Raw genomic sequence first — 57,671 nt, 5'->3', positions numbered from 1 at the left:
TCGCTTCTATTATATAATGTATATTTTTCGTTTTATGATGTGTATCAAAAATCATAACAAATTCAAATTCTAATTTCGGATCCCACCAAGCTAGCACTGCATCTCCTCTTTCATATGCATCACTCTCTTGATTTCCTCCATATACGCCGACTGAAAGAGGACCACATTTTTCAACATGTATTTGATCTACATACATCTTTTCATGACTAATCCATTTAAATGTATTCACAGCTATCATCCTCTCTCTTGCTAAATGTATACCTTTACACATAGATTACCTTATATTTCAATAAAAATAAACTTTTTCAACATTTTTAATGAAAATAAAAGGATTTTACTTCTGAATCAACGAATATATCTTACTATACGATATAAAAATAGGAGGATTTATCATTATGAAAGACATTAATCAACATTGGGAAAGTATTTATTATCACTTACGATATGAATATGAAGACAACCTTTCTCACCAAGCTATTCGTATTTTACAAATCGTTTCTCGTGAGAAAGATATAACAATTGGAAAAGTTGCTACTGAGCTTAGTCTCTCTCATAACACAGCATCTGAACACGTAAAGCGCCTTATTCAAAAAGGATTTATTATAAAAGAAAGAAACAAACACGATGAAAGGGTTGTAAACCTTACTTTAACGAAAGAAGGCATTGAAGTATTAGAAAAGCATACTTTACTAGATAAAGAAAAGATAAAAATATTAGAATCACAGTTATCAAAAGAAGAACAACAACTAATAGAAAAAGCCTTTTCGTTATTAGCGAAGGAGGCAAAATATGCATTTCCTCGTTAAAGTAATCGTTTCGGCACTTATTATCGGCGTTATTACTGAAGTCGCTAAACATTATAGTACGATAGGCGGCTTTATTGCTGCCCTTCCACTCGTTAGTTTACTAAGCCTATTTTGGATTTCTTTCGAAGGTGGGAGTAAACAAGAATTAAGTCAATTCGCTTTAGGCGTATTATATGGATTTCCTGCATCCGCACTACTATTATTTATTGTTTATATCGGTTTAAAGAACTCCTTTTCACTTAGTACATCTATACTCTTAGGCATATGTGCCTGGTGTATCGTCTTTACTTGCCAAAAAATATTTCAAGCTTAGGGGGAATTACTATTAATAGATCAGTAGAGATATTTGGACAAACTGTAGAAGTATATATAAGAGGTAACAGTAAACAAACTGTAGTCATTCAAACAGGAATGAGTTGCTCATTTTATGATTGGCTCCCTATTATAGAAGAGCTTTCACAACACTTTACAGTTGTTTCATACCATCGCCCAGGTTACGGAAAAAGTGAGCTAGGAAATACCCCACGTACAGCAAGGCAAGTTACAAAGGAACTACATATGTTACTAAACAAACTCCATATTCACGAGCCAATCATTCTAATCGGCCATTCCTATGGAGGGTTATGTGCACAACATTTTGCAATGTTACATGAAGATAGGCTGCAAGCACTTCTTTTAGTTGATTCTACTTCCATGAACTTACACCGATTAGATGAGCTTCATTTACCAGTTTCTGATCAAACTGATTCTGATGATATGTGGCTACAAAAATATCATACCTACTCCAACATGGATGCAGACGCGCTTTATACTGAACTAAAACCTATGCTCGTCAATACAACAAAACAGCATATCAAATTTTCTACATCTCCTTCCTTATATAAAGCGACAGCTTCTGAACTGTCCGAGTGGAAAAATTGTGCTCGCTCAATAAAAAAACAACATAAAACATTAGAAATACCATTAATCGTTATCGGTAGAGATCCTCAATATTCTATTGCTCAATTGATTGAGGGCGGCATGCCAAAAGAAGAAGCTACACAACTTGAAGATATGTGGCAAGAACTTATTCGTGAACAATTAAATCTCTCAATAAACAGCCAATACATTTTGGCTGAACATGCTAGTCACGGGATAGAAAACGATCGTCCAGATGCTATCATTGAAGCCATTCACTTATTGTAAATAAAAAAAGGAAGCAACTAAAGCTGCTTCCTTACTTATCTATTCATAGTCTTCTTCATCATCGACTTCTTCATAATACGAACTCCCATTGCTTACATATATAGGACCGTTCGCAACATCAATACGTAGTACCCATGCCCATGGCACAGCTAAACGTTTATGTATTGCTCTCCAAAAGTTCATTGATTTTCTTTCGTACTCCTGGAACTCCTGAAGTAACTCTTTATAGGAGGAACCGTCTAACTGAATATTTGCTTCTAATAAACGAGAATGGGCATAGTACTGTAACTCTAGTTCAGCAGCAATCTCCATTTCTTCTTCCGTTGCCATACCTATAATTGCTCCATCTGCTGGTGCGATTTCATATACGTTGTGAACTTCAATAAGCCCTTCTTTCTCTTTCTCAAACATGTAAACAGCCTCCTTTAACCAATATTTTTTATGTTACAAAGTCATACTTCTACAATACCTTCTCCCTTTCCTCTTTTTTTGATAAACTTTTACAAATTATTTATCTGATAATCTGTAGACTGTATTCTTTCAGCAGAACTGAAACAATTATTATCAAAAGTTAATTTATACACATCAGGCATATGAAGGGTTTTCCAAAACTGAAAACCATATTTCGAATCAAAATAATTCATTAGTAATACCATAATATTCCCATGAGTACCTATTACAATATTCTTACCTTTATATTTTTTTAATATACTTTGCATACATATTACAGCGCGTCTTTGCGCTACATCATTTGATTCTCCGCCTTCGTATGCAAAAGTCCAGTCTTCCCATACCTTCTGAAGAGCATAATTAAAATCCTGTACTGGTTCTTTACTTAATAGCCTTTCCCGTAAATCTTCTTCTATTTGTATTGATAAATTATATGTATTCGCAATTCCTTGCACGGTTTGAATCGCCCTTTTATACGGACTAGAAATCACAACATCAATATGTTCCTCTTTTAATAAATGTATTACATTATCTGCATCAAAGTGTCCCTTGTCAGATAAGGGGCGTTCCCTTTCTTCCTTTGTATATGTAGAGTGAGCGTGGCGAACAAAATATATTGTAGTCATTTGTTCCTCTTCCTTCCTTTCTTTCTTAGTTTCAATCTTTATTCAATGGAGTAAATAGGAAATCCTGTATCAGTAAAAGAAAAGGACGCTTTCAAATAAGCGTCCTTTGTTTACATAATAAAATTATTTCATTATAACCTTCTTCTGAATTCTTCATCTGTTATAGCATCTTGAATAAAATAATCTATATTATTTCTCAGCTTTTGATATGCAACTTGATCTTCTATATCGTTAAACATAATTACAACTTCTACCTTATTCCCTTTCTTATCTGTAGTATACAAACTTTTTGTCAACACGAATGCGGTAGAACCACCTTTTTGACCAGCATATTCGAACTTACTATTTTGAACTGTTCCTTTAAAAATATTCTCCATTTCATCTTGCATTGATTTTGAAAAATAATTTCTACTATTTATCTTTTCCATTAAACTCATATAATCTTTAGCATTTGCACTCACTAATCGATCTGACCAAATACGCTGGAATTCCATATCTATTTTTAATGGTATATCACGTTTCTTCCATTCGCTTTCATCTTTCATCCATTCATGAATTTGTAACACATGTTTATTATACTCATCCATTGACATGTTACGTATCGTTTCTAACGATTGATTTTCTGGCTCATGAAGCCCTTTTTCTACATATCCTCTCATATACAGTGAAGCAGTATACGAAGTGAACTTGTCATGACTAGTAAGCTCTAACTCTTTTATACTTTCATTTACTCTTTCTATTCCAAGCTTATCTAACAAATATGTTGTATTCGCATTAGAACTATAATGAATCATCCCTTTAGCGACTTCTTCTAAAGTGATTTGTTCATTTTTCACTAACTCTCTCACTTTTGAATCTTCTAACCAGTCAGGATGCGCTCCACCATCAGTGTTTTTAACATAATATTTTTCTAAATCCTGCAATGAAATTTGTTCATCTCGACTTATTTTTCCTTCTGACACTTGTTTAGCAAACTCAACTGCTATTACGATTTTTGCCATACTTGCTAATGGTAATTTTTTATTTTCATTTACAGATGTTACTACTTCACCGTTTTTTCTAATAAGTAATGAACATGTTTCATCACCTTTATGTTCTTTTATGTAGTTTAATACGTAATCAGGATCTTCTTTTGACAAATAGTACTTCATAATAACAAAGAAAGCTATAACAGCTACTACAATCACTCCTGCAACAATTCCTATAATCTTTAATATGTTCACAATATGCCCCCTTCTATATAATAATTATAACGAATTTAATTACAAAATTATACAAAATAGAGTAACTCTTCCTAAAACAGAAAGAGTTATTTCACATGATGTTATTTGTCCATTTAACGTAACAACTATATTTGAGTCGTCACTTTCTTTAACTCTATTTAGTCGATTTGAGTTAGGAGGACCAATTACAACTGACTCCTTAATTGGCGAAAGGTCCATTCCTAATTTTTCTGCACTTACACCGTATGCAGCTTGAAATACTTCTGGCGGTGTTAATCTAAGTATGTCTGATCCCTCTGCTGTTTCAAACTGATCGTTATTAAAGAACAAATGTAATTGTACTTCTTCTGTTACCGCTGTAATCCAATGCCACCATCCCATTGGAATAAAGACAGTTTGCCCCGCTTTCACATGATAATTTTGCAATTGATTCGTTTCGGGATTTAAAATGGATGTAACTGCTTCTCCTGATACAACAACATCTAATTCCCACGCATTCGGATGCCAATGTGGTTCCCGCATATGCCCTTTCGTCATAAATAAATCAACAAACGCCCCTCCTATCATCGCAGGTAACTGCGTTGAGGTAACTTCATATGCAACGTTTTTCTCATCTCTTTTAAAAAAGACATTTTTTCTCGAATCAAAGAAAAGATTTGGCGTTCCTGAGCTTTTCTTTAAATTTTTATTATCTGTAACATAACCTGAACTACTCATTTTATCCCTCTTTTCCACTCCGAACATTTCCATCTGCACACTGTATCGTATGGAAAAAATGTATGTATGTGCCTAATCATTCACATAACAAAAAAACATGCCTTCATGATGAGAGCATGTTTTGTGATTTTTTTCACATTGTTTAGTTAAAAAATAAACTTTTTACTTACCATGATGTAACATTAAATCACTAAGTTCTTCTTCAATGTGATTTAATTTCGCAACTCCTTCTTTCCATTTGTGAATATAACGCGATACCCCGACAATAAATAAAACAATAATTGTAGAAAGAATAATACCATATACGATTGTTACAGTACTCATAGTTACACTTCCTTATAATTAGTAATGTTGTTATTAGTTATATTTTTATTATAAACCTTTTTCTTTTAAAATACTTCGATTTCAACTTTTTGTAACAAAATTGATTTTTCTAACATTTCGTCCATAAACATGGCATATTTTTCACAAATTATACAAAACTTCACCATATGTACTATTACCATATGAGTTATATTGTTAAATAGGATAAAGTGAAATTTTAGTCAGTACGGGGTATCTATCCCACACTGATTATTAGCCCGCACCAACCAGGATTTTACGGACCGTTACTGTGGGATAAAGGGGATGAAATACTATGACGACTTGGTTTATTGTAATGTTAGTTGTATTTGGAGCATTTAAAATTATTGTTTCTAGCCTTCCTAACTCTGCTATTGAATCCATTATTAGCAAGTACGAAACACATCCACAACTTGAAGAAGAGAATGTGACTGTTACAATCAATGGAAATAACTTAGAAGGCGAAAAGAAATCCAAAATTATTCATGATTTTAACGAAGGATTATTTTTAGATCGCTATTATGCACCACCACACAATGAAGGCACTCCTTTAATTATCAATGCAAAACGTGGCAAAAAAGATTTTACATTTTATATTTATAGTCATGAAGAGCATGTTGATGTAGTAAAACAACATAAAAAGAAGGTAGTTGCTTATAGTTTACGCTCTAAAAACCTTCAAAATAATGATATGTTCGTGTCAGCTGATTTAGCTTAATACTCATATATTAGAAGAAGGAATCCATGGCACATGAATTCCTTCTTTCCTATTTACTGAAAAATAAGCTCTGTCTTCAAACTATCTTTCGGTAACAACCATCCTTTTTTCTCTATACTCGCCATTAATAATTCTCTTTGTTTTGTCGCGATACTTTCCTCATTTGTTTTAAACGACACTTCTATTACGAAGTCATCTTCTATCTTCCCGGTATTACTTAATGGCCAAATTTCAATATTCGTTTTTATATTTTCAAATTCACCTGTATACCGTTTCATTAATACAGGACCGTAAATGTGAGAATCCTTGAGCATCTCTTCTACCCAATTCGTATACAACCATTTGTTCATTTTCCCTGGTAACTTTTCTATTAACATATTTTGAGCAGCTTGTTCATTTGGTAAATCAAGTACCCCATATCCTTTAGCACTGTAACTTTTCTTATTTGAAATACTTAACGTTTTTTTCCCAAATCCCCAATCTATTTCCGCCTCATAACTATCAGTTTTACTATCAAATCCATCTTTTTTAGCTACTTCTAGTGCATCTTGAATTACACCATTTGGAATAGGATATCTTTTTTTATATGTTAGCTCAAAATCTTTACTAAATTCTTTCTTTCGGATTCTCGCAAACCAACCTTCATTACTTAAACTTTTATTCGCCGTATCTAAAAATTGCACTTGTATTCTTTCATAATTTGTACCAGCCTGGAAATGTTCTAGTACCTCTTGCTTCATCTCTTTGTTATAACCTAATACTTGTTCTGGCTTTAATAATAACTTCACTTCAAAGCTAGGTTTCATTGGACTAGCAGCAAAACCTTCCTTAACGTTATAAAGGAAACAACAAAAGAAAATACTTACGAATACAAATACTTTTTTCATATACCGATCTCCTTTACATTTTAAATTACTTCTATACGTTCCATTGCAAGTGAATATATATTTTCATATCCTGCTGTACTAAGCTTTTGCTGTAATCGATCCGTATCCTCTTTCAGTGCGTGTACTAACACCGTATGTTCTGGTAATAATGTATTTAACATCGCCTTAACGTCATTTATACTTTGATGAACCTTATATGGAACTCGCTCTACCCTACATTCTCTACTTACACATTCTTTCATCACCTTTTCTGCAAAACTCCCTTTAGCAATATGTCCAGTAAAGATAATGGAATTTCGTTCTTCATGCCGAAGCTGTTCATAATATAACTGTGCTCGTTTCGTTTGCATATTCGCATCACTCATTACAACTATTCCGTAACTATTTTGCATACAAATGTCATTATCCATAACTATTATGTTTCTTTTTAAACTCTCCACAACCCGTTCAAGTTTTTCATTATTTTTTAGCCAATCTTTATATATGAACATTTCTTCAAAACCAACCAAAATTTCTTTATCTACTATAAGCGGAAACTCTTTATATCGTTCATATAAATACAATACTATATCTTGCGCCCTACCAAGTGGAGGCAGTGGTAGTAATGCTATTCCTTTATTGTGCGCAACTCGTTCAATTTCTGCACATAATTCGTCCACTCGTTCATTTTGCGAAACATCATCAGTGTGATAAGCGGCATCTACAATTGCAATTTTTATATCGCTTCGCAAATTTTCAGGTAAATTAGCTCGTAGTATATTAGATTCTGCTGAATAATCACCAGAATAAAATACGTATGTATTACACATATCCACTAAAAACCAAACAGCTCCTAATACATGCCCACTATACCCCCATTGAAACCTCAACGTTGGTGTAATCTGTATCCATTCATTTGGATTACTAATCTCATCAATACATACATAATTTAAATCTTTAATATTTTGATCGTTATAAGGTAAATTCCACCCTTTTGAAAGATTGTAGTTTCCCCATTTTTCAAAATAAGCTGGAAGTTGCTCCTTCGTATAACGAGTTGTCCAAATTTTTTTCTTATATCCATACTTCGTCAATAAAGGTAAACCCATCGTATGATCTTCATGAATATGTGATAAAAATACTGCATCCAAAAATGGAACAACTTCTCTTTCTATTTTGGGATAACTATCCTCATATGATCGATTAATACCACAATCAAATACTATTTTTGTCTCTTTATTTTTTACAAAATAGCAGGAACGACCGTATTCTCCCGCTCCTCCCCATACTTCCATCCTCATCATGCTACCCCTTTTCGTTTTTGCTCCATATGTTGCAGAAGTAATAAGCACATTGTTGTAAGCCCAACAGAAACAACAGCCATTGCCATTCCTATAGATACTTCTCCTTGTTCAAATTGAGCAAAAATAAACGTTGCTGACGTTTCTACTGATGGAGGTAGTACGAGAAGCGATGCTACTAACTCTCGTATCGAAATCGTAAATGTCATCGCCCATCCAGCAAGAATTCCTGGAATAATAAGCGGCAATATTATTTTTCTAAAAATATAAATGTAATTCCCGGAAAAAATACTTCCTGCCTGTACAAGAGAATCATCAATTTGTCCGAGCGATGCTTTTACATACTGCACCGTATAAGGTAAAAAGAGAACAACATACGTTACGATAACCATGACTGGTGTATTGTAAATTGACATAGGCATATAGGGTGAATTCCAAAATAAAATAAGCCCTACAACCATCACTATTCCTGGTACCATATTCGGTAACATGCCGCACATATCAAGCCATTTTTCAGAGGACTTTTTCCCCTTTCGAATCATAAGCGCCAAAAATACGCCAATAATTACAGCAACAATCGCCGTTACGAGTGAAAAAAGAAAACTGTTCCATAAAGCTTCTAATCCCGGAGAACCAATTGTAAATAATGCTTCATAATGGCTTGTTGTAAAGTTATTAAAATGTAAGCCACCGCCTCTTAACTTCGACAAAGAAGCAATAAGTATAGAAAAGTATGGGATTCCAATTGCTACTATTAGTAAACCAATTACATAAACCCATGCTATAACGCGCGCAAATATAGACAAAGTATACCTTTTAGATTTCACACCTTTTCCACTAACCATTGCATATGTATACTTTCGATTCAATACATTTTGCATATACCAAATGAGCATACACGCACTAAGTAATAAAGAAGATAATGCTGTGGCACTGCCAAAATCAATCGGCCAACTAGAGATAAATTTATGAATCTCAGATGTTAACACATGGAATCCTATTCTACGTCCGAATGTAGCTGGTGTTCCAAATTCAGCAATCGTCTTTACGAAAATGAGTAAAGCACCCATTACATAACTTGATAACAATAACGGTAGTATTATTTTTCTTAAACGATAAAAAAAACTTCCACCATGAACTGCTGCAGCTTCTTCTTTACTACTCCCAATCTGAAGTAACGTGTTTTTCAACATGAAGTAAAGGAATGGGAATAAATGCAGACTCATAATTAAAACCATACCGCCTAAACTAAAAAACGATGATGAAATCGGCTTTAAAGCCGGAAAAAATTGTTCAAAATAACCGTTAGGTTGCATGAACAAAATCCAGCCCATCGATCCGATATAGGGCGGGGTCATAAATGGGATCATAAAAACAATATCTAACTTACTATACTTTCCTACATCTGTTTTGCTCATAATGAACGCCAATGGAAACGCAAATATTGTAGCTCCTATTACAACGAGTACACCTAGAAGCATCGAATTTAGAAAAATTCCAGCTAATCCACCACTCTGCATGACTTCAAAAGGCTTTAAAAAATTCCAACTGCTATTTTCATATACACTAGAAAATAAAATGAGAAAAAGTGGAATGACGATTAACATCGCCACAAGTAACAACGCTACTGTCATTCCAACTTGTCTTACTGATACGAATCGATTTACCATGTAATCACCATCTTATTGAAATACTTTCTTAAATTGTTTTGCTATTTCATCTTGTTCTTTCTCAACTGTTTTCCAATCAATATTTAATACTGGAATCTCTTCTACATTCGGTCTATTTTCAGCTTTTATATCTTTTCTACCTGGCAACAAATACGCTTTAGAAACTTGTTTTTGCACATCATCTGATAATAAATAATCAATAAACTCTTTTGCACCTTCTACATTTTTACTATCCTTCATAATGCCTGCTGCACGTGGACTAATGACTGTTCCGCTTTTTGGATATACGATATCGACCGGTTCACCCTTTGCTTTTGCACTGTACGTCATATAGTCAACACCTGCGATTACCATATCTTTCGCACCTGTTACAACTGGGTCTAACGCTTCTTGGTTTGCCCCAGCTACTGTAACTTCATTTTTCTTAAGCTGTTCAAATAAATTCCATCCATCTTGTCCATTCTTTTTCACATATCCTGTTACAAAGTCTAAAGCTGAACCTGAAAGTGCTGGATCTGGAAGATTCACTTTCCCTTTCCATTCTCCTTTCGTTATATCGCTCCAATCTTCAGGTGCTGTCTTCACATTTTTTGTGTTATACACAATTCCTAATGCTGAAGCACTATATCCAAAATAATGTCCTTTATCATCCGACCATTCAGAACGAAGCTTATCAGCTTGTTTTGCTTCTTTATAAGCTAACGTTTGCCCATCTTTTTTTAATCCTTCCATCGCTGGTAAAGAAGCAAGTACGACAACGTCAACGACTGGATTTTTCTTTTCAGCCTCCATTCTCGCTAAAATCTTACCTGTTGTTCCTTGAAACATTTCTACTTTTATCCCTGTTTTCTTTTCAAAGTCCTTTTGAATTTTTTCTGCTAATCCTTTTGGTCCTGCACTATATACAACGATTTTCTTTTCATTAGCGTTTTTATTTTTTGCATCTACACTGCCTGTCTTTGAGCTACAACCTGTTACTACAGCAGAAAATAGTAAAGTACATACAAATAAAGACTTAAGCGAACTGAATTTCTTCATACGATTCTCCCCCTATATGATGAATACATTTTTTTGGTACATATAACGATACCGGTTTGCCAACGCTTAGCTTACTATTGTGATAAGCTGTCCATACACCGAGTGTCCCCATATTTACTTTCACTTCATAACGTTCTCCTACATATGTAACGTGCTGAACTTCACCTGTATACATTTCGCACAAGTCATTTTTTGTCCAGCTCACATGCTCTGGACGAATCATTTTTTTCCCCTCTACAAGCCAATTTGCCTTACCAACAAATTTTGCAACAAATTCATGAGACGGTTTCACATAAATGTCTTCTGGTGTTCCTTTTTGTAATACTTCACCCTGCTTCATGACAATAATTTGGTCTGACATTGACATAGCTTCTGTTTGATCATGTGTTACATACAATGCCGTTAAACCAATTGAATGAACGATGTCCATAAGTTCTAATCGCATTTCTTCTCGCAAAATTGCATCGAGTGCACTTAACGGTTCATCGAACAAAATAAAATGAGGTTTCTTTACAATTGCTCTAGCAAATGCGACACGTTGCTGCTGTCCACCTGAGAGTTCATGCGGATATCTTTTCTCCATACCTTGCAAACGAACTCGCTTTATCGCATCTTCTACCTTTTCTCTTAATTGATTCGTTTGCTTTGTAGCCCTTAAACCAAATGCAACATTTTCAAATACAGTCATATGTGGCCATAAAGCAAAATCTTGAAATACCATACCGATATTCCGTTCATGAGGAGATGTTTTTATCTTTTTAGCAGAAGAATACATGCACTTATCTCCAAAATATATTTCACCTTTATCCGGTTCTTCAAGCCCTGCAATCATTCTAAGTAAAGTCGTTTTCCCGCATCCTGAAGGTCCTAAAAGTGTGGTGAATTCCCCTTTTTTCATTACAATCTGTAACGGCTTTAACGCCTGTGTTTTTCCAAATGCCTTTTCTAATCCATGAATTTTAATATCCATCGTTTCACCTCTCTCCCCTCATTCTTAACCTGCTTTCATTCTATCTGGAAGATTTATACTGAATGTTAATGTACTGTAAAGATTAAATTAAAAAATCTCTAATAAACTATTTATTTCTATAGATTTTTTCTATAGTTAGAAGAAAAAGGGGCCAACTTATAATGAATCTCTTAAAATTAGAAATTGTAGTGCTTATTAAGAAATATAAAAAGCTTACTATCGTTGCAGAAAAACTTGGCGTTAAACAACCTACTATTACGTTTCATATAAAAAGCTTAGAAGAAGAACTCGGTGTGTCTTTATTTGAATTACGTTCCGGAAGATATTTTTTAACAGAGGCTGGCGAGGCATTGCATCATTATGCTTGCAAAATAGATGCACTTATGAAAGAAGCTAGACGGGTCACACAAGAGTTTAAAGATTTTAATAAAGGCGCTATAACAATTGGTGCTAGTTATGTACCAGCGACTTATCTTTTACCAGAAGTTGTTCACCAATTTCAATGCGAATTTCCAAATATAAAAATAACACTCATAGTAAAAACAGCTCCTGAAATTCGAACGATGCTACAAAATCATGAAATTGATCTCGGGATAATTTCTGCGGCACCGTTTGACGAACCACTTCTAAAACAAATGAATGTAATGCCTGATACACTTGTTCTTGCCTTTTCCAAAGAACATCATCTTTCTAAAAGAACAAATGTATCATTACAAGATATCGAAAAAGAACGTATATTATTGCATCGTAACCCATCTACAACGAGAGATTTACTTACACAATGGACGTTAGCACATAACATTACATTCCAATCAGAAATTGAACTAGATTCATTAGAAACGATGAAACAAATTTTAAAATATGGTAATGGGGTTGCCTTTATTTCAAAACTTGCTATTGAGCAAGAAGTACAACGAAATGAGCTATGCTATATACCGATCCCTGATTTTGAATTTCAGCGTAATATTTATACCATTCATCATGAGGACAGATGGAATTCTAAAATAATTTCTTTTTTACTACATAGCATTACTTCTTTTGCAGAAAAAAATTAAAAGGCTGTCGTTATACACGACAGCCTTTTAAACTATAACTCTATTTGTTTTTCTTATCCTCAATTTTTGCTTGTGCCTCTTCAGCCTTATCTAATGCTTCTGAAACTTTTTTCTCTTTTTCTTTTACATCATCTATACTATCAACAGCTTTAATTAATTTATCGATTCCTTCTTCATTTACTTTTTTTCGTTTCGCTACTCTTTCATTTACTTTCTCTTCCACATCTTTTGCTTTTTGAAGCATATTCTCTGCATTTGATGTCACAGCTTTTTCAAGTGCATCATCTTTTTTCTTTTGTAACACTTCATTTGCAATATCTTTCGTTTCTGAATACTTACCATCTTTTAATGCTGTCGCACCGCGCTCCAATAACTGAGCGACTTCTTTATATGCCTTCGCTTCATTTCCTGATTTCTCTTTTTCCGCTTTTTCAAACCACATAATCGCATCACTATATTTTTCATTTTTCAATGATTGCATACCTGTTTCAATATACGTGTCATAATTACTACATCCAGCCATTACGACTAACAGAAAAAGCATAACAAAACTTAATTTTTTCATGATGTTTTCTCCTTTTCTTTGCCTGCTCACTATACTGTAACATACATGAAAAGGAGTTTCAAAAACTAAAATACTAATTTGGTCATTTTTATATTGTTAAAATTTATTTTTAAGCCGACACATCTACTTGTTTTTTCGCCATATGTTGCTTTACTCCAACTAATACAACTAACAATAAACCTCCGCCTATCGTCATCATAACAATGCTAGTTGGCAACATATCTAATAATAATCCATATACAATCATACCGAGTGGTGCGATTGCAGTAGCAATTGTTTCAAGTAGGCCAAACACACGCCCTAAATAGCTCGGATCTGTCGTTTTTTGCATATGTACTTGCATCGGAATATTTACAATCATAATTGAAATACCCGTTAACATCATAAAAGCAATATAGTAAATAAAACTTGCCACTTTGGGAATGGTAACTAACAACGGGAAGACTGTACATAAACTTAAACCCGCAAATAAAAACAATCCAGTATAAATAGAACGAAACGGATTATTCACTTCTTTACGCACTGATAAAGCAATCGCACCCATTAGCATCCCGACTGCTAACATTCCCTCTACAGTACCGAGTTGCTTTGAAGATAGATGCAATGTATGGACGATAATATATGGAAGTGCTACTGTTAGCCCACACGCAAAAAAGTTTACCCACAATGCTATTTTCATTAAACCATATATTTCATGCTGTCGTTTTACATATGAAAATCCTTCTTTTATACTCGTCAAGAAACGCTCTTTACTCTCAGCCACTTCTTTTTTGTACAAATCAAATACGATAAATAATTGCAAAATAACCGCTAAAAAGAACGTAACACTATTTAACAAAAAAAACGACTTAATTGAAAAGAAACCAAATACAACGCCACCAATAATCGGCCCTAAAATATTTGATAAAGAAGCTGCCGTTTGATTTAAAGCACTCGCTTTTTGAATACGCCCCGCATCTACTAAATTAGGAATAGACGAAGTTAATGCAACAGAATAAAAACTTGCACAAATTGATAATAATGCCGCTGAAATATAGATAACAAGAAGTGACGGTCCAAATATAGTAGCAAGAATAAACATAATAAGCATCGTTAAACTACTTAATAAATCCGTGCCAATGACAAGCCATTTTCGATTCACACGATCAGCTACAGCACCTGCAATCGGACCACAGATCATCCTTGGTAGTGATCCGCAAACGAGCGTAATAGCAAACCCCATCCCTGAACCAGTTGTCTTTAATACGTATAACCCCATTGCGAATGTATAAATACCTGCCCCTAATAAAGACGTCATCTTTCCAATCATCATCAAAATAATATTTCTCGTTGCAACTTTCATCCTTGTATCATGTTGTCCTATACTTATATCTCCCATAATGACTCTCTCCCCTTAAAAGTTAAATTGTGTTAAACTTATTATATAATCAACTTTCCAATTTTCACAACAAAAAGTTTAATTGTATTTAACTTTTTGATTATAAAGGAGCATATGATGGCTACTCTCGGCGAGAAAATTAAAACGTTACGAAAAGAAAAAAAGCTTACTCAAACTGAATTAGCAGGTTCAGAACTGACAAAAAGTATGCTAAGTCAAATTGAAAATGGAAAAGCTACACCTTCCATGAAAGCATTACAATATATCGCTAATAAACTTGGATGTGAAATGAGTTTTTTACTAGAAGAAGATGATGGAGAAATTGTAGAACTCATTCAAAAAATGGAGGAACTAATAAAGACAAATAAATGCGATGAAGTATATGATACTTTACTACCTATCGTTCAAAAAGAGCTACCTTCTACTTTAAATACGGCTCGTATATATAAACAGTTCATAACTGGAGCAGCTATTATGAACGATTATAATATTGAATATTACGTCGAAACCGCTATTTCTATATTTGAAAAATATACTTTATATCGAGAAAGCACTGAAACGAAACTACTGTTTTACTATATGCTCTTCAAACGTAAAAAATATAAAGAATGTTTACAGATGATTACCATTATTCGTGATGAATATAAAACGAAGAATTTAGAAATGGATCTTATTACGCATATACAGTTATACTTAAAAGAAGCAATTATTTTACTCGCATATGGCAATTATGAAAAATGTGAAAGAGTCATCTTAGATGCACTTGCCTTTTCCAAAAAACATCAAGTGTATTATAAAACAGATGATTTTTATCGTATTTTATCTTATCAAAAAATCATTACGGCGGATAAAGAAAGATATTTATATTACATAAAAAAATCTGAGCAATTTGCCATTTTTACAGAAGATACTTTATCCGCTGCAAATATAGATATATTAAAAGCTTATTACTACAATACAATTACGAATGAATATACAATCGCATTAGAACATTTAGAACAATTTCGAGAAAAACTAAAAGATGAACCAATTTTTCAAGACGATGGATTGTATTATCTTGAAAAAGGAAAATATTTGTATGGTTTAAAACGTTACGAGGAAGCTTTAGAAGTATTAGAGCGTGCTATCATACCGGATTATATGAGTCATCCACTTGATCAATCGTGGTTATTAACAGCTGGATCTTATCGTGCTCTTTGCTATATAGAACTTCAAGATAAAAAATCTGCTCTGAAAGAAGCAAAAGAAGCAGTTCAAGCGATAGATGACTATCCTGATTCCATCTTCTCTTCATTTATTAAAGAAACATTACAAATAATACAAAAACTTTAAAAATGTCTCGAAATGGTATATTATTCCTCCTTTTTTGCAAAGATAATAATGATGGGAGGAATATAAATGAATATACAACGCGCAAAAGAGCTTTCCGAGTCATCTGAAGAAGCCAATGTCAGTTTTCAAGGCATGCCTGTTATGATTCAACACGTTGACGAAAGCAACGAAACCGCCCGCATATATGAAGTAACAAATCCAAAACGCGAATTAACTGTTCCAGTTAATAGCTTAGAGGAAATATAAAAAATGCCACTTCTTTTTTTGAAGTGGCATTTTTCTTTTATTATATATTTCATCACTAGTTTTTCCTTTTTAGTAAACCATACAGCCCAATACAAATTACAATTAGACCTACTATGCCAAAAGCCAGTTTCTCAAATGAATCTCTTGTTTCATGACTCCTAACTTCTACTATACTTTTGTTTTGTCGTTCAATTTCATTTTGGTCTGTTTCTACTCGCTCTCCATATACTAACAATCGATATTTACTAGATGTATATGGTTCACATGTAAGTAATGTAACTCTATCTTGTCCTTTTATTACACTCAATTTATCAACTTGATTTGGATTAATTATCTCACGCCCAATTACTTTATAAACAAGTTGTTTCCCTAGTACACTGACATAAAATGTGTCGCCATCAGCTAATCGATCCAGGTGGCGAAACATCATTGCGCCGTGATATCCACGATGTCCTGCTAATACAGCGTGCGTATCTTGTCCACCGATTGGTAAAGAAGTCCCTTCAATTTGTCCGACTCCTTTACTCAAGTTATCTTGACTTGCTCCTAAGTATAATGGTAACTCTTCATCTATTTTCGGAATTGTAATTGTACCAAATACTTCATCTTTATTTATAAAATCTAACTGTTTGTTATTTACTTTTATATCATGAACAAATGGATCATTCATTTTAAAAGTAGTTCTACCTAATAAGCTATTATATGCTTCCATCCTACGAAATTTCTCATTAACATCTTCTACTTTTAAATTAGCAACCATTTTCTCATAACTTATTACTCTTGTTTTATATACATAATTGTTTATATAATTAGCAACCGTTGGGTATATAAATAATGAAAGCCCTACGAGGAACAATAATAAACTTATAAATCCCCTTCTCACACACTCACCACTCAATACATACTATTTTCGTTTTTTTAAATAAATCATTAGAAGGACGACACAAATAATAACAATAGGAAAAACGATCATCCAATCTTCTAAAATGAAAGGTTTTGTAATCATTTCTTTTGCTCCAGCATCATATGGAACCCGGTGTCCTCTCACTAGTAACCTGTGCGTGTTCACTCCATAAGGGGTACACGTAATTAATGTTGCATAATCTTCTCTTTGTACAACTAATAAATCTCCTGTTTCATTTGGTAATACAACTTTTATTTGATCTACCTGATAGGCAAGTACTTTATCTAATGAATGAATATAAAATATATCGTCCTTTTCAACTTTATCTAAATGAGTAAACATTAGTGCTGAAGGTAAACCACGATGCCCCGTTAAAACTGTATGCGTATTTTCTCCCCCTACTGGTAATGAAGATTCGTTCAGTTGTCCAACTCCGCGGGTTAGTACGTCTTCAGTCGTCCCTTGATAAATCGGAAGATTCACATCAATTTTTGGAATTTCTACATATCCCATAACATCACCGATATTTAACATATCTATATGCGAACTTTTGTTCTCATCACTATTTTCATGAAATGGGTCCGAAAATGTTTGCATCGTACTTTGAACTTTTTCATTATATTCCCGTGCTTCTTTCTCCTTACGTTCAATTTCTTCTTTTTGTAAATTACTTACTGCTTCATCGTACGTACTTACTTCCGAATAGTGCGTTCTCGTTGCAAACCAATTACTTGCAATCGGATATAAAAATATACTTAAACCTAGCAAAAATATACTTCCAAAAATAATATTTTTTTTCATAACAGCCTCTTTCGCTACGGATAAAATGTGGAAAAGAGGAAAGCAATATGCCTTTCCTCTTTTCCAAACTCAATTATTATAAAAATATTAATTAAGAATTCTTCACAGGTTTCTTTCTAAAGAAAATAAACGCCGCTGTCACCATTAATAACAAACCAACTACTGTGAATAAAACTGTTCCTATACCACCTGTTTGTGGGATAATCCAGCCGCTTTTATTGTTCTCTACTTGTAGCTCTATTTTTTGATGTTTTTCATCAATCTTAATCTCAATCGGATCTCTTAATTTTTGATATTGCTCTACTGCGCCATCTTCATCTATATACTTTGGTGCTTCTGTTTCAACAATTTGGTATTCACCGTACGGGATTTCATTCCATGTAATAATACCATCTGCATCAGTGATATCATCCATTTTCTTTTTGTTTACTACTACAATATTTCCCTTTTTATCTCGTAATTCGAATCTTGCACCTTCTAATTTCAGAGACTTATTCTTACCATCAATTTTTTCGATTTTTATATTTCCCATTGTTGGTGTAACCACTACTTCGTTTGATGGTTTTCCATCTTTTTCTGATGAAACATCATCTTTGTTTACAAAATCAAGTACTGCTTTGTTCGGAATTTCCACTCCAGATTGAACATCCCCTTTAATTTTTGCAGTAATTTGCAAGTGTAATTCTTTCCCTGTTACTTTCGAAAAATCTTCCACTGAAGCAATAACCTTTTGTCCAGCAACAATTACATTTACAATACTCTCATCAACTTTTTTACCATCAATCATTACAATTGGTGTTCCAACAACCTCTAAACGATCATCTAAAACATCGGTTACAACATAATTTTGATACGTTTGAATATCCTCAGGAAGCAATGTTTTAATATCATACGTATACTCTGTTTCACGATTTATTCCCGCGTTTTTCGAATTGTCGTTAATCGTTTTTTCAATTGTAGGCTCTTTATAGTTTTTTACATCTTTTTCTAACTTAACTAGTTTACCAGTTTCTTTAATAGAAAAAGGATATTCTTCTTTACTTGTTAAATAACCTTCTGGAGCCTTCTCCTCTATAAAATAATAGTTTCCATACTCTAATGACTCCACATGAATCTTACCATCTGATCCTGATACTAGTGGATGTGGTGTTTTTACTTGCGTTTTTGTGCCATCTTCATTTTTTTTGAATAAATGGAATTCCGCACCTGGTAACACCCTGCCCTCTTCACCTTTTTTTATTAATTCTACTGAACCACGTTTCGTTTCATTCTTTGGATAAATATGAACATCGTAGTTTAAATCTTTACCATCTGCACTTGTCATTGGAATATCAACAATAAAAGTACTCTTATCTAATTCAATATGGTCTGGACCTTTAACAGCTTTTACTTCATAACGTCCTAATGGAAGATTATTAAAGACTGCCATTCCATTTGTATCTGTTATTTTTGTAATAACGCTATCCGTTACTTTATTAATATTTTCTGTTACTACTTTTCCATCAGAAGTTTGTTCAAATGATGCAATACGTTTAATTTCAAATGTTACATCCTTTAAAGGCTTTGCCCCCTCTGGAACGCTTTGTCCTTCTTTGCCATTGCCCTCTACACCAGGCTTCGCATCCTTACCTTGCTCATACTTATGAATCGTTAAAGTACCTGTATTTTTTGATTCAGCACTAACCGTCATATTCATTAATGTCGAAAAAGCTAAAATACATATTAGAAATGTGCTAAAAATCTTTTTCATCAAATTCCACTCCCCTATTGTGTATACCATTTTTGCAAACTACTAATCTATTTCATAATCTTTCTTTTTCTAAAGAAGAAGAAAGATGTAATGAACATCAATATTCCACCAATTACATAAAAAATAATTGTTCCTATACCACCCGTTTCCGGGATAATCCATTCATTTTTATGATTTTCTATCTTTATTTTCTGTGCAGTTGTTTCTTGCGTCACATTAATTTCAATTGGCTCTTTCAAAAGCATGTATCCGTTTGGTGCTTGTACTTCTTTCAGCGTATATTTCCCTACTAATAATGCATTAGAAATCGCTATACCATCTTTATTCGTTGTTAATTCAGACTCTACAGTTCCAGCTTGATTTATCACTTGAAATACTGCACCTTCTAATTTGAGATTTTCATCCTTCGCATCTACTTTCTCAATCTCAATTTTCCCAAAAGATGGTGGTATGATAAATGCTTCATTCGATACAATTTTCTTTTGATCAAATAGTAACTCCGCTTTATTTCGTATACCACCCTTTGCAGTATAAGCTTCTAAAGCTTCCACACCTTTACTTACATCCAACTTTGATTTAATGTGCATCGTATATGCTTGATCAACTAGATACTCGTAACTACCTTCTCGCTTCGGCAATTCGATTTTCACCTTTTTCGACTGCTCATCGATTTCTGGTATAACTTGTACCTCTTCACCATCTGCATTTACAAGTCTTACTTGTACTACTTTTAAAATATCTTCTAAATCATCTTGTAATATTATTTCTTCAACATTTGCTACGTCATTTCCAAAATTATAGTTTACATGCCATGTAAACTCTTCATTCTCACTTTGCAATGTTGCCTTTTCTACCTCTGTTTCATCTGCATCAGAAACTGTCTTTATAACCTTTGGTTCCTCCGCTTCCACTTTCGTTTTTACAGTTGGCTTTTCTGGTGGTAAATCTTCACCATCTGGTGTTTTCCCTTCCACAATCGCTATATTTTCTATTTCTTTTGTTTTTAGCGATTCCTTTGTAACTTTCACCTTGAAAGTTACAATTCGTTCTTCTGTATCAAGTACATCACCAAAGTTTACTTTAACTGTATTGTCCTCATATGATCCTGCATCTTCATCCACATCATCAGTCAATGAATTACCGTTCATTTTCAAACTACCTGCTATATACTCCACTCCGCTAGGAAGCTTATCAACAATGCGAACATCTTTTATGAGTCCATTTTCAACTTTATTTTGAAGTTTAATTTTATATTCAAGTTCATCATCTACGTGTACTTTTCCATCTACCCCACCAGTTACTTCTTTCTTTGATTCTAGTTGTCCATACAACCGATCAACCAATGTTTCGACTTCTGGCTTCTCTTGATCTGGTACACTAATAGATTCAACAACTGCTATATTTTTTATTTTCTTATTTGCCATTTCTTGTTTTATAACTACTTCAAACGTAATAACCTTCTCTTCTTCACCTTTAAGGTCACCGAGATGAGCAAATATCGTTCCATCTTTTATATGTGCCTGATCATCATCTTCTACATCCGTTTGTTCCTTTTCGTCTATCTTGATCGTATTCGGAACATATTCTACACCTTCAGGAAGTTTATCTGTAATTTTCACAGATTGTAAGGTAGAATTTTGCACAGTATTTTTAGCTTTAACAGTATACTCTAGTTTCTCTCCTACTTTAAGAGTTCCACCATTTATATCTCTAGCTAATTTTTCTACTGCCAATTTGCCTTTCTGCTCTATATCACGGTTTCGTTCTGGTTTGACTTTCACGATTACTTTATTAGAATCATTCGCTTCAATACGACTCCCTGTTAACTCATCAATCCCTTGAACAACAGCCGTATTAGGAATTTCACTTTCTATTTTTTCTCCCTTTAATTTCGCTTTAAATTCAACAATTGTTTCAGGCGTTTTATCAGTATAAATTCCGCCTTTTGTGGCATTAGCACCTTCACCAATTCTTATTGTTAATTTTCTTGTCTTTACATCATAATCAACTTGATCATCCATCACTAACTCTGTTTGATCCCCCACGTTCGGGCCAGAAATAATCTTCACTGATCCAGGTATAAACTGTAAACGACGGTCTAAAACATCTTCAATTTTTGTATCAATTGAAGTTGAATTCGGCTCAACATTTTTTACATGTAAACGATATATAACCTCATCATCGGATTCATACTTTTCTTTCGGATTTAATACTTCCTTATTAATGACAAGCTCTGGCGCTGTTGCATTTACTGCAAAAGCTAGTGTATTTAATACATAATCATCACCAGATGTAGCAGCTTTTAATCGTATTTCTTTTTGTTCTGGTTTAATATATCCTGCTGGTAGCCTAATTAAATCTGCATCAATTCCTAAATTATTTTTATAATCTGGAGCAAAAGTACCTGGATACTTATCTCGCATATGCTCCTCATATTCAGAAATAGTCGAATTGAATATATTACCAGTTGGATTTAATTTATCCGTAACTTCTTTCCATGCATTATCTGTATGCACAAACAGTTTATCACCTTGCCAATATCTATCTCCTTGAACAGCGAAAACAGAAACTTTCGGATCTAGATCCCCAGCTTTTGAAGCGACAAAATTTTTCACTGTGAATTCTTTTTCACCAGAACCAGTTGCTCTTTTTAATCCACCATCATACACAGTAAACGCTTTTCTTGTTTTTGACTTATCCTTTGTGATAACTAACATGTACCATCCAGCAAAAGAATAGTATCCAGAATTATATGCAAGCTTTGTATTCGGATAAGGTATATTTGCTACAGTATAGCTTCCTCCTTTTGAATTAGAAGAATTTAAAAGCTCTGTAACATCTGCATAGTTAGAAAAATAAGTACCATCAATACCGAAACCATAAAGTAAGCCACCTCCGTAATACGTATTACTTGGTGATACTTGAAAGCTCTTCCCTACAGGAGTGGTCAACTTAACTGGTGCTACATACTGCTGTTGTGTTAATTCGTAACGTGTTGAACTCCAATATAATCCAGCCCACTCAATTTCAGCATCCTCCGGAACAGGAATATATGCCTTAGATGAATTTGTAGTCGTTGGGTCATCATCCACATCAATTAGTTCCCGTGTATAACCATTCGGTGTTGTCCCATAAATATATGTTATATCCGAATACAATGCCGTTTTCTTCTGAGCTTCAGTGGCTTTAATACCTAAATTCACATTACCGGTAGAATACATATCACCTTTATGAATAGATTGATAAGTTGGCGTATCAAAACCTTCTTCCTCTGTTATTTCTGCCTTTACCTCATCAATTGGACTCAAAAACTGTAACTGCGATAATAGTAAAAATAAACTCATAACAACTGCAAATGTATTTAATATTTTTCTATTTCCTTTCATCCTATTGTGCAAAGAGTTTACCTCCTTAATTACAGTTTTTTAGTATATTATTCGAATATACCTTATATGTATTATTCTAATATAAATCCTGCTATTTGTTAACAAAATATGTGATAAATTACTAATTTATATATTTTTATATAAAGATTTTTATATTTACAGTATTTATTAATCATTAAATTCTGAATATAAAATAGAAACTTCATACCTTTTCTCTCATTTATAATGTTCTATATTACGGAAAGAAGTGCCATTGTCCGATTTCAAAAAACTACTTACAATTGACCAAATTATACAAGTAATAATAAGGGAACGTAATATTCAAAAGAAGAAAGCGCAAGTATGCTGGATTAAAATTTACAGCCTAAAAAGAAAAGAAGCCCCATGCTTCTTTTTATTACGTGCTAAAATAATTATTAAAGGGGGAAATTACATGAGAAATGCTCCACAAAAAACGAATCATTATTATGCAGTTATATTCACTTCAAATCTATCAAATGATACAACAGATTATAGTACCGTTGCTGAAAAAATGGAAGACCTTGCGAAACAGCAACCTGGATTTTTAGGTGTCGAAAGTGCACGTGATAATTCGGGACTCGGAATTACAATTTCTTATTGGGAGTCACTTGAAGCAATTGAAAATTGGAAAAGGAACGCCTTACATAAAGAAGCGAAAAAAAGAGGCCGTGAGCAATGGTATGAAAATTTCCACCTGCGCATCTGCCTTGTTGAGAAAGAATATAAGTTTCATAGAGGTACATTGTAACTATGAAGAAAAAACTAGCTCTCGTTGTTGTTCATGAAATATACGGTGTGAATGATCATATGCATCATGTTATAGACCACTTCACTACATCTCATATAGATGTATTTTGTCCTAACCTTCTACAATTACAAAATGTATTTCATTATAGTGATGAGGAAAAAGCATATCAACATTTTATGAACCACATTGGATTTGATAATGGAAAAGAGCAAATTGAAGAATTCATTACTTGCCTTTCCAATAGTTACACACATATTGGACTTATTGGCTTTAGCGTTGGAGCTACCATCTCATGGCTATGTAATAACAATCCTAGAATAGATTTTATCATTGGATGTTACGGTTCCCGTATACGTGACTATGTTCACATTAAACCTACATGTGCTACACTACTTATTTTTCCTGAACAAGAAGCTAGTTTTTCAGTATCCTCTTTAATCCAAACATTGCAGCAACAAAATAATCCTTTATTAGAAATAAATCAACTACACGGTGAACATGGATTTTTAAATCCGTACACTGAAAAATATAACGAGCACTCTACAAAGCAAGCATACAACCTAATAGATTCGTTTCTTACGCAAACAATATGATAAAGGAGTTCCATATGCCACTAACATTACTATTGCTCATATTCCTAATAATTCCCTTCATTTCAGCATTAGCTCTCATTTTTATGACGGTTAAAAAAGGAAATTTTCTAAACCGACCATACTTACAATCATTCATCGTATGTGCTCTATTTTTTACGAATTGGATATTATATTTAACAAATTTTTATTCATTACTACCTGAGAAAGTTAGTCGATTTATTTTTCTACCTATTTGGTTTTTCCTTTGCGTTTTAGGCTTTATTGTTTTCACACGCGAATGGAAGAACAATCGTATTTTTTCCATATCTATCGGTTTCCTTTCTTCTATTAGTTTTCTATTTGGATTATTGTTGTTAGTTCTTTCAGGAATGTAAAAATAAAAGGAAGAAAAGCCCAACATCAACTTTTCTTCCTTCTATTTTTACCTTTAGATTTTATTGTCATAGTTTCACAAGGTGTGTAATAAATTTGAGGTGTCGCCTTATCAACAAACATCATAAACGTAATAAAGCCGATAATAAAAAAAATAAACAACGTTAACAATATTGCGCCTATCGTTAAAAGTATCATAACACCACCCCTATATATTTCATGTTATTACACCTTTCGCTATTATATGAGCTGAATCCTTTTTAGAAAAATAAACGTAACAAAATAATTACAATGACTCCTGTTAATACTGTGCCTAATAAACTACGAGTATATATCGCTACGAAAAATGTTGGAATTGCCGCAATGATATAATCCCACTGCACTGTCTCATGCATAAATAATACTTGTGCTAAAAGTGCTGCTAATATCGCAATTGGTATGTAATTTAACCATTTTAAACCCCAGTCTGGAATTTGTAGTTTACTAAATACGAGAAGAGGTAAAATACGTGGTACGAGTGTGACAGCTCCTGCTGCTAGTAAAAGGAATAATACGTCCAATCTTACTTCCATTTTTCAATCACCACCCCGATTGTCGCAGCTAAAAGTGTTGCGATAATAACTGCTATACTATCTGGCATAAATAAGTGTGAAACGTATGCGATAATAATCGCTACAATTGCAACACTTAGATGAATGGCTAGTTTCGGTTTACTACTTATTAGCTGAAGTACAAATAATCCGATAAACATCGCTGGTAACGCATAATCCATTCCGTACGTATGAGGATCTGGTATCCACTCTCCAAAAAGCCCTCCAAGAACTGTAGCTAAAATCCAATTTAAATATGCTGTTACATTAAGTCCCATCATCCATTTCTCGCCTAAATGGCCTTTTTGTGCTGCTTGTTGCACTGCAACGCCGAAAGTTTCATCTGTAATTTGCGAACCAATTATTAAATTTTTAAAAAGAGGTATCTTGGTGAAGTAAGGTGCGAGTGCAGCACTCATTAATAAGTGACGTAAATTAACAAAGAACACAGTAAAAATAATTGCCGAGGCTGGGGCACCCGCTGCATACATACCCGCTAATATAAACTGAGCAGAACCTGCGTAAATTAATGTGGACATAAAAGCAATTTCTATGATCGAGAAACCTGCTGTTTTCGCAATAACACCAGCCGCTATACCGATGCTCAAATATCCAAATACAGTTGGTAAACAATCCTTTACACCTTGCTGAAATGAATCATCGCTCTGCAGTGTCATATGTGCTTGAGCTTTATTCACCATTATCTCCCTCCATTTCTTCTATAGTACGTTTTCCTGTTACGACATGAACTAAATCTATGTTTTCACGCCATAATGTATCTAATTTATCAGCTCCAAACTCCTTCGTAATCTCTTCCACCATAATGTCGTGCCGAACATATTCTGTAGCGACGAGAACTAAAGCTGGATCGTACGTTGTAACGGCCCATGAAGTGCTATCATTTGAAAAGTTAGCAATTAATACTTCTTCCCCATCACGCGCGATAACAGTTAAATGACCACCCATTCTCTTTTCAACGACGTGAGGTGTCATATAATTATGGTGAAATGTCGCTCCTATTTTTGTTTCTGGAGCATCAAATAAAATTGAAAAAATATGTACGCCTTCCGCTTCCTTTTGATGAATGAATGGCTCAATCTCTTGCACTTGATCTTCCCATACAGAAATCCATAACTCTTCTTTTGCTCTATTAATTATATTGCATATTTCTTTCAAAACACGATCATTTGAGCGAATATGCGAAATTACATCAATTTGTCGCTCTTGTTCTAAACAATTTAATTTTCGGTTTAGAAATTCAAAGGACTTTTCAAAATCTTTTCGCATTCGATCCATTAATTCCGTAGCTGGCACTGGTACATATTTCACTGGTTCAGAAGGAACGATATGCACCGCTCCTTTATCCATCAACTTGCCAAGTACTTCATAAATCATCGAACGAGGTACGCCTGTTTGTTTACTAACTTCATAACCTGTTACTGGATAATGTTTTAATAGTCCAATATACGCTTTACATTCGTACTGGGAAAAACCTAACTTTTGTAACTCCTTTATTATTTCATCCATCGGTAACCCCTCACAATTTATATAGCTCTAATTTCAAAACTACGATTTCACTTTCCATTAGTAGTTATTGCTATACCTACTAATATAAAAAAGAAACCTCTACAAGTCAACTGATAATTCCGAATTTTTATTCGAAATAAAAAGCCTTCTTTTGAAAGGCTTTTTGTGCATAATGAATTATTTCAACTGTAGAGCATTTGATATATTACCCTCCAAATGCTCACGTAAGGTTGAACCTGTATACTCTTCTCTAAATACACCTGCTCTCACGAATAAAGGAATGACTTCACTAAAGAATAAATCCAATGATTTTGGAGGACCGCCTGGAATTGCAATAAATCCATCTAGTGCTCCTGCTTCAAACCTTTCCATAATTTGTTTGAAAACGTCTTGTGGTGTGCCAATAGCGACCCAATGAGCAGAACCAACAACTTCTGGTCGTTCTAGTATTTGCTCAACAGTTGGTTCATTTTTTATGATGAAATTCCGTAATAATTCGGCATGTGTTTTACTACGTACAGCTTGATTTCTACTTGGTAGCATATGTTCAGTAACCTTACTTTCTAATGGAAGCCCTCTAACGTCTAATCCGAGAACCATTTCGAGTAAAGCGTACCTCTTCTCTTTTGTAAGGTGTTGATGAGCTTGCCTGTGCATTTCTAGTGCTTCTTCATATGAATCACCAATAAAGAAATATAAACCTGGCAATACACGTATATCATCTTGCTTTCGGCCATGCTTTTCTGCTCTTCTTCTTAAATCTTGACGAAGTTCGATTCCTGATTCTACATCTGGCATTGCGGCAAAAATCGCATCCGCAACAGAAGCAGCGAAATTCCGGCCAGACTCTGAAGCACCAGCTTGAAATAAAGGCATTTCCCCAGAAATATGTTGCGGGATATTAAGTGGACCTTTCACCTCAAAATGCTCACTACGATGCTCAATTGGCTGTACCATTTCTCTAATTACATCTGCGTTGTCTTCTTTCAAAACTTCATAAGGATGACTCCTCCAAAGTTTTCTTACTAACTCTGTACATTCTGCCGCTTTCGCGTATCGTTCCTCAGATGGTGGCATCCCTACCTCACCGAAGTTTTCAGCACCATCAATTGATGTGACAATGTTCCATCCTACTCGGCCGTTACTAATCCAATTTAAAGATTGTAGTTGCCTCGCTAGTATATATGGTGGATAAAATGATGTTGAAGCGGTCGTAACGACTCCAATCTTTTCTGTTGCATACGCAATAGCAGTAAACAATAATGTCGGATCTAAAATTACATTCCCCTTATTACGAGCAATTAAATCGGGATGCGCTACTAAATAGTCAGCTTTAAAAACAAAATCTAACTTAGCCTTTTCTGCCTGTAGTGCCAACTCTACTTGTTCCTCTATCCCTGAATTAAACATACTCTCTTGTTCTTTCTTTCTAGAAATCAAACATAGTCCAATGCAAAGCTGTTTTTTTATAGACATATGTACACACCTTCCCCTTATTTTTAATTTACCTAGTTAAACAAATGATACGACCCTCACAGCTTCTATTCTTATTAAAGATAAAATGATATTGATAATCATTATCATTTTATGGTGTAACTATAATAAAAGCAACAATAAAGTGAAACTTTAATCAGAGGAGGAGCTCCCATCCTCTGATTATTAGCCTTCACCAATCGGGCTTTTGCGGGATAAAAAAAAGACCACCACTAATTGGAAGTCCTTTATCTCAATATTTCATTCGCTTCTTTTTCATAAATTTTATCAAACGAAGTCATGATGCGCTGCGATGCTTGAATCATTTTTTGATTCGTCATAAGGTCAGCCATTTCTTTCGTCATATCCACATTTGAATTTTCTAGCATATGATTACGTACTGCCCCTGTTCCATTCGGTAAATCAGCAACGTTTCCTTCTGCTAGTGTAAAACTTTTATTTTCACGTTGTATGAGGCGAGCGTTCGTTTCTACGTCTACTGTTTTCGTTTGCAGACGGGCAATATTATTTTGTGTTACTTCATCGTATAATGTACCGTCTGCTTGTACAGCTACCTTTGCTCCTTCTGGAATACGAATACGTTCATTATTCTCACCCATTACGAAAGCACCAGATGCTGTTTGTAAATAACGATCACTATTTAATGTAAAGCTACCATCTCTCGTTAAAAATGTTTCATCATTTTTAGATGTAACGAAAAATGATGATGTGCCAGCCGCACCGTCGTCTAAAAAGAAATCTGTAGCACTATTTGTCATTTGTACATTTCCTTGTACTAAGTTCACATGCGTCGCAGCTGGTACGACAGCGTAATCGACCGAGCCGATATTTGTCGCCGATCCGTCTCCGCGGCGATATGTGTCTTGCACATCAAATACTTTAGACGTCATGTTTTCTGCTTTAAATCCTGTCGTTTGGGCATTTGCGACGTTATTCGAATGAACATTAATATGCTGCATGTAATTCATCATACCCATAGAACCTATATAAAGACCGTTCATACTCGTTTGAATAAGGCAAGTGCCTTATTCTTCACCTCTTTTCTTACGATGTTTGTAACATTTGTTTTGCTAAATATTCAGCTGTAGCGATATGTATATGTTGCTTCACGTCTTGTCCATCTGTCATTAATACAATTGGAGCTGATGATACAGCTGGAATTTTCAACAATTCACCGCTGCTCGCTGTTTCATCAAATTTCGTAAACACGATACCATCTATATGAATATCTTTAAAGTTCGTAATAATTTCAATCATGTCTTTACTTTTCATGGAAGCTGATAACGTTAAACAAATATAGTCTGGCTCTACTTGTCCCATCGTCTCAATCATCTTTTCAACTGTCTCTGACGTACGATAATTTTTACCGGCTGTATCTATTAATATATAATCGACGCGCGCTTCTTCTTTAAAATAACTGAGTGCCCTTGTCATAGCTGCTTCATCTCGCACAGCGATTACTTCTGACCCAATTGTTTTTACGTAATCTTGTAATTGCTGCACTGTTCCAATGCGAGAGTGGTCCGTCGTAATAAAACCAACTGTTTTTCTCTTAGCGTGAAACTGCCATGCCATTTTCGCAAGTGTCGTCGTTTTTCCAACGCCAGTTGGACCTATTAATGCAATCGTTTGTACTTCTTTTTCAAATACGTTTTCAGTATTGAAATGAGATCTCATATCTTCCAATATGTATCCGATGACTTCCTCTTCTGTAATCATCGTTGCATTCTCAAACTTCACTTTTAATTTTTCAGCATATGCATGAATGAAATATTGTTCCACATCGTTTTGTTCTAACATCCGAATTACTTTTTGAATAATAAATGGCACAGATTCCTGCTTTTCTTTTTTAACAACTACTTCTTCTTTCTTTACAGGAACAGCTTGTTTCACAGCAGGCTGTTTTTTCGTTACTTTCGTCGCCTCCGTATGTTTCACAACGACAATCCCTTTTTCAAACAGTTGTAATAGTTTCTCTTTTTTTCTTGCCCATTCTTCACTATTTCCTGTTTGCATCGCTGCGTACGGCATAGAAGTCGTTACGTTTTCTAAATTGTGCAGTACCGATTGAATTCCATTTGCCTTCACAACTTCTTCTGAAGGTTCATTTACAACATCCATTAATTGTTCATGAAATTGAGTTACGCCTTCGTTACTTTCTTCCTGTTTATCTTCAGGAAAAGCGACTAACATTTCATAATTCTTCTTCCAAAAAAACGGGATGTTTCGTTTTACACTTTCATCGACAACGTAATAATAATCTGTACCATATTGGTCAAATAACTTTCGATACAATTCATTTTTCGAAGCTGCTTTTATTCGCATTAACGCTTCTTTTTTTTCTGTACTTTCCATTACTTCACCCCCTACTATTCAATATAAGCAATTTGATCTACAACAATTTCTGGTGCTAATTCACTAATACATAATACTTTAGCTTCTATTTGATAACGTTCAAGAAGTCTCACAATCGCAAACCTGAAATCTTTTCTGCGTGTTAATAATACTGGCTCTCTTCCCATTAAACGAGCTTGTTTGAAAACGCGCTGTACTTGCTCTACTACTCGCGTTTCTAAATCTAAATCCCAGTTTAATAAATAACCTTGGTATGAATTATTAACAACATCCGCATCTAACTCGATTGAATCAGCGAAAAGCGCTGCATAAATTTTCCCATCAGGATTTTTCGCACTCTCACAAATAACTTTTGAAATACATTCACGAACAAATGCAGTGACACCATCAACATGGTTTTGATAAATTTCTTTCCCGTCAATAATACCTTCAATAATTGTTGGTAAATCACGAATTGAAATTCCTTCTTTCAGAAGTTGTTTAATAACATTTTGCACGAGTGATAAATCGATTTCTTTCTTCTTAATTTCTTCTAATAAAACGCCATTATCAGTTTCAAGTGAGTTAATCAAGTCTTTCACATGTTGACGCTGAATTAACTCATGAAGATTACGTCTAACGACAACATCTAAATGCGTAATTAATATGCTGAGCGGCTCTAACACTTGATAGCCTTTCATTTGTGCATCTTGTACCATATGCTCCAAAATCCAATATCCATCTTCACCAAAAATTGGATCTTTCGCCGGCTCTGCATCTAAATCAGCCATTACATTCGGTGTTTTCAGTGCTAATAAATAACCTGATTTTAAAACACCTTCAGCGGCCTTCGCACCTTTAATACGAATAATGTAACGTCCGCGTGGTCTAAAGCTCGTATTATCTTTAAAGTTAATTCCAGGAACGTTAATACCAAGGTCAGTAATAATCGACTTCCTCATAAGAACAACTTTATCACGAGCTGTTTCCCCGTTAATCTTCTGCTTTACAAGTGCCGCTAAATCTAAACCGAGCTCTACGATAATTGGATATTTATCTGTAAAGACGCCGAATGAATCTTCCACTTGTTGCAGTTGCTCTTCATCGCCTTGAATCATTTCTAATTCTTTTTGAAGCTCGTCTTCTTTTTCTTTCTTTATTCGCTTTTTATTACGAACTCCTAAGAAAACAATCGTGCCTCCAACGAGAGCAAAGGGTAGAAATGGTAACGGTGTAAAAACACCCATTGCGATAAATAAACCACCGAGTGCATATACAACAACTTCATGCGCTAATAACTCTTTAAAGATTCCTTCAGTTACTGTATCAGATGAACCGTCAAATACTCGCGTTACGATAATACCTGTTGAAATCGCAAGCATTAACGAACCGATTTGGTTTACAATTCCGTCACCGACAGTTAACTGTGTATAGTGAATAGCCGCATCTGCAAAGCTCATTCCTTGCTGCATCATACCGACAATTAAACCGAAAATAATGTTTACGAATAAAATGACAATCCCGAAAATAACGTCCCCTTTAATGAACTTTCCGGCACCATCCATCGCTCCGTAAAACTCTGTTTCCATATTTAATTTTTTTCGTTTTGCCTGTGCATCTTTTTCTGTAATAAGACGCTGATTCAAGTCAGCATCGATAGACATTTGTTTCCCTGGTAAAGAATCAAGTGTAAAACGAGCTGCTACTTCAGCTGTACGAGACGCACCGTTTGCAACGATAAACTGGAATATGATTAATACTATAAAAATAACGATACCAATTAATAAGTTCCCGCCAATTACGAACTGGCCAAACTCTTCAATAACATGACCCGCATTTCCGTCTGTTAAAATCGCTCGCGTCGTCGAAACGTTAATCGATACGCGGAAAATCCCGATTAATAACAACATCGTCGGAAATGACTTTAATTCATCCCACTCGTTAATACTTGTAGCTCGCATATAAATAAGCACTGACATACTTAGTAGAAAAACGATAACGATATCAAGTATAAATGGCGGAAGTGGAATTAAGAGCGCCACAACGAATGACGCTGCTAAAAAGATAGAAAAATAGGTTCTTGCAGAATCCATCTTAAACAAAGAGATCCCCTCCAAACGCGCTATTATACTTCAAGTTCTTTCGTTTGAATTAAATAGCGCATAACTTCAATTACAGCTACGTATAAATCTTCTGGAATCGCCATGTCTTCCTCGACTTGATAATATAAAGAACGAGCAAGCGGACGATTTTCCACCATTGGTATTTCTTGTTCACGGGCAAGCGTTCGTATATATAACGCGAGTTCATCCTCCCCTTTTGCAACGACAATAGGCGCTGCATCAACTTGTTTATTGTAACGAAGTACAACCGAAATATGCGTTGGGTTATTCACAATAAACGTTGCACCATCCATCTTCTTCGCAATTGTCCCTTGCAAGATGGCATGCATAAAGTTTTTTCGTTTCCCCTTTACTTGCGGGTCCCCTTCATTATCTTTATGCTCTTGTTTCACTTCTTCTTTTTTCATTTTAATATCTTGTTCGTACTCCCATTTTTGATAAATGAAATCAATAATAGAAAGAACGATTAAAATAATTAAAATGGCTAGAAAGATAAATTTAATTTGGCTAATAATTTCAGTAAGTGACGCTGTCCAGTTAAATCCAATCATACTAACAATCTTCTCTAAATTCTTTTTAAAGAGAACGTACGAAACGTAACCAATTAATCCCATATAAAACAGTGATTTCAAAATATCTACTAAACTTTTACGACTAAACAATCTCGTAAAATAGTTTTTCGGATTAATACGTGATGCTTTCGGCTTAAGTACTTTAGAAGAAAATAAGAAACCAACTTGAATCATATAATTGAACAAATGAAAAGCATATACAAGTATTAATATAGGAGCCGATACTTTCAGAAGTAATATGCCCATTAAATAAAAATACTCGGTCGAATCTGTATTTTTTCCAATTTGATCAAACAGTACCGCTACGGAATGTGCGATCTCATAACCGAGCCAATCTCCGAAAAAGTAAACGACAACTGCTAATACAAGAATGGAAAATAAATTATTTAAATCTTTACTCCGGGCGATATTCCCTTCTTCACGCGATTTTTTACGCTTCTGCGGGGTGGCCTTTTCTGTTTTATTATCCTTTGCCATGCGCGTCCCCCTACTTCGTTAAGAAAAAGTTAAATAGTTTCGTATACTCTTCCAGTAATACGTCTGTCATATTTTTAAACACATAACCGAGCATCGGTACACTCATCGCAATAAACAAAATACCACACGTTATTTTAATTACGTACGCATTCATAAAAACGTTTAATTGCGGTGCATTTTTTGCAATTAAAATAAGGACGAAATTAATAATGAATAGACTGCCCATAAGTGGCAAAGCAATTTCAACCGCTGATGTAATTGCAAATAATAACGTTGCAAGTAGACTATCTAAAAAACTAGTCGTCAACAATTTTGAAATCGCCTCTGTATATTGAAACGACTTTAAAATCGTGGCAACGAAATAGTTAATGCCGCCCAGTGAAATAAAAATAATAAGAAAAAATATATCAAAAATTGTTGATAGCAAAGTGGACTGTGACCCTGCATTTACATCAAATAAACTCACCTGTGATAAACCGATATCAAAGTCTAAAATATGCCCTGCCATTTTCGGAATGTTCCACAGCATCTCTACAATTTTTGAAAGTGATAACCCAATTACAATTTGCGTTCCTGCATAAGCTGCTACATCCCAAACTGTCTTTATGTGAGAGACATCCACTTGATCAGCCACTGTAATCGAAAGAGCGAGTCCAAATGTAACCTTTGCCATCGCCGGAATTGATCGGCCTGAGAAAAACGGTAGAAAATATAAAAATGAAGTAATGCGACAAAACGCAAAAAACGTCGCCGCCCATAATTCCATATTCATTTCAGTTCACCTATCTTAGTACGAACGCAATAGCGATGGGATTTTATCAAATAAATCTAAAATAAGCATCGTTAACTCTTGAAACATCCACGGACCTAAAATGATAATAACGAGCACAATACTCGCCATTTTCGGTAAAAACGTCAGCGTTTGCTCTTGAATTTGCATCATCGCCATAATAACCGCGATAATAATAACGACAATCATACTTACAACGGCAATCGGCATTAAAATTATAACCCCTTTATAAAAAAAGGTTTGGAAAATATCTATAATTGGTGACGTATTCATTTATATGACTCCTATCACATAGCATCAAATGCTTCAGGCGACCGTCTTAAACATAATATCGACGATTTTTGTATATCCACCTAAATATACGAAAACGAGTATTTTAAATGGTAAACTTAAAATCATCGGCGGTACCATCATCATCCCAAGGTACATTAAAAGTGTACTAATAATTAAATCAATAAAGACAAACGCTAAATAAATGAACATCCCTGTAAGTAAACCTTTTTGAATTTGCGTTAACGTAAAGGATGGCACAAGCGTAAACAGTGAAAGATCCTTTAAATCTTTCGGCAACTCTTCTCCGCGCACTTTCAGCATCATTTTCAAATCATGCTTATACGTATGCTTCGACATATAATCTTTCATAATCGGAGCTGTCGTCTCCGCAGCTTGACTTACTGTTATTTTTTCTTTCGTCATCGGGTCCCACACATCACTTTTTAACTGTCCAAGTACTGGCTGCATCGTAAACAGTGATAAAAATAATGCGAGTCCAACAAGCACTTGGTTTGGTGGTAAATTCATTACCCCAAGTCCTTGACGAGTAATCCCAAGAACAATCATAAAATACGTAAAGTGCGTAAATAAAAGAACGATAGAAGAAGATAATGATAGAAGGGTAACGAGTGCGAATAGTTGTACACTTGAATTACTCGTAAACTCTTTTCCATTTTCGAAATTAATAAAGCCGTTCGGGGCTGCATACGCTGGATTTACAAAAACAAATGAAAAAATAATAGAAAATACGAAAATAACGGCAAATAACGATAACTGTTTCTTTATTCTCATGATGGATCCTCTACTTTTTTCGTTTCACTCTTCACCGCGTCTTCTAGCGCTTGTTGAAACTGATTTCCTGTTCCTGTTAACTGCACAGATTGTACACCGTTATTACTAATAACAGTGAACACTTGCTTTCCGTCCACTTCAAACAAAAAGGCGCTCGTTTGATGATTTAAATATACGCCGTCTTTCACTTGAATATGGCCGTTTTCACCTTGCTTAAAAAACTGCTGTTTGCGCGTCTTTTTCGTCATATAATATGCACCATAGCCGAGCGCACCAAACAGTAAAACGACTTGAAATAAGGTCGTCATATACGACATATGACTCCTCCTCTACTCTTTATCCTGCATTTGATTTTGCGCCTTCATAAGCGCTGCATGTTTCTTATCAGCTTCAATTTCAGAAATAATAATGCCGAATTTCTCATCCATTACTATCGCTTCACCAATACCGACCTTCATATCACTTAAATATACATCTACTTTATGTCCTAAATTTTTCTCTACTTCAAGAACATCGCCAACTTTTAATTGCTTCACATCACCAAGCTTAATAGATGACTTCCCAAGCTTTACTCCAAGTTCAATCGAAATATCCGAAACGGTATCAATATGTGCCTTCCCCGCTTCATTTCGCTTCCCTGCAAATTCTTCTAATCCCATTAATGACACAGGAGATACTTCATGCTTCATATAGATCCTCCTACTCTATAAAACTTTTAAATAGGAGCGCCTTACGCGTTCCATCTTTCCCGATAAAACAATTAAATTTATGTTTTCCATCTACATAACCACGTAGTTGGTCTGTTACTTTCGTATGAAGCGGAATAATATCGCCTTCTTCAATTTGCTCAATCTCGCCCATTGTCATTTTCTGCTCACCAATCGCAACGTGAACAGGCTTGTACACTTGATTTACTTTCACTTCTACTTCAGACGTATACTTTCTACGCTTATCTGAAGAATGTTCGACAATATTTTCAGACGTTAACTTATCCATAATTTCTTCAACAGATAAGAACGGAATACCGATACGAACTGTCGTATTCCAAAAATCCGTTTTCATATTTACGTTTAATAGTGAAATAATATCGCTCGCTGTCGTAATCTTCAGCGCATTCGGATCTGTCTCCGTCGTTACAAATTTCGGTTCAATCGCAACAACGCTTTCAAATGATTGTTGTAAATTTTTACAAAGAAGAGCAAATATATTATCAAGCGTTAAAAACTCAAACGCCGTTAACGGTCTACGCATTAAAAAGTTACGCTTACTATCTCCGCCAAGCCAGCATTCATGAATATAAATAACGAACGCTAAATCAATTTCAATTACAATTTCTCCAAGCTCTGGAAGGCCGAGATCAATAACACAATATAAATAGTAATCTTTCGGCATTTTCTCCACATACTCACTCGTGAACGGAACTTGCTCAACGGTCGAAGGCTCTAGTTCAATTGGAATACGCATACGCGCTGACAACGTCTGTGACGTCTGTTTGCCAAAAGTAGACGCAATCGCTTGCAAACTACGTAAATGCTCAACACCGAACTTCTCCGGTCTATTAAAATCATACTCTTGAAATTTATCTTGCTTCCCTGCTTCTTGTGCGAAAGCTGGCATTTCCTCGCCTTCATTTACCGCCTTCAGTAGGGCATCAATTTGCTCTTGACTTAATTTATCGCCACTCATGAAAATCCCCTTCCCTACCTTTTCAATTCAACAATTTCAACGTACATTTTTCCATTCTTCGTCAAAATCTTTCCGGTTCCAATCTCTTCATTCTCAAGCATAATAAGCACCGTATTTTTCGTTGAATTTTCAAGACGATACAATGTACCTTTCGTAATATGAAGCAGATCTTCAATTTTCTTTTTTGTATTTCCGATTTCAAAATAAATTGTTAACGGAATATCATCTTGTAATTTCAAATCTAGCCAACTCCCATATCATGTTAACGAAAATTTCATATTCTCTATTTATCCCGCATTAACGGGCAGTAAGACCCCTACCTCAAAATTCAGCGAAAGCAAAGAAGTTAGGCGGAGGGGCAACTGCCCGTAAAAGCCCGATTGGTTCAGCTAATAATCAGTGGGGGATGAACAAAACCCCCACTGATTAAAGTTTCACTTTATATATAAATGAAATTTCTTATTTCGAAACGTCTATATTCAATATTTTCTTTATATATCCTTGCGTTTCTTTAAATGGCGGTACGCCTCCGTACTTTCTCACATTACCAGGACCAGCATTATAAGAAGCAAGCGCTAATACGAGATCACCGTTATTTTTCTTTAAATAACCGCTTAACTCTTTCACACCACCTTCAATACTTTCAGCTGGTGAAAATGGATTTTTTATACCCATCTCTTTCACATTTGCTGGCATAAGCTGCATAAGCCCCATCGCCCCTGCATGTGACACCGTTTTCGGATTAAAATTAGACTCTACTTCAATCATTTTTTGAATTAAAGTTTTCGGAATTCCATATGTATTACTTACGCGATCAATAATATCCTCATACTTACCTTCATTTGAAGAACGTATTTTCTGAATATTATATTTATTCGTTAATCCCCACGTATCAGCAGGCTCATTTTTCGTTTCTGGGAAACGTCGCTCAAACTCTTTTTGTGCAACTTGCACTTCATCTACTTTCTTCGTTTCAGCTTTCTCCGTCTCCTCAAGCTTACTCGTTTCCTCTACTCTAATAGGCTCTACTGGTTTATTAACAACCGTTTCTATTTTCGTAGAAGGAGATACATATATGCTATGTATCCCACTTTTAATATCAACCTATCCGTTATAAATAATATCCTCCGCTAAAGAAGTAAAAATCTCCCCAACAAGTGAATCTTCATCATATACACATGAACCATTATTCTCTTCACGCTTCGCAAACGGTATTTGAGCTATCACTTCTGTTTGCAGTTGTTCTGCTAACATTTCGCCGCCGTCTTTTCCAAAGAGATAGTTTCTTGATCCATCTTGTTCTTCGTAATATGCCATGTTTTCAACGATACCTAAAATATCGTGTTTCGTATGTTTTGCCATGACTCCTACTCTTGAAGCGACAAATGAAGCTACGTTATGAGGCGTTGTAACGATAATTTCCTTCGCTTGTGGAATCATTGCAGCGACATCTATCGTAACGTCTCCTGTTCCAGGTGGTAAATCTAGAAGAAGATAGTCTAGTTCTCCCCAGTGCGTGTTCGCAAGGAAGTTTTGAATCCATTTGTTTAACATCGGTCCGCGCCACATGACTGGGTTATTTCCTTCTGTGAAGAATCCCATCGACATAATTTTAACACCGTGACTAACGACTGGAATTGCCGTTTGATCAATCATTGTTGGCTTTTCATTCGTTTCCATCATTGCCGGGATGCTAAATCCATATATATCTGCATCTAAAATCCCAACCTTTTTGCCCATACGTGCTAAAGCAGTAGCAAGGTTAATCGTCACAGTTGATTTACCGACTCCCCCTTTTCCACTCGTTACAGTAATAAAACGTACTCCTGAATCAGGTCGAAGCATACTAGGCATGCCTGTTTCTGTTCTAGCTTCTTTCTTTAAAGATGCTGTTAATGCCGCGCGTTCTTCTGGTGTCATAGAACCGAATGTTAAAGTAACTTTCGACGCTCCAATGTTTCGAAGTGAGTCTTCAATATCTTGTTGAATTTTTGCTTTCAACGGACAACCTTGTATCGTTAAAACTACTTCTAGCCCAACTTCTGTACCATCTATTTTTATATTTCTAACCATATTTAGTTCCACAATACTTTTGTGTAACTCTGGATCTTCGACATGGCTTAACGCGTTCATAATCTGTTCGTGAGTAATCATCATACACATTCCTTCCATTGTAATTATTTTACCTAGTGAAAAAAGTCTCCGCTTTTCCCACCCGTTTTTTGTACTAAATACGTTTCTTTCATAACCATCGTTTTATCAACCGCTTTGCACATATCGTAAAAAGTAAGGGCGGCAATCGATACGGCAGTTAATGCTTCCATTTCTACACCTGTTTTCCCACTGCATTTTACTGTCGCTCGTATGATCAACTCATACCCATCAGTTTTCTTTTCATAACGGAACGTAAAGTCTGTTCCTTGGATTAATATCGGATGACACATAGGGATTATATCCGCTGTTTTTTTAGCACCGATTATTCCAGCAACTTGTGCTACTTGGAGCGGGTCTCCTTTTTTCAATCCACCACTTTGAATTGCCTCAAATAGTTCATTTGATAAAGAAATCGTACTTTGCGCAACAGCTGTGCGTGTTGAAATATCCTTTTGAGAAATATCAACCATTTTGGCTCTGCCCTCTTCATTCCAGTGCGAAAATTCACTCATAATGATCCTCCTTAACGTATGAAAGATTTAATACTCGAATAAAAAAATTACCCTCCGCTTACAGCTGGGATAAAAGCGACAGTATCTCCGGCTTTTGCAATATCTTCGTCCGTTACAAATTCTTCATTGATTGCTACCATAACTTTTTCTAGCGTCTGTAAGTGATAGTTTTCTTTCAACCATTTTTTCAATTGATGAACGTTCATCTCTCGTTTTTCTATTATTACTAATCTCTCTGAGCCGACTTCTTCTCGTAAATTTGCGAACAGTAAAATTGTTATCATTCTCTCATTCTTCTTTCTCTGGCTTTCCTTCTGGATACGGAGTATTTTCAAGTTGATCTCCTATCCACTCCGTTCCATCTTCCCAAAATTCTTTTTTCCAGATTGGGACAATTCTCTTTATACGTTCAATTGCGTATTCATTCGCTTCGTACGCTACTTTACGATGTGGTGACGATACTGCAATAACAACTGCGATATCCATTATTTCTAATCGTCCTACTCGGTGTGTGATTGCTATTTTCGCATCCGGCCACTTTTTCTTAATTTCTTCTCCAATTGCAGTAAGCTTTTTTACCGCCATCGGTTTATATGCTTCATACTCAAGATGTAACGTTCGTTTTCCTTTCGTTAATTCCCTTACTGTTCCAATAAAAGTTGTAATTGCTCCTGCTTCTCGTCTTGCTACTTTATTCGTTACTTCTTCAACTACAATCGGATTATCGACAATTTCAAATCGTGCTTGTCCCATCAAAACCTCTCCCTACTTTACGGAATGTCCAAGGCCATTCACTACCTTCGTTATCTTCTAATAAAAGAATGTCTACAAACATCCCTTTCTTATATCCTCTCGTTCCGCCCTGTAGGACGATAAAAATGTTTGATTCTGCTAATGAAGAAACGGAACTAGATTTATCAAATCCTGATGGATAAGCGATTAGTTGTCCTTCGTTATACTGAAGCTTACCTCGTACAAATCTTGTAAATGGATTCGGTTTTAGAAAATCTTCTCCGAGCATTGCTTTTTCTCGTTTTACATGTGGTTTTTCGCTAAACATATATGCACGAATGCTAGGTTTTACGAATAATTCAAAACCTACATAGCAAGCAGATGGATTACCTGATAATCCAAATAATAATTTTCCGTTTAATTGCGCTACAGTCGTGACGCTACCCGGCCGCATGGCTACTTTATTAAAAAGAACTGATGCGCCTAACCTTTCGTATATAGCTGGCAAATAGTCATAGTCGCCTACCGAAACACCACCAGTTGTAATTAACATATCCACTTCGCTTAACGCTTTTTTCACTGCTTCGTAGCACGTATTCAAATCGTCGCTAAACTTCCCAAAGTATTTTACTCTTCCACCTGCTCTTCGAATTTGAGACGATATCATATGCGTATTACTATTTCGAATTTTCCCAGGTTGTAGTTCTGCATTTACATCGAGAAGTTCACTCCCAGTCGCTAATAGTCCAATAACAGGCTTTTTCGCTACTGGCACTTCACTATAACCGAATGTAGCAAGAAGAGCTGAAATACCTGGATTAATGTAACCACCTCTTTTTGCGAGAACGGTTCCTTTACGTGCGTCTTCACCTTGAAAGGATATATTGTCCCCTTCTTTAAATGAGCGTCTCACTTCCATATAGCTTTTTCCGATATTCTCATATTGACGATGACGAGTCAGTTCTAGCATGACGACTACATTACATCCTTTCGGAATTTGTGCCCCTGTCATAATTCGAACTGCTTGAAACGCTCCTACTTCTGTAGGAAATACGGAACCTGCTCCAATTTCACCAATTACTTCAAATACGATCGGATTCTCACGACTTGCTCGCGAAGTATCTTCTGCCCTAATAGCAAATCCATCATATGGCGAGCGATTGAAAGAAGGCACATCGTGATCCGCCACTAAATCTTCTGCTAACGTACGCCCATATGCTAATTCCAGTGGTACTAGTTCTTTTAAACCACAATTAGCAAATGCCATCACTTTACGAACAGCCTCTTCAACTGTAATCGGTACCCTTCTTTCCATCATTACCAATCCCTTTCTATTAGCCTAATAACCGATAGTATAGTTGTTTTGCTTTTTGAATTTCATTCGTGCCATGAATAAATACACGACCATCATGAAAAATGACGATGCGATACTCTTCTAATTGGCAAGAGAGCAAATACGGATTCCGATCAACTTTCCCGTGATTCTTTAATACTTTTTCTAACTCATCAAAGTTGTAATGTCTATTATGCGCTGGTCTAATTTGAACTGTATTTCTTCCACATAACACAGCTGTCTTCGTTTGATTTTCGTATGATAAATAAGGATAAGTTCTATTTGTTCCGCACGAAGGACAGTCTTCCGTTTTGATTTTTCCTAGTTTGATAGAATGATATTGATTACTCCATATATCAAACATTAAAAAAGTTTTCCGAACTGCTTCATAGTCTTCTACTAAAATTTTGAATGCTTCTGCCACTTGGTACGCTGCAACGATTTGAACAGCTGGACTAATAATTCCAACTGTGTCACACGTCGCCCCTGTGACAGGAACACTTTTCAGTACACAATGTAAGCACGGTGTTTTCTTCGGAATAATTGTATAGCTCATGCCATAACTTCCGACACAAGAACCGTAAATCCAAGGGATATTATGTTTTTGTGATATATCATTGATTACAAACCGAATATCGAAATTATCTGTGGCATCAATAATGACATCGACACCACCTAATAAAGCTTCCATATTATCTACTCTTGCATCCATTACTAGCGCCTGAATTTGCACGTCTGAATTAATTTGTTTGAGACGATTCTGCGCTGCGATTGCTTTTGGCAACTTTTCTATCGCATCTTGTTCAGCGTAAAGTTGTTGCCGCTGTAAATTACTCCATTCTACGTAATCGCGATCAATAATCGTTAATTTCCCGATACCTGCACGTACAAAGCTTTCTGCACTTGCACTTCCTAATGCACCTGCCCCTGTTATTAATACATGCTTATTTCTAATTTTCTCTTGCCCTTCTTTTCCAATAGGAGTAAACAACTGTTGTCGTGAATACCGCTCTATCATGAGGTGCCTTCCTTTCAAATACTGTTATTTTTTCAATACATCTTCTTCGGTAGCACTTTGTTTCTGATAACAAGAAAAATAAGCGAATCCAACAAATCCAGCTCCGCCAATTACATTTCCGATAAAGACTGGCACAAAGTTTTTCGCAAGATCCATCCACGTAAGGTGACCCGCAAAAATAACTGCTGAAATGACAAACATATTTGCTACTACTTGCTGAAACCCAATTACGACAAATGCCATAATCGGAATCCAAATTCCAACAATCTTTCCGATTAAATCGTTCGTTCCATACGCTAACCAAATTGCAAGGCAAACGAGCCAGTTACAACCAATTGCCAAAATTAAAGTTCTTCCGAAAGATTCATGTAATTTATCTTGAGCTATCGCTATCGTTTTATTTAAATAGGCACCTTCAGTTAACCCGCCAAGGTGACCAAAACAATACGCTACGAAAAGTGCACCTGCGAAGTTAGTTAAAGTGATCCACGCCCAATTGTTTAACACATGTTTCAATGAAATTTTCCGTGCATACAGTGCCATGGCCATCGACATCATGTTTCCCGTAATTAATTCTCCTCCTGCTAAAACAACGAGCATAAGTCCAATAGGAAAAACCGCTCCTCCTATAAAATTGACTAAACTTCCCCACTGCTCCGGTACATTACCTAGAACACGAATATTAAGTAAAAATCCTAATGAAATGAATGCTCCTCCTAAAAAACCAAGAATAAGCATCGCTGATAGCGGTTGCCCCACCTTTTGAACACCGGATTCAATCACAAGCGCAGCAATTTGTTCCGGTTTATGAAATACCATAACCAATTCCTCCATTTTTCTCATCTAAAAAAAGCAGCACCAAAAACCCTTAACATCGTAAGGATTTTTGAATGCTGCTTAATCTCTCTGCATATCTCTTACAGAAATATCAATCATCATTTTTACTATACTCATAGAAAGTGTACAAAACTTGCACATTTCCCACTATTTACGTTAACAAAGAGAATCTACATTCTTAGTAACTTCTCAGCCACCGATATGCGACATTTCAATTTTCGGCATTGCTTTTTTATTCGTATTGCTTAACCGTTCGTCTGAATAACGGTCTGAACGATTATTCCAAATGTCACGAATAACATTAGTAATCTCCTCATCCGTATATCCAAAGCGAAGTAATTCTTTAAGATCGTTTCCTTTAGAAGCAAACAAACATGTATACAATTTTCCTTCTGCAGAAATACGCGCTCTTGTACATGATGAGCAGAACGAATCCGTTACAGATGAAATAATTCCTATTTCTTCTTCGCTACCAACATAACGATAACGTGTTGCAACTTCACCAGGATAGTTCGCTTCAATATGTTCAAGCGGCATCACTTTATGAATCATCTCTACTATTTCCTGCTTAGAAACTACTTCACCTAATTCCCAGCCGTTAAAATTTCCGACATCCATATATTCAATGAACCGAAGGATATGCTTATTCTCTTTAAAGTACTCTGCCATCTGAACGATGTCTTCTTCATTTTTCCCTTTTTGGACAACCATGTTCATTTTAATTTTCATTCCGGCTTCCGCTGCAGCCTGTATTCCCGCAAGAACCGTTTTTACTTTACTTCTATTCCCATTTAAATAAGAGAATCGTTCTTCATTTAACGAGTCTAAACTAACTGTTACACGAGATAAACCCGCCTTATATAAATCTGGAGCAAACTTTTTAAGTAATGATCCATTTGTCGTTAAACCAATATCCTCTACTCCATCAATTTCGTTTAACCGCTGTATGAGTTCAGGTAAGTCTTTTCGAAGTAAAGGCTCTCCTCCTGTAATACGTAACTTTCTTACACCTAAAGAAACGAAAATACGTGTAATCCTTTCAATTTCATCAAAAGATAAAATTTTATCATTAGACAAAAAAGAATAATCACGACCAAATATTTCTTCTGGCATACAATATCGACAGCGAAAATTACAGCGATCAGTAACAGAAATACGTAAATCCTTTAAAGGACGATCTAATTTGTCTAATGTAACAGATTTCATGATTATTGCCTCGTTTCTACTTATTTTATATTTATAATCCGCTCTGGATGCGTATATACATTTAAAGATTTATTACGAATGAAGCCTATTGTAGTAATCCCTAACTGCTCCGCTAGTTCTAATGCTAACTCAGTTGGAGCTGATTTTGACAATATTACTTCACAGCCAATTTTCGCAACTTTTAATAGAATTTCAGAAGAGATACGTCCACTAAAAACAATAATTTTATCACCAATCGAAATGTTATTTTTTAAACAATAGCCGTAAATTTTGTCTAAAGCGTTATGTCTTCCTATATCCATGCGGCTTAAAACAATTCCACTCACATTACATAAAGCTGCATTATGAACGCCGCCTGTATGTTGAAACGTAGACGCAGATTGCTGCATATCATTCATTAACCGAAAACAATCCTCGGGAGAGATCTTTACGCGAATATCATTCATTTCTTTCGCAGTCAGCGCATCGTTCGCAAAAACAAACCCTTGCCTACTCATTCCACAGCACGAAGTAATATAACGTTTGTTTTGTATGTCACGATAATAAGGATTGATTTTCGTCGTTTTTACATGTACATAGCCTTCTTTTTCTTGCATCCATATTTCATCAATATCTTCATACTTTCGGATAATGCCTTCAGAGGCTAAAAAGCCAATTACCATATCTTCAATATACTCTGGAGTACTAACCATTGTAACAAATTCCTGGCCGTTAATTTTAACCGTAACAGGAAACTCTGTTACAATGCTGTCCTCTATATGTTTAAATTCCCCTTGCTCATATTTAAAAATTTTCCGTTCCACCTGAATCGATTTCACGATGAGCATCCTTCTCTCACGTTATATTTTTATCAAAAACAAACACGGAAACTGCAATATCCTCATCTACTTTCATATCAGAAAACAGATGAACTAACTTCGCACCAACAAGTTCTTCTAAATGTTCATGAGGATTAGCCACATACACTTCTTGAATCATTTTCGTTCGAGCCATATGAACCATTTCCGCCCCATCCGTAGTTCCCGAAATAAATTTCTCAGTAGGTGTTAAATTCCCATAAAGTGTTGCAATCGCCATGTTCTCGGTAAATACAGTATGAATTCTTTCCGGCCCTTTCCCGAACAACTCTTTTCGAAGCTTTCGGATCATATCATTAAATTCATGTACCATTTTTGACATACTCTCATTCCTTCCTAGTTATTCCATCACAACTATTTTAACAAAATGATCATTTCGCCTAAACTATTTAATAATGAGACGAAATGGATCACCTTTTACAATTATCTCAAGTACGCAAACAACATATGAAATACTATTATTGTTGCTTATCTATTCTTCTTTTAACCCTTTACCCATACCTTTTAAGAAATGAAGACCAAATCCAATAGCACGATTAATATCTGGATCCTTCAGTACTTTCATAAGGTCTAATATTCCTACTTTTTTATTGCTTTGCAAATGCTGGTTTCCTTCATCCATACCTGTCAATACGCTACCTATAAGCTTTTTCGTAAGTTCCGGATCAAGTTCTGTTAAAGCTCCTGCAGCGCCCATCATATTATTAATTAAATTTGTAACTGGTTCACGAGTGACTTGGCCTAGAACGATTTTTGCGATTGGTTCTTTCGCTTTCAGCATAGAATTTGCTGCTTCCAGCATCCCAATGTCATTTAATTCACCTACTATATTAAACATTTGATTTAAAGCATCTTCATTATCAGCTAGCAGTTCTTTTAAAGCTTCGAGTTTTTGTTGTTTAAGTTCTTCCTCAGTTAGCTCCTGCTTCTGGATCGCTTGAATAGGTGCTGCCATATTCTTTTCTCCCCCTTAGTTATCCGTTAAATGTACGTATCCTGGACGAGCCCACTTACGATTTACCTCAATTCCGTTTTGAGGATGACGCTTTTTATTACGTGGGTTCGTTTTTGGCATCGGATTTTCGCCATCAACTTCTAACACTTCCATACGTACTTTCGTTTGCTTATATGCCGGCGTGTTTGTACGTAAGTCAACGGCAGGACCTGTTAAGAAATTAATTGCCGATTCTTTATCCGTCGAGTTCATCGGTAAATACAGTTCATTCGCTTTTACACGATCCGTTACAAGTGCACGTAATTTTAGTGCTCCGAATGGAGAAACAAGGCGTACTAACGAACCAGTTTTCACTCCACGTTCCCTTGCAAGTTCTGGAGAAACTTCGACGAAAACACCTGGTACTTTCGATTGAATACCAGTTGATTTATTTGTCATGTTCCCTTCATGGAAATGTTCAAGCATACGGCCGTTATTAATGTGAAGATCGTATTCTGCTGGGAATTCAGCAGGACGTACCCAATCAGCTATCGCAAAACGAGCCTTTTTGTCCGGGAAGTTAAATCCATCTTTGAATAGAAGCGGCGTATTCGTACCATCAAAACTTCCCCAGTGGAAACTGTTCCACCCTTCAAGCACTTCATAGTTTGCGTGTGCAAATAGTGGTGATAAGCTTGCCATTTCCGCAAAGATTTCACTTGGGTGATTATAGCTCCAGTTTGCGCCTAACTTATTAGCAATTGCCTGCACGATCCACCAGTCTGGTTTCGCATCTCCTAGCGTTGGAAGCACTTGATATAATCTTTGTACACGACGCTCTGTATTTGTAAAAGTACCTTCTTTCTCAAGAGATGGCGCTGCTGGTAATACTACATCAGCGTATTGAGCTGTTTTAGAAAGGAACACATCTTGAACGACAAAGAATTCAAGGCTTGATAACACTTCATGTACGTGATTTGCGTTAGAGTCTACAAGAGCCATATCTTCTCCAACAAGATACATAGCTTTCATTTTTCCTTCATCAATTGCGTGAAGCATTTCAATGTTATTAAGACCTGGTTTGTTATCAATTTTTACTCCGTAAGCTATTTCAAATTTCGCACGTTCTACATCGTCAGTAACGTGCTGATATCCTGGAAGCCAACCTGGAAGTGTTCCCATATCACAAGCACCTTGTACGTTATTATGACCTCGAAGCGGATATGCACCAGCACCTGGACGGCGATAGTTTCCTGTTGCAAGAAGTAAGTTTGAAATTGCAGCGGAAGTATCTGAACCACCAGTATTTTGCGTTACGCCCATTCCCCAAAGAATACACGTACCGTCTGCATCACGAATCATTTCTGCCATTTTAACGAGCGTTTCTTTTGAAATGCCTGTAATCTCTTCTGCATATTCAAGCGTATATTCCGCGAGACTATCTTTGAAATCATCAAAGAAGTTTACATTCTCGTCGATGAACTGCTGATCGTGCCAACCTTGATCAATCATATATTTCGTAACAGCCATTAACCATACTTGGTCCGTTCCTTGCTTTGGACTAATAAAGATATCCGAACGCTCTGCCATTTCAGTTTTACGAAGATCTGCAACAATTAGTTTTTGACCGTGAAGTTTATGCGCACGTTTCACACGAGTCGCTAATACCGGGTGACCTTCTGTTGGATTACAACCGACGATAATAACAAGACCCGATTGCGCGATATCTTTAATCGTCCCTGCATCTCCGCCCATACCAATTGTACGGAACAATCCATCCGTCGCTGGTGATTGACAATAACGTGAGCAGTTATCAATATTGTTCGTTTCAAACACTTGTCGTGCTAATTTTTGAATAACATAGTTGTCTTCATTCGTAATTTTAGAAGAAGAAATAAAGCCGATAGAACCTTTACCGTACTCTTCTTTAATAGAGCCTAATTTATTCGCTACTACATGAAGCGCTTCTTCCCAACTTGATTCAACGAACACTCCATCTTTTCGAATTAAAGGTTTCGTAAGTCGTTTTTCAGAATTAACGAAATCCCAACCGAATTTTCCTTTTACACAAGTCGAAATCGCATTAACAGGTGCCTCAGAAGTTGGTTGTACTTTAAGAATTTCACGGCCCTTCGTCCATACTTCAAATGAACAGCCTACACCACAAAACGTACATACTGTTTTCGTCTTTTTCGTACGAGTGTCGCGCATTGCAGCTTCTACTTCTGACACAGCAAAAATACCACTATATCCAGGTTCAACCTCTTTAATAAGATCGACCATAGGCTCAAGAATATCAGGTTTTAACCCTGTCATAAATCCAGCTTCACCAAGCATCGATTTCTCCATTAAAGCATTACAAGGACAAATTGTTACACATTGACCGCAGCTTACACATGAAGAATCGTTAATATCTACTCCTTCATCCCAAATAACACGAGGACGCTCTGCCTCCCAATCAATAGATAACGTTTCATTTACTTGTAAGTTTTGACACACCTCTACACATTGACCGCATGCGATACATTGATTCGGGTCATAGCGGTAAAATGGATGGGACATATCGACTTCGCCTGTATCAACTTTTGGTTCATAAGGATATTTTTGATGCTCAATTTCCATTAATTCTGCCGTATTATGCAGTTTACAATTCCCGTTATTGTTGTCACAAACCGTACAGTAAAGTAAATGATTTTCTAGTAAACGGTCCATCGCCTCATGTTGTGCTGCCTTCGCACTAGTAGAGGACAACTCAATATTCATACCGTCCGTCACTACTGTAGAACATGATCGCACTAGCTTTCCATTCACTTCTACAATACAAGTATCACACGTTTGAATAGGATCCACTTCTGGCACGCAACAAATTTGTGGATGTTCAATTTCGTTCTCATTAATAATGCTCAGTATAGTTGAACTAGGCTCAGCATTATACTCTTTGCCGTCAATTGTAATATGAACCATGCTGTCGTTCATGGTGACTCCCCCTTTTTGAGAATAAAAAAACTCCACCACGAAAATATACGCACCACATTTTTGGCACGTTATCATCATGGTGGAGTAGTTTATTAGCACATCTTGCTAAAATACCAGTCCATTTATTCATAAATAAAATGATAGATTCATAACAGGTCATATCACGATTCCATCTTTAACACTATAATTATAGCGTTAAATCCAAAAATACACAATATCAAAATGATAAAAAGGTCACAGCACATAATGCCCTGACCTTTTTACTACCTTTCAGGATTATTCTGAGATGACTTACTTCCCGGTGCAAACCAACCAATTAGTGCGATGGCAACTAATACTCCGTAGAAGATTAAAGTCCAAGTTGTACTGTGTGGAAAATCATGATCTAAAATACCTATATCCTCATGGGCAAGTGTAATTACAGCAAGTTTGACGCCGACCCAGGCAACAATTGCATATGCTGTTGTTTCTAGTGCTGGGCGTTTCTCCAGTAATTGTACAAACCAAGTTGCCGCAAATTTAATTAAAATAAGTCCAGCTATCCCTCCGAGAAGTACAACTATGAACTGTCCTCCATCCATACCACCGAAATCTTCTAGCGGTGAATCCGGAAGACCGAGGGCAAGAGCGACTGCCGCTAATATTGAATCAATCGCAAAGGCAAGGTCAGCTAATGCAATCTTTCCTACTGTGAACCAGTAGCTTTTTCCTGCTGCTTCCTTTTCATCTTCCTTGTGAATATTTTGATTATTTTTTCCGAATTGCGCCTGAATGACATGCTTTAATCCTAAGTAAAGAAGATAAGCTGCTCCTATCGCCTGTATTTGCCAAACATTTGCAATAAATGATATAGCAAAAAGGGCTGCGAATCGAAAAACAAAGGCCATAATAATTCCGTAATTTATAGCTCTTTTTTTCTCTTCTTCGGGTAAATGCTTGGCTATAACTGCTAGTACAAGGGCATTGTCAGCCGATAATAATCCTTCTAATCCGATTAAAATTAACAATGCCCAAGCATACTCTAGCCATATTGAATCCATCCGCTTCTCTCCTTTCTAAAACTAAAATCAGATAAGGTCTATGCTCATTAGAATTTCCTATTAAGCCAAATTAAATGCTAAAACATTTTGACAGTTACTTTGCTGTCCTCTATTTGTTATAATTTCAACAAAAAACAAATCTAGATTGTGGTTCCCTTAGAAAAGGTGACGCGACATTGTGCTTAAAAACTTGATGAATTCATCTTCACTTACAGGTTTACTGTAGTAATAGCCCTGAATTAGATAACATGCATTACGTTGTAACACTGTTAATTGTTCCTTCGTTTCCACCCCTTCTGCGATCACTTTCATGTTTAAAGTATGCGCTAGTGAAATAATGGTATGAATAATTTCATTTCCATCAGTAGAATTTCCGATCCTATTAACAAATTCTCTTGGAATTTTCAAGGTATCAATTGGATACAAAGGGAGATATGCTAATGAAGAATACCCTGTACCAAAATCGTCAATTGATAAATGTACACCATATGATTTTAATGCTTTTAACTTCGATAAGGTTTCTTTTTCATCTACCATTGCTATTCTCTCTGTTAATTCTAAATCAATCGAACTAGCAGGTACCCCTACTTCTTCTATGGTAGATATGATTGCTTGAACAAAATCTTTCTGTTCAAACTCTATAGCTGATAAATTTATCCCCATTTTTAGATTTGCATAGCCTGCAGAATGCCACTTTTTCAGTTGTCGACACGCTTCCTGTAACGTCCATTTCCCAATTGGAATAATTTCCGACGTTTCTTCCGCGATAGGTATAAATTCAAAAGGAGAAATAAGTCCCAGTTTTGGATGTTGCCAACGAATTAAAGCCTCTGCACCAATAACCATACCAGTCTTACTGTCAACTTGTGGTTGATATAATAAAAACAACTCATTATTTTCTAATGCCTTCGGTAAATCCTGTTCTAATCGTAATCGTCTTGTTATTTTTTTTGATAATGTCTCGTCATACATGCAAACAGCATTATTACCTTTTTCCTTTGCACTATACATAGCAATATCAGCATGTTGTAAAAGTGTAGTAGTATTTATTCCTCCAAACGGATACACCGCTATTCCTATACTAAGAGATAAATAAAAACTATGTTGATTAACTACAAATGCTTCTTCAGTTATACGAAATAGAGTTTCACACAAATCCAATAGCTGTTGCTCTGTGTGGTTATGGACTATGATCGCAAACTCATCTCCCCCTATTCTCGCTAGAGGAATAGCCGGTGACAGACATGTCCTAAAACGTTTAGCAACTTCTTTTAAAACACTGTCACCAATTGAATGTCCCAGTGTATCGTTAATGGTTTTAAAACGATTTAAATCTATATACAAGAGTCCAAATTCACCCTGCGTTTTTCGTGCACGCTCAATGGATTTTTCTAATTCTTTTTGGAAGAATATTCGATTTCCAATCTCCGTCACTGTATCATGGAATGCTAGATAGTTTATCTCATCTTGTTGTTTCTTCATTCTCGTAATGTCTTTTACCATTACATAACTCCCAAAAGTTTGTCCTTCTATTATAATAGGAACAATGGTGACGTACCAAAAATGAATGTCCTTCTCATTATTATTTTTCACACGTAATTGTAACGAAGCCGAACTGCATCGTTTCCCTTCCTGTAGAGCTGCTTCCAATTCAGATCTATCTTCGTCTAAAAAAATCGAGAAGCACTCTTTACCTATTAATTCATCACTGTTTTTTCCTAATAACATACTTCCAGCCTGGTTTATATTTAACACAGTACCATTTGAATTAATCGTTAAAATAGGATCTGGATGATACTCATATAATGACTTAAATCTCTCTTGATTTTTGACCAAGTCATTGGATTTGTTTATTAAATCTTCTGTTCTTTGAGATACTTTTTGTTCTAATTGATTATTAAACACTTTTAACATTTCGGTTAAATCTCTGTTTTGCATTCGTACGATAGTATGACGAATCAGCACAAATACAAATGCAATACAATTCCCAGTAATAAGTGTAGCCGAGGAAGTTTGCTCTTTTAAAGTAAAGCCAATTAATACCGCAACTGCAAGATAAGGAAATATAACAAGAAGTTTCTTCCCAAATGTGGCATCGATAATGAAATAATTCCTTCTAGAAGATGCATTCTTTGAGATCGAAGCAGCAATAGCGATAAATAATAGGAAAACTCTATACAAACACCTTAATAATATAAGTGAACGATCTGACAAATCATCTTGTAAGTAAAAATACAAGTAGTCCGTAATAGCCAATCCAGTTAATACGAGAATAAAAATAAATAATTTACTTTTCGCATTAAAAATAGCTGGTCGAAAGATTAGACTAACTCCTAATAAAAGAAGTAATAAATCTATAATCGGAAAAATAAATGAGAGAAAAACATCTCCAATTGATAAGAATAAGATATTTGCAGAAGGTTTATTAAACAGGTACCACTCTAATGTAAAAATGGCAGTAACAACAATACATAAATCACAAATTAAATACGCTTTTTCCCACTTGTTACATTCCATAATGATTTTATAAAAGAATGCAAAGAGAAAGAAGAATAAGAAAAACAACAAAAACACATCAGAGATATTAAAATTTTGTATCGGCAATTCTACATTAAGTACTTGAAAAGCGGATATAAAATTCCCAATCAAGAAACACCCTATTGCAATAGTAATGCAAACCCAGAATACTCCTAACTTAATTTTTCCGGATAATATAGAATAAAGTAATGAGATAAATACAGTAGTTTCAACAACTAAGGATGATAGTCGGATATTAAAATCTGATACAAAATAATGATTCGGAAAAACAAATAAAAATATAAAACAAAAGCTTATATAGAATATTAGAGCTATTGTTAATAAGATAAATTGCAAATGTGAATGTTTAAGCAATATATTCACCTTCTTAAGTCTTTCATCATTTTTTCAAAAATTTGTTTCTAATTATTATTCATATTATGGCCATTTCAAAAGATTTCTTTCAAAATAAAGCAGCCTTACATTAAACCTATAAATATTTAACAATTCCATAACAGGAATTACAAAAAAATATGAACAGCTATGTCCTTAACACTATCAATTATTGTTATACGAACTATTTATGTAACAAGTTTATTTAATAGCTAATGAGTTCAAAGAATGTTTTCTTTGAACTCATTGTATACTGCCCATCTGAATCATATAACTTAACTATTTTTAAATTAAAATTTCACGTAAAAATAATGAATGTAGGTGTATGCCCCTATCTATTTATCTTTTTTTCTTCATAACTTCTATAGTATTCATTAAGTACGCTAACTTAAACACCGACTTATTTATAATCCTTAATAAGTCGGCGCCAGTATACACTATAAAACTAAAACACATTACAAATAACAAAATTATACTTTAGCAATTTATAAATTACTTATTCCTAGAATTACTAAATTCCCTTTTACTTATTTCAACCTATATTCAGATACATTATTTCCTTTCCATTCATAATAATCTAAAATCCCTTCATAAATGGCTTCTGCTGCAATCTGTCTACCGTTTGCCGTAGATAGTTTACTGTAATCGATACCATTATCTATAAAAGCCAGTTCCGTTAACACAGCTGGCATGCCGTTTTCTCTTATAACATGAAGATCTCCATGTTTAACGCCTCTATCACGTGTTTGAAGGGCCTCTACTAAACGTGCTTGGATTTTTTCCGCTAACACATGACTTTCTTCCACATGAGGATTTGTTTTTTCGGATTCAGAAGATTTATAATAGTATGTTTCTGTTCCTTTTGCATTACCATTATAAGCATTTGCATGAATACTTATAAAGATATCCCCCTGATTTTGCTTAGCAAATTTAACACGTTCCTGTAAAGAGCTTTTTTGATCATGTCCAGGTCTAGTATCAGATTCACGAGTTAATAAAACTGTAAATGGTGTATGTTTTTCAAGCAATTGTTGTAGGCGTAAGGAAGTGTCTAATACAATTTTACTTTCAGGCAATCCCTTTGTGGCTTTTCCAGGATCTTCGCCACCATGTCCAGGATCAATAATGATTGTTTTATTTTCTAAAGGATTTTTCGGACTGGATTGAAGGTTATCTGTTTTGGCAGTAAGTTGTGCGGCTTCTGCACGTGTTATGAATTTATTTGGTTGCCAGCCGTTATCTGTACCAACTGAAATTTTTAAATCAATTAAAATATTGGCGAATTTTTCACCCCAATGCCCTTTTAAATCTTCAAATTTACTTTGTCCATTGCTAGTGCTTATATTTTGTAATTTATATGCATTCACTAGCATGGTAGCCATAGCAGCACGAGTAACTTTTCCAGAAGGATTAAATATTCCATTTCCTTCACCTTTAATTATTCCTGCTTTTTCAGCTGCGGCAATGTATGGCGTTCCCCAGTGGTTTTGTGAATCTGTAAAAGATGGTTTTGCATTTAAGTCAATATGTATACCAAGGGCCTTTGTCATAATTGTTGCCGCAGAAGCCCTATCTAATGTATCGCTTGAACCAAAAGTTCCATCTGGATAACCACTCAATACTTTTTTATCAACTAAATAATTAACGGATTTGTCAGCCCATGCAGGAACATCTGGGAATTTATGAGTATTTGCAAATGTACTAGATGAATAGGATAGTAGACTTCCAGCAAGAATTCCTGTAGCAATTAATTTGTATTTCAAAATGTAACACCTCTAAAAAATTATTACAACTTGGTAAATATATCATTTATAGTTAATCTTTAAATAATACGACCTAGAATAAAGAATAGATTAAATACGCATTATCACTATATTAAAGATAATAAATAAAAATCGAACTATTATTCCGAAAAGAATCCTGAGACATACACTTATAGATAGAGACTATTAAATATATTAACCAACATCGTGTAACCAGTATAGTTACTTATATGTACGAGTGTCAATTAAAAAAACCTTACATTTTTGTAAGATAACCATGTTAATTATGTAGTAAGTAATTATTATATAATATGAATAATTACTCGGTATAATAAAATAATAACCTTATATTTTAAACAAATATTGATTATTTTGGTAGGCAAATAACCTATAACAGCCACCTTTTTGGCTATGCTTTGGAATCCTACTTTACTCTTCAATTCTCCGTATTAAAAGTTTGTTGATGAAATGTAATAACAACTGTACGATTATACAGCTTATTCACCTCAATTAAATCAGTTAAATATTGAGGAAGGGTCGGTTTATCTTTAAAATCATTATGTATTAAGCCCATTCACAGTGACAATACCCATATTCCCAGTATTTTTCGGATCACAATACTACAAAGTAAGACCTAGTTCCTTCCTTTTGTACAAATTTTTGATTTACTAAAATTAATTATAACTTTTCCTCTGCCCGAAATGATTCCATACAAAACAAAAGGGAAATACATAGTGTATATGTATTTCCCTTTTGTTTTGTACCCATTTTTATTGTGGTACGGTCATAACTTGACCGCTACTATCAACCATAATTTTCATTTTTCCGTCTTGAGCGTTATATAATCCTAACTTATGTAAATCTTGTTTGCACTCTTTTACGAAGAAAGGTAACGTACGAATTTGATCGATATCAGAGCTCGTAATGAAATGAATTAAATGATGCGTCATTTCTTTAATATCATGTACAAGGTCTTCCTTCTCTCGCTTTAACCTATCATTTTCAGTTCGTAATGAATGTACTTCACCTTCAAGACCTCGAGCATTCTTTTCTTCTTTCGAACGCTCTGCAGCCATGCTAGAAAGCTTATAGATCCCCTCCATAAACTGATGTAATTCATGCTCTTTCTTTTCACGGGATTGACTAATTGTTTCAAAATTTTCAACGATACCTGATATAACTGTTACGAGATTTTTTTCGTCCTCTTCACTTCGGAAATCTTCTTTTACTTCCTGTTTTCTTTCTTGTTTCGCCTCAACAACTATACCCTTGACTGGTGTATATTTGCGTTTTCGACCCGGCTTTTGTTTTTCAATATTTTCAAACGGAATTTCTTGTTTTTTTAATTTATAATACGTGTTCTGTAATTGACTTTCCGTTTTTGGAAATAAATTCAGTTCATTTTTACTAACATATTTTGAAATATTTGCGATATTTAAGCCTTGACGCTGACAAAATTGATATACTTCATATAGTAGTTCTAGTTCAGACTTCAACCATGTAATTCCTGATTTTTCATATACTCGCATACCGCCATTTTTTTCTATATCTATTTGAAATAATACCATTAAGTCTTTATGAATATTTTGATAAGCATTCACTGCACTTTTATCAGAAGCTACACCAACGATGAATTGGTCTAACGCTTGTTTATAAGAAAGACCTTCTTTATAATCTC

Annotated in this window: 61 protein-coding genes and 2 pseudogenes (2 of these 63 cut by a window edge); 10 read left to right on the top strand and 53 right to left on the bottom strand. The window is 35.2% G+C overall.

Annotation, left to right across the window (positions count from 1 at the left end; genetic code table 11):
• Positions 1-271, bottom strand: the beginning of a protein-coding gene (locus tag ABH957_RS07515) for a PP2C family serine/threonine-protein phosphatase (RefSeq protein ID WP_002012083.1). 557 nt of this gene lie to the left of the window's left edge; 271 of the gene's 828 nt are visible here — the first part of the coding sequence; its start codon is at positions 269-271; its stop codon lies beyond the left edge, outside the window.
• A 124-nt stretch (positions 272-395) separates the two neighbouring features.
• On the opposite strand from ABH957_RS07515, the gene ABH957_RS07510 reads away from it, so the two are divergent.
• From ABH957_RS07510 to ABH957_RS07500, 3 genes are read left to right on the top strand one after another with little or no spacing between them, the layout of a single operon-like run.
• The gene (locus ABH957_RS07510; protein WP_002030991.1) at positions 396-806 is read left to right on the top strand and encodes a MarR family winged helix-turn-helix transcriptional regulator; all 411 of its coding nucleotides are present in this window, start codon (positions 396-398) and stop codon (positions 804-806) included.
• On the top strand, positions 790-1,119 hold the full coding sequence (locus ABH957_RS07505; RefSeq protein WP_033708963.1) for a DUF3147 family protein: 330 nt from the start codon (positions 790-792) through the stop codon (positions 1,117-1,119). The genes ABH957_RS07510 and ABH957_RS07505 overlap by 17 nt, the downstream gene beginning before the upstream one ends.
• The gene (locus ABH957_RS07500) at positions 1,071-1,991 is read left to right on the top strand and encodes an alpha/beta fold hydrolase (RefSeq protein ID WP_340803328.1); all 921 of its coding nucleotides are present in this window, start codon (positions 1,071-1,073) and stop codon (positions 1,989-1,991) included. Before ABH957_RS07505 ends, ABH957_RS07500 begins: the two co-directional genes overlap by 49 nt.
• A gap of 39 nt (positions 1,992-2,030) precedes the next feature.
• Here ABH957_RS07500 and ABH957_RS07495 read toward each other — a convergent pair whose 3' ends face one another.
• The 6 genes from ABH957_RS07495 to ABH957_RS07470 form a co-directional block, all read right to left on the bottom strand.
• Entirely contained in the window at positions 2,031-2,402 is a 372-nt protein-coding gene (locus tag ABH957_RS07495; protein ID WP_000461762.1) for a hypothetical protein, read from the bottom strand.
• A gap of 89 nt (positions 2,403-2,491) precedes the next feature.
• Positions 2,492-3,067 carry a histidine phosphatase family protein gene (locus ABH957_RS07490; RefSeq protein WP_404510883.1) on the bottom strand — a complete coding sequence of 192 codons (576 nt, stop codon included), beginning with the start codon at positions 3,065-3,067 and terminating at the stop codon, positions 2,492-2,494.
• 131 nt (positions 3,068-3,198) lie between these two features.
• Entirely contained in the window at positions 3,199-4,290 is a 1,092-nt protein-coding gene (locus ABH957_RS07485; RefSeq protein ID WP_404510881.1) for a serine hydrolase, read from the bottom strand.
• Positions 4,291-4,329: 39 nt separating this feature from the next.
• Positions 4,330-5,007: a cupin domain-containing protein gene (locus ABH957_RS07480; protein WP_404510879.1), complete on the bottom strand. Its 678-nt coding sequence runs from the start codon at positions 5,005-5,007 to the stop codon at positions 4,330-4,332.
• Positions 5,008-5,169: 162 nt separating this feature from the next.
• Positions 5,170-5,331, bottom strand: a complete 162-nt coding sequence (locus ABH957_RS07475; protein WP_000109008.1) for a hypothetical protein — start codon at positions 5,329-5,331, stop codon at positions 5,170-5,172.
• Positions 5,332-5,396: 65 nt separating this feature from the next.
• Positions 5,397-5,513 (bottom strand): multidrug transporter MatE, encoded by a 117-nt coding sequence (locus tag ABH957_RS07470; protein ID WP_404510877.1) that lies wholly within the window; start codon positions 5,511-5,513, stop codon positions 5,397-5,399.
• A gap of 131 nt (positions 5,514-5,644) precedes the next feature.
• On the opposite strand from ABH957_RS07470, the gene ABH957_RS07465 reads away from it, so the two are divergent.
• Positions 5,645-6,067: a YfmQ family protein gene (locus tag ABH957_RS07465; RefSeq protein ID WP_002011948.1), complete on the top strand. Its 423-nt coding sequence runs from the start codon at positions 5,645-5,647 to the stop codon at positions 6,065-6,067.
• A gap of 53 nt (positions 6,068-6,120) precedes the next feature.
• On the opposite strand, the gene ABH957_RS07460 is transcribed toward ABH957_RS07465, so the two are convergent.
• The 5 genes from ABH957_RS07460 to ABH957_RS07440 are packed head-to-tail and all read right to left on the bottom strand — an operon-like array spanning position 6,121 to position 11,912.
• On the bottom strand, positions 6,121-6,954 hold the full coding sequence (locus ABH957_RS07460) for a hypothetical protein (RefSeq protein WP_404510875.1): 834 nt from the start codon (positions 6,952-6,954) through the stop codon (positions 6,121-6,123).
• Positions 6,955-6,974: 20 nt separating this feature from the next.
• Positions 6,975-8,237 carry an MBL fold metallo-hydrolase gene (locus ABH957_RS07455; protein ID WP_404511028.1) on the bottom strand — a complete coding sequence of 421 codons (1,263 nt, stop codon included), beginning with the start codon at positions 8,235-8,237 and terminating at the stop codon, positions 6,975-6,977.
• On the bottom strand, positions 8,234-9,904 hold the full coding sequence (locus ABH957_RS07450; protein WP_002031009.1) for an ABC transporter permease: 1,671 nt from the start codon (positions 9,902-9,904) through the stop codon (positions 8,234-8,236). The genes ABH957_RS07455 and ABH957_RS07450 overlap by 4 nt, the downstream gene beginning before the upstream one ends.
• A gap of 12 nt (positions 9,905-9,916) precedes the next feature.
• Positions 9,917-10,942, bottom strand: coding sequence for an ABC transporter substrate-binding protein (locus ABH957_RS07445; RefSeq protein ID WP_002086426.1), 1,026 nt, complete (start codon positions 10,940-10,942; stop codon positions 9,917-9,919).
• Positions 10,920-11,912, bottom strand: a complete 993-nt coding sequence (locus tag ABH957_RS07440; protein WP_404510873.1) for an ABC transporter ATP-binding protein — start codon at positions 11,910-11,912, stop codon at positions 10,920-10,922. The genes ABH957_RS07445 and ABH957_RS07440 overlap by 23 nt, the downstream gene beginning before the upstream one ends.
• A 161-nt stretch (positions 11,913-12,073) precedes the next feature.
• Between ABH957_RS07440 and ABH957_RS07435 the strand changes: the two genes are divergently transcribed.
• The gene (locus ABH957_RS07435; protein WP_404510871.1) at positions 12,074-12,967 is read left to right on the top strand and encodes a LysR substrate-binding domain-containing protein; all 894 of its coding nucleotides are present in this window, start codon (positions 12,074-12,076) and stop codon (positions 12,965-12,967) included.
• Positions 12,968-13,007: 40 nt separating this feature from the next.
• Here ABH957_RS07435 and ABH957_RS07430 read toward each other — a convergent pair whose 3' ends face one another.
• Positions 13,008-13,532 (bottom strand): COG3014 family protein, encoded by a 525-nt coding sequence (locus ABH957_RS07430; RefSeq protein ID WP_404491329.1) that lies wholly within the window; start codon positions 13,530-13,532, stop codon positions 13,008-13,010.
• Positions 13,533-13,641: 109 nt separating this feature from the next.
• Positions 13,642-14,910: an MFS transporter gene (locus ABH957_RS07425; RefSeq protein WP_404456130.1), complete on the bottom strand. Its 1,269-nt coding sequence runs from the start codon at positions 14,908-14,910 to the stop codon at positions 13,642-13,644.
• Between the two features lie 117 nt (positions 14,911-15,027).
• On the opposite strand from ABH957_RS07425, the gene ABH957_RS07420 reads away from it, so the two are divergent.
• Together ABH957_RS07420 and ABH957_RS07415 are read left to right on the top strand one after the other, a co-directional pair.
• Positions 15,028-16,242, top strand: coding sequence for a helix-turn-helix domain-containing protein (locus ABH957_RS07420; RefSeq protein ID WP_215591101.1), 1,215 nt, complete (start codon positions 15,028-15,030; stop codon positions 16,240-16,242).
• A 66-nt stretch (positions 16,243-16,308) separates the two neighbouring features.
• On the top strand, positions 16,309-16,488 hold the full coding sequence (locus ABH957_RS07415; protein WP_001025736.1) for an H-type small acid-soluble spore protein: 180 nt from the start codon (positions 16,309-16,311) through the stop codon (positions 16,486-16,488).
• A gap of 55 nt (positions 16,489-16,543) precedes the next feature.
• Here ABH957_RS07415 and ABH957_RS07410 read toward each other — a convergent pair whose 3' ends face one another.
• From ABH957_RS07410 to ABH957_RS07395, 4 genes are all read right to left on the bottom strand, one after another.
• Entirely contained in the window at positions 16,544-17,371 is an 828-nt protein-coding gene (locus ABH957_RS07410) for a class C sortase (RefSeq protein ID WP_113938040.1), read from the bottom strand.
• A gap of 21 nt (positions 17,372-17,392) precedes the next feature.
• A complete protein-coding gene (locus ABH957_RS07405) occupies positions 17,393-18,193 on the bottom strand; it encodes a class C sortase (protein ID WP_404456125.1) in 801 nt (266 codons plus the stop codon).
• A 91-nt stretch (positions 18,194-18,284) separates the two neighbouring features.
• Positions 18,285-19,943 (bottom strand): SpaA isopeptide-forming pilin-related protein, encoded by a 1,659-nt coding sequence (locus ABH957_RS07400; RefSeq protein ID WP_404510869.1) that lies wholly within the window; start codon positions 19,941-19,943, stop codon positions 18,285-18,287.
• A 47-nt stretch (positions 19,944-19,990) separates the two neighbouring features.
• A complete protein-coding gene (locus ABH957_RS07395; protein ID WP_404511026.1) occupies positions 19,991-23,329 on the bottom strand; it encodes an isopeptide-forming domain-containing fimbrial protein in 3,339 nt (1,112 codons plus the stop codon).
• A 433-nt stretch (positions 23,330-23,762) separates the two neighbouring features.
• Between ABH957_RS07395 and ABH957_RS07390 the strand changes: the two genes are divergently transcribed.
• From ABH957_RS07390 to ABH957_RS07380, 3 genes are read left to right on the top strand one after another with little or no spacing between them, the layout of a single operon-like run.
• The gene (locus ABH957_RS07390; RefSeq protein WP_404510867.1) at positions 23,763-24,098 is read left to right on the top strand and encodes an antibiotic biosynthesis monooxygenase family protein; all 336 of its coding nucleotides are present in this window, start codon (positions 23,763-23,765) and stop codon (positions 24,096-24,098) included.
• A gap of 2 nt (positions 24,099-24,100) precedes the next feature.
• Complete coding sequence (locus ABH957_RS07385; RefSeq protein WP_242309181.1) at positions 24,101-24,691, top strand: dienelactone hydrolase family protein; 591 nt, start codon at positions 24,101-24,103, stop codon at positions 24,689-24,691.
• Positions 24,692-24,705: 14 nt separating this feature from the next.
• Positions 24,706-25,065 carry a hypothetical protein gene (locus tag ABH957_RS07380; protein ID WP_404510865.1) on the top strand — a complete coding sequence of 120 codons (360 nt, stop codon included), beginning with the start codon at positions 24,706-24,708 and terminating at the stop codon, positions 25,063-25,065.
• Positions 25,066-25,090: 25 nt separating this feature from the next.
• Here the strand turns inward: ABH957_RS07380 and ABH957_RS07375 are convergent, their stop codons facing one another.
• The 35 genes and pseudogenes from ABH957_RS07375 to flgK form a co-directional block, all read right to left on the bottom strand.
• On the bottom strand, positions 25,091-25,261 hold the full coding sequence (locus ABH957_RS07375; protein WP_002011981.1) for a DUF3951 domain-containing protein: 171 nt from the start codon (positions 25,259-25,261) through the stop codon (positions 25,091-25,093).
• A 62-nt stretch (positions 25,262-25,323) separates the two neighbouring features.
• Complete coding sequence (locus ABH957_RS07370) at positions 25,324-25,635, bottom strand: AzlD domain-containing protein (protein ID WP_002086437.1); 312 nt, start codon at positions 25,633-25,635, stop codon at positions 25,324-25,326.
• Positions 25,626-26,354: an AzlC family ABC transporter permease gene (locus tag ABH957_RS07365; RefSeq protein ID WP_002126646.1), complete on the bottom strand. Its 729-nt coding sequence runs from the start codon at positions 26,352-26,354 to the stop codon at positions 25,626-25,628. Before ABH957_RS07365 ends, ABH957_RS07370 begins: the two co-directional genes overlap by 10 nt.
• Positions 26,344-27,180, bottom strand: coding sequence for a TrmB family transcriptional regulator (locus ABH957_RS07360; protein ID WP_404456117.1), 837 nt, complete (start codon positions 27,178-27,180; stop codon positions 26,344-26,346). Before ABH957_RS07360 ends, ABH957_RS07365 begins: the two co-directional genes overlap by 11 nt.
• A gap of 177 nt (positions 27,181-27,357) precedes the next feature.
• Entirely contained in the window at positions 27,358-28,656 is a 1,299-nt protein-coding gene (locus ABH957_RS07355) for an NtaA/DmoA family FMN-dependent monooxygenase (protein ID WP_404510863.1), read from the bottom strand.
• A gap of 245 nt (positions 28,657-28,901) precedes the next feature.
• Positions 28,902-29,675: a flagellar basal-body rod protein FlgG gene (locus tag ABH957_RS07350; RefSeq protein ID WP_404510861.1), complete on the bottom strand. Its 774-nt coding sequence runs from the start codon at positions 29,673-29,675 to the stop codon at positions 28,902-28,904.
• A gap of 43 nt (positions 29,676-29,718) precedes the next feature.
• The gene (gene flhF / locus ABH957_RS07345; protein WP_404510859.1) at positions 29,719-31,029 is read right to left on the bottom strand and encodes a flagellar biosynthesis GTPase FlhF; all 1,311 of its coding nucleotides are present in this window, start codon (positions 31,027-31,029) and stop codon (positions 29,719-29,721) included.
• 14 nt (positions 31,030-31,043) lie between these two features.
• On the bottom strand, positions 31,044-33,110 hold the full coding sequence (gene flhA, locus ABH957_RS07340) for a flagellar biosynthesis protein FlhA (protein ID WP_002189082.1): 2,067 nt from the start codon (positions 33,108-33,110) through the stop codon (positions 31,044-31,046).
• Positions 33,111-33,133: 23 nt separating this feature from the next.
• On the bottom strand, positions 33,134-34,180 hold the full coding sequence (flhB, locus tag ABH957_RS07335; protein ID WP_404456107.1) for a flagellar type III secretion system protein FlhB: 1,047 nt from the start codon (positions 34,178-34,180) through the stop codon (positions 33,134-33,136).
• Positions 34,181-34,190: 10 nt separating this feature from the next.
• Positions 34,191-34,952 carry a flagellar biosynthetic protein FliR gene (locus tag ABH957_RS07330; RefSeq protein ID WP_404510857.1) on the bottom strand — a complete coding sequence of 254 codons (762 nt, stop codon included), beginning with the start codon at positions 34,950-34,952 and terminating at the stop codon, positions 34,191-34,193.
• Positions 34,953-34,967: 15 nt separating this feature from the next.
• Positions 34,968-35,243, bottom strand: a complete 276-nt coding sequence (locus ABH957_RS07325; RefSeq protein ID WP_404510855.1) for a flagellar biosynthetic protein FliQ — start codon at positions 35,241-35,243, stop codon at positions 34,968-34,970.
• Positions 35,244-35,276: 33 nt separating this feature from the next.
• On the bottom strand, positions 35,277-36,035 hold the full coding sequence (locus ABH957_RS07320; protein WP_002118006.1) for a flagellar type III secretion system pore protein FliP: 759 nt from the start codon (positions 36,033-36,035) through the stop codon (positions 35,277-35,279).
• Positions 36,032-36,352 (bottom strand): hypothetical protein, encoded by a 321-nt coding sequence (locus ABH957_RS07315; RefSeq protein WP_000121176.1) that lies wholly within the window; start codon positions 36,350-36,352, stop codon positions 36,032-36,034. Before ABH957_RS07315 ends, ABH957_RS07320 begins: the two co-directional genes overlap by 4 nt.
• A gap of 12 nt (positions 36,353-36,364) precedes the next feature.
• Positions 36,365-36,724, bottom strand: coding sequence for a flagellar motor switch protein FliN (gene fliN / locus ABH957_RS07310; protein ID WP_002031054.1), 360 nt, complete (start codon positions 36,722-36,724; stop codon positions 36,365-36,367).
• 10 nt (positions 36,725-36,734) lie between these two features.
• Complete coding sequence (gene fliM / locus ABH957_RS07305) at positions 36,735-37,721, bottom strand: flagellar motor switch protein FliM (protein ID WP_061688906.1); 987 nt, start codon at positions 37,719-37,721, stop codon at positions 36,735-36,737.
• Between the two features lie 14 nt (positions 37,722-37,735).
• Positions 37,736-37,960 carry a flagellar motor switch protein FliN gene (locus tag ABH957_RS07300; RefSeq protein WP_002189074.1) on the bottom strand — a complete coding sequence of 75 codons (225 nt, stop codon included), beginning with the start codon at positions 37,958-37,960 and terminating at the stop codon, positions 37,736-37,738.
• Positions 37,961-38,180: 220 nt separating this feature from the next.
• Positions 38,181-38,783 (bottom strand): annotated as a pseudogene (locus tag ABH957_RS07295) (lytic transglycosylase domain-containing protein); the annotation flags it as partial.
• 42 nt (positions 38,784-38,825) lie between these two features.
• Positions 38,826-39,878, bottom strand: coding sequence for a P-loop NTPase (locus tag ABH957_RS07290; protein WP_404511024.1), 1,053 nt, complete (start codon positions 39,876-39,878; stop codon positions 38,826-38,828).
• A 29-nt stretch (positions 39,879-39,907) separates the two neighbouring features.
• The gene (moaC, locus tag ABH957_RS07285) at positions 39,908-40,387 is read right to left on the bottom strand and encodes a cyclic pyranopterin monophosphate synthase MoaC (protein ID WP_404456093.1); all 480 of its coding nucleotides are present in this window, start codon (positions 40,385-40,387) and stop codon (positions 39,908-39,910) included.
• Positions 40,388-40,434: 47 nt separating this feature from the next.
• The gene (gene moaD, locus ABH957_RS07280; RefSeq protein WP_061688899.1) at positions 40,435-40,671 is read right to left on the bottom strand and encodes a molybdopterin converting factor subunit 1; all 237 of its coding nucleotides are present in this window, start codon (positions 40,669-40,671) and stop codon (positions 40,435-40,437) included.
• 4 nt (positions 40,672-40,675) lie between these two features.
• Complete coding sequence (locus ABH957_RS07275; RefSeq protein ID WP_256491142.1) at positions 40,676-41,140, bottom strand: molybdenum cofactor biosynthesis protein MoaE; 465 nt, start codon at positions 41,138-41,140, stop codon at positions 40,676-40,678.
• Positions 41,121-42,434: a molybdopterin molybdotransferase MoeA gene (locus tag ABH957_RS07270; RefSeq protein ID WP_404511022.1), complete on the bottom strand. Its 1,314-nt coding sequence runs from the start codon at positions 42,432-42,434 to the stop codon at positions 41,121-41,123. The genes ABH957_RS07275 and ABH957_RS07270 overlap by 20 nt, the downstream gene beginning before the upstream one ends.
• Before the next feature lie 19 nt (positions 42,435-42,453).
• A complete protein-coding gene (locus ABH957_RS07265; RefSeq protein WP_404510853.1) occupies positions 42,454-43,470 on the bottom strand; it encodes a molybdopterin-synthase adenylyltransferase MoeB in 1,017 nt (338 codons plus the stop codon).
• Positions 43,471-43,494: 24 nt separating this feature from the next.
• Complete coding sequence (locus ABH957_RS07260) at positions 43,495-44,289, bottom strand: formate channel (protein ID WP_404510851.1); 795 nt, start codon at positions 44,287-44,289, stop codon at positions 43,495-43,497.
• 207 nt (positions 44,290-44,496) lie between these two features.
• A complete protein-coding gene (gene moaA / locus ABH957_RS07255; protein WP_016119949.1) occupies positions 44,497-45,513 on the bottom strand; it encodes a GTP 3',8-cyclase MoaA in 1,017 nt (338 codons plus the stop codon).
• Positions 45,514-45,533: 20 nt separating this feature from the next.
• Positions 45,534-46,331, bottom strand: coding sequence for a formate dehydrogenase accessory sulfurtransferase FdhD (fdhD, locus tag ABH957_RS07250; protein WP_404510849.1), 798 nt, complete (start codon positions 46,329-46,331; stop codon positions 45,534-45,536).
• 16 nt (positions 46,332-46,347) lie between these two features.
• Complete coding sequence (locus ABH957_RS07245) at positions 46,348-46,692, bottom strand: Na-translocating system protein MpsC family protein (protein ID WP_002012015.1); 345 nt, start codon at positions 46,690-46,692, stop codon at positions 46,348-46,350.
• Between the two features lie 150 nt (positions 46,693-46,842).
• Positions 46,843-47,325, bottom strand: coding sequence for a helical membrane plugin domain-containing protein (locus ABH957_RS07240; protein ID WP_098168652.1), 483 nt, complete (start codon positions 47,323-47,325; stop codon positions 46,843-46,845).
• A 15-nt stretch (positions 47,326-47,340) separates the two neighbouring features.
• Complete coding sequence (fdhF, locus tag ABH957_RS07235) at positions 47,341-50,280, bottom strand: formate dehydrogenase subunit alpha (protein ID WP_404510847.1); 2,940 nt, start codon at positions 50,278-50,280, stop codon at positions 47,341-47,343.
• Complete coding sequence (locus tag ABH957_RS07230) at positions 50,249-50,440, bottom strand: hypothetical protein (RefSeq protein WP_002094666.1); 192 nt, start codon at positions 50,438-50,440, stop codon at positions 50,249-50,251. The genes fdhF and ABH957_RS07230 overlap by 32 nt, the downstream gene beginning before the upstream one ends.
• A gap of 103 nt (positions 50,441-50,543) precedes the next feature.
• Positions 50,544-51,320 carry a TerC family protein gene (locus ABH957_RS07225; RefSeq protein ID WP_002135404.1) on the bottom strand — a complete coding sequence of 259 codons (777 nt, stop codon included), beginning with the start codon at positions 51,318-51,320 and terminating at the stop codon, positions 50,544-50,546.
• 156 nt (positions 51,321-51,476) lie between these two features.
• On the bottom strand, positions 51,477-54,212 hold the full coding sequence (locus ABH957_RS07220) for a sensor domain-containing protein (RefSeq protein ID WP_404510845.1): 2,736 nt from the start codon (positions 54,210-54,212) through the stop codon (positions 51,477-51,479).
• 545 nt (positions 54,213-54,757) lie between these two features.
• Positions 54,758-55,993: an N-acetylmuramoyl-L-alanine amidase gene (locus ABH957_RS07215; RefSeq protein WP_404456072.1), complete on the bottom strand. Its 1,236-nt coding sequence runs from the start codon at positions 55,991-55,993 to the stop codon at positions 54,758-54,760.
• Between the two features lie 448 nt (positions 55,994-56,441).
• Positions 56,442-56,671: pseudogene (locus ABH957_RS07210) on the bottom strand (Ger(x)C family spore germination protein); the annotation flags it as partial.
• A 92-nt stretch (positions 56,672-56,763) separates the two neighbouring features.
• On the bottom strand, positions 56,764-57,671 hold the 3' end of the coding sequence (gene flgK / locus ABH957_RS07205; RefSeq protein WP_404511020.1) for a flagellar hook-associated protein FlgK. The gene runs 979 nt beyond the window's last position; only the last 908 of its 1,887 coding nucleotides appear in the window; its start codon lies beyond the right edge, outside the window; the stop codon is at positions 56,764-56,766.

This window comes from Bacillus sp. RC242 (genome assembly GCF_044908245.1).
Lineage (GTDB): Bacteria > Bacillota > Bacilli > Bacillales > Bacillaceae_G > Bacillus_A > Bacillus_A mycoides.
The sequence above is the reverse complement of the archived record's forward strand: the minus strand, read 5'-3'. Positions and strand labels throughout refer to the sequence as shown.

What these genes read in the sequence shown, in the direction of transcription:
- ABH957_RS07470 (WP_404510877.1), bottom strand. Translation starts at nt 5,513, where the DNA reads ATGGTAATAGTACATATGGTGAAGTTTTGTATAATTTGTGAAAAATAT.
- ABH957_RS07230 (WP_002094666.1), bottom strand. Translation starts at nt 50,440, where the DNA reads ATGACCTGTTATGAATCTATCATTTTATTTATGAATAAATGGACTGGT.
- ABH957_RS07415 (WP_001025736.1), top strand. Translation starts at nt 16,309, where the DNA reads ATGAATATACAACGCGCAAAAGAGCTTTCCGAGTCATCTGAAGAAGCC.
- ABH957_RS07510 (WP_002030991.1), top strand. Translation starts at nt 396, where the DNA reads ATGAAAGACATTAATCAACATTGGGAAAGTATTTATTATCACTTACGA.
- ABH957_RS07425 (WP_404456130.1), bottom strand. Translation starts at nt 14,910, where the DNA reads ATGGGAGATATAAGTATAGGACAACATGATACAAGGATGAAAGTTGCA.
- moaA (WP_016119949.1), bottom strand. Translation starts at nt 45,513, where the DNA reads ATGAAATCTGTTACATTAGACAAATTAGATCGTCCTTTAAAGGATTTA.
- ABH957_RS07480 (WP_404510879.1), bottom strand. Translation starts at nt 5,007, where the DNA reads ATGAGTAGTTCAGGTTATGTTACAGATAATAAAAATTTAAAGAAAAGC.
- ABH957_RS07400 (WP_404510869.1), bottom strand. Translation starts at nt 19,943, where the DNA reads ATGAAAAAGATTTTTAGCACATTTCTAATATGTATTTTAGCTTTTTCG.
- ABH957_RS07290 (WP_404511024.1), bottom strand. Translation starts at nt 39,878, where the DNA reads ATGATGATTACTCACGAACAGATTATGAACGCGTTAAGCCATGTCGAA.
- ABH957_RS07225 (WP_002135404.1), bottom strand. Translation starts at nt 51,320, where the DNA reads ATGGATTCAATATGGCTAGAGTATGCTTGGGCATTGTTAATTTTAATC.
- ABH957_RS07245 (WP_002012015.1), bottom strand. Translation starts at nt 46,692, where the DNA reads ATGTCAAAAATGGTACATGAATTTAATGATATGATCCGAAAGCTTCGA.
- ABH957_RS07270 (WP_404511022.1), bottom strand. Translation starts at nt 42,434, where the DNA reads ATGGAAAGAAGGGTACCGATTACAGTTGAAGAGGCTGTTCGTAAAGTG.
- ABH957_RS07325 (WP_404510855.1), bottom strand. Translation starts at nt 35,243, where the DNA reads ATGAATACGTCACCAATTATAGATATTTTCCAAACCTTTTTTTATAAA.
- ABH957_RS07450 (WP_002031009.1), bottom strand. Translation starts at nt 9,904, where the DNA reads ATGGTAAATCGATTCGTATCAGTAAGACAAGTTGGAATGACAGTAGCG.
- ABH957_RS07355 (WP_404510863.1), bottom strand. Translation starts at nt 28,656, where the DNA reads ATGTCTATAAAAAAACAGCTTTGCATTGGACTATGTTTGATTTCTAGA.
- ABH957_RS07365 (WP_002126646.1), bottom strand. Translation starts at nt 26,354, where the DNA reads ATGGTGAATAAAGCTCAAGCACATATGACACTGCAGAGCGATGATTCA.
- moaC (WP_404456093.1), bottom strand. Translation starts at nt 40,387, where the DNA reads ATGAGTGAATTTTCGCACTGGAATGAAGAGGGCAGAGCCAAAATGGTT.
- ABH957_RS07440 (WP_404510873.1), bottom strand. Translation starts at nt 11,912, where the DNA reads ATGGATATTAAAATTCATGGATTAGAAAAGGCATTTGGAAAAACACAG.
- fdhF (WP_404510847.1), bottom strand. Translation starts at nt 50,280, where the DNA reads ATGAACGACAGCATGGTTCATATTACAATTGACGGCAAAGAGTATAAT.
- ABH957_RS07395 (WP_404511026.1), bottom strand. Translation starts at nt 23,329, where the DNA reads ATGAAAGGAAATAGAAAAATATTAAATACATTTGCAGTTGTTATGAGT.
- moaD (WP_061688899.1), bottom strand. Translation starts at nt 40,671, where the DNA reads ATGATAACAATTTTACTGTTCGCAAATTTACGAGAAGAAGTCGGCTCA.
- ABH957_RS07260 (WP_404510851.1), bottom strand. Translation starts at nt 44,289, where the DNA reads ATGGTATTTCATAAACCGGAACAAATTGCTGCGCTTGTGATTGAATCC.
- ABH957_RS07380 (WP_404510865.1), top strand. Translation starts at nt 24,706, where the DNA reads ATGCCACTAACATTACTATTGCTCATATTCCTAATAATTCCCTTCATT.
- ABH957_RS07455 (WP_404511028.1), bottom strand. Translation starts at nt 8,237, where the DNA reads ATGATGAGGATGGAAGTATGGGGAGGAGCGGGAGAATACGGTCGTTCC.
- ABH957_RS07505 (WP_033708963.1), top strand. Translation starts at nt 790, where the DNA reads ATGCATTTCCTCGTTAAAGTAATCGTTTCGGCACTTATTATCGGCGTT.
- flhF (WP_404510859.1), bottom strand. Translation starts at nt 31,029, where the DNA reads ATGGAAAGTACAGAAAAAAAAGAAGCGTTAATGCGAATAAAAGCAGCT.
- ABH957_RS07240 (WP_098168652.1), bottom strand. Translation starts at nt 47,325, where the DNA reads ATGGCAGCACCTATTCAAGCGATCCAGAAGCAGGAGCTAACTGAGGAA.
- ABH957_RS07490 (WP_404510883.1), bottom strand. Translation starts at nt 3,067, where the DNA reads ATGACTACAATATATTTTGTTCGCCACGCTCACTCTACATATACAAAG.
- ABH957_RS07315 (WP_000121176.1), bottom strand. Translation starts at nt 36,352, where the DNA reads ATGTCGTATATGACGACCTTATTTCAAGTCGTTTTACTGTTTGGTGCG.
- ABH957_RS07390 (WP_404510867.1), top strand. Translation starts at nt 23,763, where the DNA reads ATGAGAAATGCTCCACAAAAAACGAATCATTATTATGCAGTTATATTC.
- ABH957_RS07465 (WP_002011948.1), top strand. Translation starts at nt 5,645, where the DNA reads ATGACGACTTGGTTTATTGTAATGTTAGTTGTATTTGGAGCATTTAAA.
- ABH957_RS07460 (WP_404510875.1), bottom strand. Translation starts at nt 6,954, where the DNA reads ATGAAAAAAGTATTTGTATTCGTAAGTATTTTCTTTTGTTGTTTCCTT.
- ABH957_RS07385 (WP_242309181.1), top strand. Translation starts at nt 24,101, where the DNA reads ATGAAGAAAAAACTAGCTCTCGTTGTTGTTCATGAAATATACGGTGTG.
- flhB (WP_404456107.1), bottom strand. Translation starts at nt 34,180, where the DNA reads ATGGCAAAGGATAATAAAACAGAAAAGGCCACCCCGCAGAAGCGTAAA.
- ABH957_RS07475 (WP_000109008.1), bottom strand. Translation starts at nt 5,331, where the DNA reads ATGAGTACTGTAACAATCGTATATGGTATTATTCTTTCTACAATTATT.
- ABH957_RS07430 (WP_404491329.1), bottom strand. Translation starts at nt 13,532, where the DNA reads ATGAAAAAATTAAGTTTTGTTATGCTTTTTCTGTTAGTCGTAATGGCT.
- ABH957_RS07350 (WP_404510861.1), bottom strand. Translation starts at nt 29,675, where the DNA reads ATGAACGGTCTTTATATAGGTTCTATGGGTATGATGAATTACATGCAG.
- ABH957_RS07500 (WP_340803328.1), top strand. Translation starts at nt 1,071, where the DNA reads ATGTGCCTGGTGTATCGTCTTTACTTGCCAAAAAATATTTCAAGCTTA.
- ABH957_RS07370 (WP_002086437.1), bottom strand. Translation starts at nt 25,635, where the DNA reads ATGGAAGTAAGATTGGACGTATTATTCCTTTTACTAGCAGCAGGAGCT.
- fliN (WP_002031054.1), bottom strand. Translation starts at nt 36,724, where the DNA reads ATGAAGCATGAAGTATCTCCTGTGTCATTAATGGGATTAGAAGAATTT.
- ABH957_RS07405 (WP_404456125.1), bottom strand. Translation starts at nt 18,193, where the DNA reads ATGAAAAAAAATATTATTTTTGGAAGTATATTTTTGCTAGGTTTAAGT.
- ABH957_RS07265 (WP_404510853.1), bottom strand. Translation starts at nt 43,470, where the DNA reads ATGATAGAGCGGTATTCACGACAACAGTTGTTTACTCCTATTGGAAAA.
- ABH957_RS07275 (WP_256491142.1), bottom strand. Translation starts at nt 41,140, where the DNA reads ATGGGACAAGCACGATTTGAAATTGTCGATAATCCGATTGTAGTTGAA.
- ABH957_RS07420 (WP_215591101.1), top strand. Translation starts at nt 15,028, where the DNA reads ATGGCTACTCTCGGCGAGAAAATTAAAACGTTACGAAAAGAAAAAAAG.
- ABH957_RS07360 (WP_404456117.1), bottom strand. Translation starts at nt 27,180, where the DNA reads ATGGATGAAATAATAAAGGAGTTACAAAAGTTAGGTTTTTCCCAGTAC.
- ABH957_RS07330 (WP_404510857.1), bottom strand. Translation starts at nt 34,952, where the DNA reads ATGAATATGGAATTATGGGCGGCGACGTTTTTTGCGTTTTGTCGCATT.
- fliM (WP_061688906.1), bottom strand. Translation starts at nt 37,721, where the DNA reads ATGAGTGGCGATAAATTAAGTCAAGAGCAAATTGATGCCCTACTGAAG.
- ABH957_RS07375 (WP_002011981.1), bottom strand. Translation starts at nt 25,261, where the DNA reads ATGATACTTTTAACGATAGGCGCAATATTGTTAACGTTGTTTATTTTT.
- ABH957_RS07320 (WP_002118006.1), bottom strand. Translation starts at nt 36,035, where the DNA reads ATGAGAATAAAGAAACAGTTATCGTTATTTGCCGTTATTTTCGTATTT.
- ABH957_RS07495 (WP_000461762.1), bottom strand. Translation starts at nt 2,402, where the DNA reads ATGTTTGAGAAAGAGAAAGAAGGGCTTATTGAAGTTCACAACGTATAT.
- ABH957_RS07435 (WP_404510871.1), top strand. Translation starts at nt 12,074, where the DNA reads ATGAATCTCTTAAAATTAGAAATTGTAGTGCTTATTAAGAAATATAAA.
- ABH957_RS07445 (WP_002086426.1), bottom strand. Translation starts at nt 10,942, where the DNA reads ATGAAGAAATTCAGTTCGCTTAAGTCTTTATTTGTATGTACTTTACTA.